This window comes from Peribacillus sp. NPDC096448, from assembly GCF_044762675.1.
Classification (GTDB): domain Bacteria; phylum Bacillota; class Bacilli; order Bacillales; family DSM-1321; genus Peribacillus; species Peribacillus frigoritolerans_B.
This window is the reverse complement of the sequence record NZ_JBIWEU010000021.1, coordinates 1-55,071: the sequence shown is the minus strand read 5'-3', so window position 1 is coordinate 55,071 and position 55,071 is coordinate 1. Positions and strand designations below refer to the sequence as shown.

Annotated in this window: 59 protein-coding genes, 7 pseudogenes and 1 other annotated feature; of the genes and pseudogenes, 54 read left to right on the top strand and 12 right to left on the bottom strand. The window is 37.6% G+C overall.

What is annotated here, in order from left to right:
- Positions 1-269 precede the first annotated feature (269 nt).
- From ACIQ0C_RS23760 to ACIQ0C_RS23750, 3 genes and pseudogenes are all read left to right on the top strand, one after another.
- Positions 270-368 (top strand): annotated as a pseudogene (locus tag ACIQ0C_RS23760) (transcriptional regulator); the annotation flags it as partial.
- A 175-nt stretch (positions 369-543) separates the two neighbouring features.
- Positions 544-828 (top strand): annotated as a pseudogene (locus ACIQ0C_RS23755) (VOC family protein).
- Between the two features lie 478 nt (positions 829-1,306).
- The gene (locus tag ACIQ0C_RS23750) at positions 1,307-2,569 is read left to right on the top strand and encodes a dicarboxylate/amino acid:cation symporter (RefSeq protein ID WP_403064572.1); all 1,263 of its coding nucleotides are present in this window, start codon (positions 1,307-1,309) and stop codon (positions 2,567-2,569) included.
- 806 nt (positions 2,570-3,375) lie between these two features.
- On the opposite strand, the gene ACIQ0C_RS23745 is transcribed toward ACIQ0C_RS23750, so the two are convergent.
- Positions 3,376-4,074: a DUF421 domain-containing protein gene (locus tag ACIQ0C_RS23745; RefSeq protein ID WP_403064569.1), complete on the bottom strand. Its 699-nt coding sequence runs from the start codon at positions 4,072-4,074 to the stop codon at positions 3,376-3,378.
- A gap of 325 nt (positions 4,075-4,399) precedes the next feature.
- Positions 4,400-5,395: a zinc-dependent alcohol dehydrogenase family protein gene (locus ACIQ0C_RS23740; protein ID WP_403064566.1), complete on the bottom strand. Its 996-nt coding sequence runs from the start codon at positions 5,393-5,395 to the stop codon at positions 4,400-4,402.
- Between the two features lie 407 nt (positions 5,396-5,802).
- Here ACIQ0C_RS23740 and ACIQ0C_RS23735 point away from each other — a divergent pair, with 407 nt between their 5' ends.
- The 13 genes from ACIQ0C_RS23735 (at position 5,803) to ACIQ0C_RS23675 (ending at position 14,771) form a co-directional block, all read left to right on the top strand.
- Positions 5,803-7,488, top strand: a complete 1,686-nt coding sequence (locus tag ACIQ0C_RS23735; protein WP_403064563.1) for a methyl-accepting chemotaxis protein — start codon at positions 5,803-5,805, stop codon at positions 7,486-7,488.
- 581 nt (positions 7,489-8,069) lie between these two features.
- Positions 8,070-8,321, top strand: coding sequence for a hypothetical protein (locus tag ACIQ0C_RS23730; protein ID WP_403064560.1), 252 nt, complete (start codon positions 8,070-8,072; stop codon positions 8,319-8,321).
- Positions 8,322-8,384: 63 nt separating this feature from the next.
- Positions 8,385-8,864: a GNAT family N-acetyltransferase gene (locus tag ACIQ0C_RS23725; protein ID WP_403064557.1), complete on the top strand. Its 480-nt coding sequence runs from the start codon at positions 8,385-8,387 to the stop codon at positions 8,862-8,864.
- A gap of 319 nt (positions 8,865-9,183) precedes the next feature.
- The gene (locus ACIQ0C_RS23720) at positions 9,184-9,612 is read left to right on the top strand and encodes a GNAT family N-acetyltransferase (RefSeq protein WP_403064554.1); all 429 of its coding nucleotides are present in this window, start codon (positions 9,184-9,186) and stop codon (positions 9,610-9,612) included.
- Between the two features lie 27 nt (positions 9,613-9,639).
- The gene (locus ACIQ0C_RS23715; protein WP_403064551.1) at positions 9,640-10,170 is read left to right on the top strand and encodes a PepSY domain-containing protein; all 531 of its coding nucleotides are present in this window, start codon (positions 9,640-9,642) and stop codon (positions 10,168-10,170) included.
- Between the two features lie 14 nt (positions 10,171-10,184).
- The gene (gene fosM, locus ACIQ0C_RS23710; RefSeq protein ID WP_403064548.1) at positions 10,185-10,607 is read left to right on the top strand and encodes a FosM family fosfomycin resistance protein; all 423 of its coding nucleotides are present in this window, start codon (positions 10,185-10,187) and stop codon (positions 10,605-10,607) included.
- 36 nt (positions 10,608-10,643) lie between these two features.
- Positions 10,644-11,336, top strand: coding sequence for an aspartate/glutamate racemase family protein (locus tag ACIQ0C_RS23705; RefSeq protein ID WP_403064545.1), 693 nt, complete (start codon positions 10,644-10,646; stop codon positions 11,334-11,336).
- Between the two features lie 175 nt (positions 11,337-11,511).
- A complete protein-coding gene (locus ACIQ0C_RS23700) occupies positions 11,512-11,709 on the top strand; it encodes a hypothetical protein (RefSeq protein ID WP_403064542.1) in 198 nt (65 codons plus the stop codon).
- 232 nt (positions 11,710-11,941) lie between these two features.
- Entirely contained in the window at positions 11,942-12,436 is a 495-nt protein-coding gene (locus ACIQ0C_RS23695) for a hypothetical protein (RefSeq protein WP_403064539.1), read from the top strand.
- Positions 12,433-12,639 carry a hypothetical protein gene (locus ACIQ0C_RS23690; protein ID WP_403064536.1) on the top strand — a complete coding sequence of 69 codons (207 nt, stop codon included), beginning with the start codon at positions 12,433-12,435 and terminating at the stop codon, positions 12,637-12,639. Before ACIQ0C_RS23695 ends, ACIQ0C_RS23690 begins: the two co-directional genes overlap by 4 nt.
- Positions 12,640-12,730: 91 nt before the next feature.
- Positions 12,731-13,258 (top strand): RNA polymerase sigma factor, encoded by a 528-nt coding sequence (locus tag ACIQ0C_RS23685; RefSeq protein WP_403064533.1) that lies wholly within the window; start codon positions 12,731-12,733, stop codon positions 13,256-13,258.
- Positions 13,242-14,333, top strand: a complete 1,092-nt coding sequence (locus ACIQ0C_RS23680) for a DUF4030 domain-containing protein (protein WP_403064530.1) — start codon at positions 13,242-13,244, stop codon at positions 14,331-14,333. Before ACIQ0C_RS23685 ends, ACIQ0C_RS23680 begins: the two co-directional genes overlap by 17 nt.
- A 132-nt stretch (positions 14,334-14,465) precedes the next feature.
- The gene (locus ACIQ0C_RS23675) at positions 14,466-14,771 is read left to right on the top strand and encodes a hypothetical protein (RefSeq protein WP_403064527.1); all 306 of its coding nucleotides are present in this window, start codon (positions 14,466-14,468) and stop codon (positions 14,769-14,771) included.
- A gap of 255 nt (positions 14,772-15,026) precedes the next feature.
- On the opposite strand, the gene ACIQ0C_RS23670 is transcribed toward ACIQ0C_RS23675, so the two are convergent.
- Positions 15,027-15,797, bottom strand: coding sequence for a sporulation protein (locus ACIQ0C_RS23670; RefSeq protein ID WP_289321367.1), 771 nt, complete (start codon positions 15,795-15,797; stop codon positions 15,027-15,029).
- Between the two features lie 520 nt (positions 15,798-16,317).
- Between ACIQ0C_RS23670 and ACIQ0C_RS23665 the strand changes: the two genes are divergently transcribed.
- From ACIQ0C_RS23665 to ACIQ0C_RS23640, 6 genes are all read left to right on the top strand, one after another.
- Positions 16,318-16,821, top strand: a complete 504-nt coding sequence (locus tag ACIQ0C_RS23665) for an RNA polymerase sigma factor (protein ID WP_403064523.1) — start codon at positions 16,318-16,320, stop codon at positions 16,819-16,821.
- On the top strand, positions 16,811-17,806 hold the full coding sequence (locus ACIQ0C_RS23660) for an anti sigma factor C-terminal domain-containing protein (protein ID WP_403064521.1): 996 nt from the start codon (positions 16,811-16,813) through the stop codon (positions 17,804-17,806). The genes ACIQ0C_RS23665 and ACIQ0C_RS23660 overlap by 11 nt, the downstream gene beginning before the upstream one ends.
- A gap of 449 nt (positions 17,807-18,255) precedes the next feature.
- Positions 18,256-19,836 carry a glycosyltransferase gene (locus ACIQ0C_RS23655; protein ID WP_403064518.1) on the top strand — a complete coding sequence of 527 codons (1,581 nt, stop codon included), beginning with the start codon at positions 18,256-18,258 and terminating at the stop codon, positions 19,834-19,836.
- Between the two features lie 144 nt (positions 19,837-19,980).
- Entirely contained in the window at positions 19,981-20,610 is a 630-nt protein-coding gene (locus tag ACIQ0C_RS23650; protein ID WP_403064515.1) for a class I SAM-dependent methyltransferase, read from the top strand.
- Between the two features lie 247 nt (positions 20,611-20,857).
- Positions 20,858-21,241 (top strand): cupredoxin domain-containing protein, encoded by a 384-nt coding sequence (locus ACIQ0C_RS23645; RefSeq protein WP_403064512.1) that lies wholly within the window; start codon positions 20,858-20,860, stop codon positions 21,239-21,241.
- A gap of 158 nt (positions 21,242-21,399) precedes the next feature.
- Positions 21,400-21,963: a hypothetical protein gene (locus ACIQ0C_RS23640; RefSeq protein ID WP_402843638.1), complete on the top strand. Its 564-nt coding sequence runs from the start codon at positions 21,400-21,402 to the stop codon at positions 21,961-21,963.
- A gap of 34 nt (positions 21,964-21,997) precedes the next feature.
- Here the strand turns inward: ACIQ0C_RS23640 and ACIQ0C_RS23635 are convergent, their stop codons facing one another.
- Positions 21,998-23,413: a PQQ-dependent sugar dehydrogenase gene (locus ACIQ0C_RS23635; protein ID WP_403064509.1), complete on the bottom strand. Its 1,416-nt coding sequence runs from the start codon at positions 23,411-23,413 to the stop codon at positions 21,998-22,000.
- Positions 23,414-23,768: 355 nt separating this feature from the next.
- Between ACIQ0C_RS23635 and ACIQ0C_RS23630 the strand changes: the two genes are divergently transcribed.
- From ACIQ0C_RS23630 to catA, 3 genes are all read left to right on the top strand, one after another.
- Complete coding sequence (locus tag ACIQ0C_RS23630) at positions 23,769-24,044, top strand: ArsR/SmtB family transcription factor (RefSeq protein ID WP_402843632.1); 276 nt, start codon at positions 23,769-23,771, stop codon at positions 24,042-24,044.
- A 108-nt stretch (positions 24,045-24,152) separates the two neighbouring features.
- On the top strand, positions 24,153-24,536 hold the full coding sequence (locus tag ACIQ0C_RS23625; protein WP_402843629.1) for a VOC family protein: 384 nt from the start codon (positions 24,153-24,155) through the stop codon (positions 24,534-24,536).
- Between the two features lie 504 nt (positions 24,537-25,040).
- Complete coding sequence (gene catA / locus ACIQ0C_RS23620; RefSeq protein ID WP_403064506.1) at positions 25,041-25,688, top strand: type A chloramphenicol O-acetyltransferase; 648 nt, start codon at positions 25,041-25,043, stop codon at positions 25,686-25,688.
- 580 nt (positions 25,689-26,268) lie between these two features.
- Here the strand turns inward: catA and ACIQ0C_RS23615 are convergent.
- The gene (locus tag ACIQ0C_RS23615; RefSeq protein ID WP_403064503.1) at positions 26,269-27,726 is read right to left on the bottom strand and encodes a S8 family serine peptidase; all 1,458 of its coding nucleotides are present in this window, start codon (positions 27,724-27,726) and stop codon (positions 26,269-26,271) included.
- A gap of 231 nt (positions 27,727-27,957) precedes the next feature.
- Here ACIQ0C_RS23615 and ACIQ0C_RS23610 point away from each other — a divergent pair, with 231 nt between their 5' ends.
- A complete protein-coding gene (locus ACIQ0C_RS23610; protein WP_403064500.1) occupies positions 27,958-28,191 on the top strand; it encodes a cyclase in 234 nt (77 codons plus the stop codon).
- A 132-nt stretch (positions 28,192-28,323) separates the two neighbouring features.
- On the opposite strand, the gene ACIQ0C_RS23605 is transcribed toward ACIQ0C_RS23610, so the two are convergent.
- Positions 28,324-29,082, bottom strand: coding sequence for a DUF6843 domain-containing protein (locus tag ACIQ0C_RS23605; protein ID WP_403064497.1), 759 nt, complete (start codon positions 29,080-29,082; stop codon positions 28,324-28,326).
- A 333-nt stretch (positions 29,083-29,415) separates the two neighbouring features.
- Between ACIQ0C_RS23605 and ACIQ0C_RS23600 the strand changes: the two genes are divergently transcribed.
- From ACIQ0C_RS23600 to ACIQ0C_RS23565, 8 genes and pseudogenes are all read left to right on the top strand, one after another.
- Positions 29,416-29,883 (top strand): hypothetical protein, encoded by a 468-nt coding sequence (locus ACIQ0C_RS23600; protein WP_403064494.1) that lies wholly within the window; start codon positions 29,416-29,418, stop codon positions 29,881-29,883.
- Between the two features lie 151 nt (positions 29,884-30,034).
- Positions 30,035-30,256 (top strand): annotated as a pseudogene (locus ACIQ0C_RS23595) (potassium transporter TrkG); the annotation flags it as partial.
- 169 nt (positions 30,257-30,425) lie between these two features.
- Entirely contained in the window at positions 30,426-31,166 is a 741-nt protein-coding gene (gene map / locus ACIQ0C_RS23590) for a type I methionyl aminopeptidase (RefSeq protein ID WP_403064491.1), read from the top strand.
- Between the two features lie 564 nt (positions 31,167-31,730).
- Entirely contained in the window at positions 31,731-32,375 is a 645-nt protein-coding gene (locus ACIQ0C_RS23585) for a Type 1 glutamine amidotransferase-like domain-containing protein (protein ID WP_403064488.1), read from the top strand.
- Between the two features lie 96 nt (positions 32,376-32,471).
- Positions 32,472-32,783 carry a hypothetical protein gene (locus tag ACIQ0C_RS23580; RefSeq protein ID WP_403064484.1) on the top strand — a complete coding sequence of 104 codons (312 nt, stop codon included), beginning with the start codon at positions 32,472-32,474 and terminating at the stop codon, positions 32,781-32,783.
- A gap of 52 nt (positions 32,784-32,835) precedes the next feature.
- Positions 32,836-33,301 (top strand): annotated as a pseudogene (locus tag ACIQ0C_RS23575) (SRPBCC family protein).
- 502 nt (positions 33,302-33,803) lie between these two features.
- A complete protein-coding gene (locus ACIQ0C_RS23570; RefSeq protein WP_403064481.1) occupies positions 33,804-34,703 on the top strand; it encodes a DMT family transporter in 900 nt (299 codons plus the stop codon).
- A 25-nt stretch (positions 34,704-34,728) separates the two neighbouring features.
- Positions 34,729-35,148 carry a VOC family protein gene (locus ACIQ0C_RS23565; protein ID WP_402843594.1) on the top strand — a complete coding sequence of 140 codons (420 nt, stop codon included), beginning with the start codon at positions 34,729-34,731 and terminating at the stop codon, positions 35,146-35,148.
- 52 nt (positions 35,149-35,200) lie between these two features.
- On the opposite strand, the pseudogene ACIQ0C_RS23560 reads toward ACIQ0C_RS23565, so the two are convergent.
- Positions 35,201-35,326: pseudogene (locus ACIQ0C_RS23560) on the bottom strand (SDR family oxidoreductase); the annotation flags it as partial.
- Between ACIQ0C_RS23560 and ACIQ0C_RS23555 the strand changes: the two are divergent.
- The 4 genes from ACIQ0C_RS23555 to ACIQ0C_RS23540 all read left to right on the top strand — a co-directional run bounded on the left by ACIQ0C_RS23555 (position 35,294) and on the right by ACIQ0C_RS23540 (position 37,093).
- Positions 35,294-35,626 carry a GNAT family N-acetyltransferase gene (locus ACIQ0C_RS23555; RefSeq protein WP_403064478.1) on the top strand — a complete coding sequence of 111 codons (333 nt, stop codon included), beginning with the start codon at positions 35,294-35,296 and terminating at the stop codon, positions 35,624-35,626. The pseudogene ACIQ0C_RS23560 and the gene ACIQ0C_RS23555 sit on opposite strands and share 33 nt — an antisense overlap.
- A 151-nt stretch (positions 35,627-35,777) precedes the next feature.
- A complete protein-coding gene (locus ACIQ0C_RS23550; protein WP_403064475.1) occupies positions 35,778-36,179 on the top strand; it encodes a hypothetical protein in 402 nt (133 codons plus the stop codon).
- A gap of 391 nt (positions 36,180-36,570) precedes the next feature.
- Complete coding sequence (locus ACIQ0C_RS23545) at positions 36,571-36,834, top strand: hypothetical protein (RefSeq protein ID WP_403064472.1); 264 nt, start codon at positions 36,571-36,573, stop codon at positions 36,832-36,834.
- Positions 36,835-36,898: 64 nt separating this feature from the next.
- Positions 36,899-37,093 (top strand): hypothetical protein, encoded by a 195-nt coding sequence (locus ACIQ0C_RS23540; protein WP_402843588.1) that lies wholly within the window; start codon positions 36,899-36,901, stop codon positions 37,091-37,093.
- Positions 37,094-37,327: 234 nt separating this feature from the next.
- Here ACIQ0C_RS23540 and ACIQ0C_RS23535 read toward each other — a convergent pair whose 3' ends face one another.
- Positions 37,328-37,462, bottom strand: a complete 135-nt coding sequence (locus tag ACIQ0C_RS23535) for a nucleotidyltransferase domain-containing protein (protein WP_402843586.1) — start codon at positions 37,460-37,462, stop codon at positions 37,328-37,330.
- A 153-nt stretch (positions 37,463-37,615) separates the two neighbouring features.
- Here ACIQ0C_RS23535 and ACIQ0C_RS23530 point away from each other — a divergent pair, with 153 nt between their 5' ends.
- Together ACIQ0C_RS23530 and ACIQ0C_RS23525 are read left to right on the top strand one after the other, a co-directional pair.
- Positions 37,616-38,620 carry a phosphotransferase enzyme family protein gene (locus tag ACIQ0C_RS23530; protein WP_403064469.1) on the top strand — a complete coding sequence of 335 codons (1,005 nt, stop codon included), beginning with the start codon at positions 37,616-37,618 and terminating at the stop codon, positions 38,618-38,620.
- Positions 38,621-38,631: 11 nt separating this feature from the next.
- Complete coding sequence (locus ACIQ0C_RS23525; RefSeq protein ID WP_403064466.1) at positions 38,632-39,147, top strand: GNAT family N-acetyltransferase; 516 nt, start codon at positions 38,632-38,634, stop codon at positions 39,145-39,147.
- 86 nt (positions 39,148-39,233) lie between these two features.
- Here ACIQ0C_RS23525 and ACIQ0C_RS23520 read toward each other — a convergent pair whose 3' ends face one another.
- Complete coding sequence (locus tag ACIQ0C_RS23520) at positions 39,234-40,031, bottom strand: peptidoglycan-binding protein (RefSeq protein ID WP_402843577.1); 798 nt, start codon at positions 40,029-40,031, stop codon at positions 39,234-39,236.
- 287 nt (positions 40,032-40,318) lie between these two features.
- Here ACIQ0C_RS23520 and ACIQ0C_RS23515 point away from each other — a divergent pair, with 287 nt between their 5' ends.
- The 8 genes and pseudogenes from ACIQ0C_RS23515 (at position 40,319) to ACIQ0C_RS23480 (ending at position 45,373) form a co-directional block, all read left to right on the top strand.
- Positions 40,319-40,969 carry an HAD family hydrolase gene (locus ACIQ0C_RS23515; protein WP_403064575.1) on the top strand — a complete coding sequence of 217 codons (651 nt, stop codon included), beginning with the start codon at positions 40,319-40,321 and terminating at the stop codon, positions 40,967-40,969.
- Positions 40,970-41,070: 101 nt separating this feature from the next.
- Positions 41,071-41,564, top strand: a pseudogene (locus ACIQ0C_RS23510) (GNAT family N-acetyltransferase).
- Between the two features lie 49 nt (positions 41,565-41,613).
- Entirely contained in the window at positions 41,614-41,850 is a 237-nt protein-coding gene (locus ACIQ0C_RS23505) for a hypothetical protein (RefSeq protein ID WP_403064464.1), read from the top strand.
- A 250-nt stretch (positions 41,851-42,100) separates the two neighbouring features.
- The gene (locus ACIQ0C_RS23500; RefSeq protein ID WP_403064461.1) at positions 42,101-43,033 is read left to right on the top strand and encodes an ABC transporter ATP-binding protein; all 933 of its coding nucleotides are present in this window, start codon (positions 42,101-42,103) and stop codon (positions 43,031-43,033) included.
- Complete coding sequence (locus ACIQ0C_RS23495; protein ID WP_403064458.1) at positions 43,030-43,986, top strand: ABC transporter permease; 957 nt, start codon at positions 43,030-43,032, stop codon at positions 43,984-43,986. The genes ACIQ0C_RS23500 and ACIQ0C_RS23495 overlap by 4 nt, the downstream gene beginning before the upstream one ends.
- A 151-nt stretch (positions 43,987-44,137) precedes the next feature.
- Entirely contained in the window at positions 44,138-44,293 is a 156-nt protein-coding gene (locus ACIQ0C_RS23490) for a hypothetical protein (RefSeq protein WP_403064455.1), read from the top strand.
- An 80-nt stretch (positions 44,294-44,373) separates the two neighbouring features.
- A complete protein-coding gene (locus ACIQ0C_RS23485; RefSeq protein ID WP_403064452.1) occupies positions 44,374-44,916 on the top strand; it encodes a hypothetical protein in 543 nt (180 codons plus the stop codon).
- A 253-nt stretch (positions 44,917-45,169) separates the two neighbouring features.
- Positions 45,170-45,373 (top strand): zinc ribbon domain-containing protein, encoded by a 204-nt coding sequence (locus ACIQ0C_RS23480; RefSeq protein WP_137020214.1) that lies wholly within the window; start codon positions 45,170-45,172, stop codon positions 45,371-45,373.
- A gap of 64 nt (positions 45,374-45,437) precedes the next feature.
- Here the strand turns inward: ACIQ0C_RS23480 and ACIQ0C_RS23475 are convergent, their stop codons facing one another.
- The gene (locus tag ACIQ0C_RS23475) at positions 45,438-46,304 is read right to left on the bottom strand and encodes a LysR family transcriptional regulator (protein ID WP_403064449.1); all 867 of its coding nucleotides are present in this window, start codon (positions 46,302-46,304) and stop codon (positions 45,438-45,440) included.
- 135 nt (positions 46,305-46,439) lie between these two features.
- Between ACIQ0C_RS23475 and ACIQ0C_RS23470 the strand changes: the two genes are divergently transcribed.
- Both ACIQ0C_RS23470 and ACIQ0C_RS23465 read left to right on the top strand, forming a co-directional pair.
- The gene (locus tag ACIQ0C_RS23470) at positions 46,440-47,573 is read left to right on the top strand and encodes an NADH-dependent flavin oxidoreductase (RefSeq protein WP_403064446.1); all 1,134 of its coding nucleotides are present in this window, start codon (positions 46,440-46,442) and stop codon (positions 47,571-47,573) included.
- A 43-nt stretch (positions 47,574-47,616) separates the two neighbouring features.
- Positions 47,617-48,513, top strand: a complete 897-nt coding sequence (locus ACIQ0C_RS23465; protein ID WP_403064443.1) for a DMT family transporter — start codon at positions 47,617-47,619, stop codon at positions 48,511-48,513.
- Positions 48,514-48,543: 30 nt separating this feature from the next.
- On the opposite strand, the gene ACIQ0C_RS23460 is transcribed toward ACIQ0C_RS23465, so the two are convergent.
- Positions 48,544-49,953 (bottom strand): LysM peptidoglycan-binding domain-containing protein, encoded by a 1,410-nt coding sequence (locus ACIQ0C_RS23460; protein WP_403064440.1) that lies wholly within the window; start codon positions 49,951-49,953, stop codon positions 48,544-48,546.
- A 278-nt stretch (positions 49,954-50,231) separates the two neighbouring features.
- Here ACIQ0C_RS23460 and ACIQ0C_RS23455 point away from each other — a divergent pair, with 278 nt between their 5' ends.
- From ACIQ0C_RS23455 to argS, 4 genes are all read left to right on the top strand, one after another.
- Positions 50,232-50,741, top strand: coding sequence for a DinB family protein (locus ACIQ0C_RS23455; RefSeq protein ID WP_403064437.1), 510 nt, complete (start codon positions 50,232-50,234; stop codon positions 50,739-50,741).
- A gap of 263 nt (positions 50,742-51,004) precedes the next feature.
- Positions 51,005-52,036 (top strand): Delta(5) desaturase DesA, encoded by a 1,032-nt coding sequence (desA, locus tag ACIQ0C_RS23450; RefSeq protein WP_403064435.1) that lies wholly within the window; start codon positions 51,005-51,007, stop codon positions 52,034-52,036.
- A gap of 92 nt (positions 52,037-52,128) precedes the next feature.
- Entirely contained in the window at positions 52,129-52,674 is a 546-nt protein-coding gene (locus ACIQ0C_RS23445) for a response regulator (RefSeq protein ID WP_403064432.1), read from the top strand.
- Positions 52,675-52,741: 67 nt separating this feature from the next.
- Positions 52,742-52,960 (top strand) — a binding site (T-box leader).
- A gap of 40 nt (positions 52,961-53,000) precedes the next feature.
- Positions 53,001-54,674, top strand: coding sequence for an arginine--tRNA ligase (gene argS, locus ACIQ0C_RS23440; protein WP_403064429.1), 1,674 nt, complete (start codon positions 53,001-53,003; stop codon positions 54,672-54,674).
- Between the two features lie 208 nt (positions 54,675-54,882).
- Here the strand turns inward: argS and ACIQ0C_RS23435 are convergent.
- Positions 54,883-55,071 (bottom strand): annotated as a pseudogene (locus ACIQ0C_RS23435) (NAD(P)/FAD-dependent oxidoreductase); the annotation flags it as partial.

Below are 55,071 nucleotides of genomic sequence, written 5' to 3'. Positions count from 1 at the left end.
CTAGTTTAGTATACACTTTTTTCGATAAATCCCTACCCTTGAGGAGTGATGCCAAGCTTACAATGATAATGGTTAATGATATGACTATGAAATCCGGTGAATTCTAGAGCAATCGTGAGATTGTGTTTAGTTTATTGAGGGAGGTTAGTTTAATAAGGAATGATAAAGTATGTATATAGATAAACATTTGGGGTGTGATTGAAACGAATAACAGGCTATTAGAAATATATGTTGGATGGGAAGGTAAACTAGATAATGACGACTGGTAAGATGCCGGGCTCGTAAAATCAAAACGAAAGGGAAAGTATCGAGTAGTTATATTCAACAACGAACCACTTAAAAATTTGCTAAAGGGATGGATAGAGTAATTTTATAAATCGAAACAAGACTTCTGACAAAATGTGTGGGTCCGTTTTGCTTGCAGCCAGATTGTTAGCACAGCACCATGCGTCACAAATATCAAAGGAGGCAAAACATTATGAAAATCATTGTTACCATATTTATTCAGAACAGCTGGGATTTGTAAAAAAACAAGACGTTCCAATGGGGAAATTCAGGTGGATCACGCTTGTTTCTCCCGAAGCTCATGACGGTACCGGGCTTTTACTCGAACCGAATGAGCATCCTGCCGCACAGGAGTATCAATAGAAGATATTTGCCGAGGGCATCCCGGCAACAATGTTTGGCGTTGCAGATATTCATAAAGAGTACGAACGATTATTGGAAAACGGTGTGAAGTTTACTATGGAGCCGACAAAAATGGGTGTAGTCACAATAGCTGTCTTCGACGATACATGTGGCAACCTTATTCAGATTTTGCAGCAGTAACTTTATGTAGAAATAGATGTAACCTAGTTCTAAAAGACTTTATTGGTTTGTTTTAAGTTGGGTGAAGTGCTTTAATCAACAATTAAACAGCTTTATGTTAACCCTGTCCTAATTTTAGGACGGGGTTATACATGTTTAAGATATTGTTCTCATTCTGCAATGGAAATGTACCATCGTGGGTCTCCTAAAATAACGGGTGCGTTAGCTGATTAAGAAACATAAAAGATGTAAACGGGATTAATAATTAATTCTTATAACTTTATAGTAATTCAGTATTTTACTGAATCGCAAAAAAACGATACAATTTTTGGTATAATTACAAATATTTTAAAATGGGGGGGTGTCTATATAAATGTAGAATCAATTTTTAAAGGCCATTTCTTCTTTCTCATTTCATAGTCAAATGAGAATGGAATGATCTAATTATTGACATATTGTGTGATGAGGCTATTAATTTTTCGTTCAAGGAGGGCAACATATGAAAAAGTTTTTTGCTTTTCAAGTATTAATAGCACTGTTTATTGGAGCACTTATCGGTCATTTTTTTCCTGTAATTGGCCAATCCTTAAGGCCAATTGGCGACGCTTTTATTCATCTTATTAAAATGATTGTTGTGCCTATTGTTTTCACCACTATCGTCATTGGGTCATCAGGCGACGGAAACATGAAAAAAATGGGTTCATTAGGACTTAAAACAATTATTTGGTTTGAATTTATTACCACTCTGATCCTAGGTTTAGGTCTTATACTTGTTAACATTTTAAAGCCCGGTGCCGGGCTTAATTTGTCCCACCTTGCTCAAAAGGATATCACACAATTAAATGAAAGCGTTACCAAGGTTGTCGATTTTAAAACGATGCTTGTTAATATCATTCCAAGCAACATTGTTGATGCGATGGCAAAAAGTGATTTATTAGCTGTTATATTCTTCGCTATTTTATTTGGTGCAGCTGCTGGAGCAATTGGCAAAAAGTCAGAACCCGCAATGAAGTTTATGGAATCAGTTGCAAATATCATGTTTAAACTGACACAAATGGTCATGGTAACGGCACCGATTGGTGTACTCGCTCTCATGGCAGCCTCTGTAGGTCAGTATGGCATTGCCCTTTTAATCCCTATGACAAAGTTGATTGGGGTTGTGTATCTTGGGCTTGCTATAGTAATTTTTGTTTTATTCCCAATAATTGGTTGGTTATTGAAGATTTCTTACTTTAAAGTGTTTCGAATGGTATGGGATTTGTTCCTTATCGCTTTTTCTACAACAAGTACGGAAACAATTCTGCCTCAGTTAATGGAACGAATGGAAGCATACGGTTGTTCGAAACGCGTAGTTTCATTCGTTATTCCTTCTGGGCTATCACTGAATTGTGATGGTTCGACATTGTACCTTTCAGTTTGCTCTATTTTTTTGGCACAAGCATATGGCATCCCGATGGACTTTGGCCAACAGTTGATTGTAATGGGGGTTCTTGTTGCAACCTCAAAAGGAATTGCCGCTGTTCCATCCGGTTCACTAGTTGTCCTTTTAGCTACCGCCTCAGCTGTAGGACTTCCTGCAGAAGGCGTCGCAATTATTGCAGGAATTGACCGTGTGCTGGATATGGCACGTACTGCTTGTAATACTCCTGGACATGTTCTCGCTTGTATTGTGGTTTCGAAGTGGGAAAAAGAGTTCCGTCAGGGAGAATGGAAAGCTCAAACAGAACAGTCAAGCATTCGGCAGGTGCCACCAACATTCTGATGATACGTTAAGCAGCATCATTACATCAGAAGAATGGGGAAAAGCAATGATACAAGTAGCAAGGACCTGATATTCTCGCCCGGTTGAAAGTCATGAGGATGGGGTGTGAATAGTCATCTTGAAGACTTTTAGACATTGATCAGGGAAAACGTTAGTGAAAGTTGAGAAAGAAAGTATTCCTTCACTAACAGCTGCGTTAGCTTAAAATCGGAACTGCCTTTTAAGGCAGTTCTTTCTTTATGGAATTAAATGGGCAGGAAGTTCAGGTACAGGGAACAGTTCGGATGGACTTGAGGAGAGCCACTTCATGGTCTGTAAGAAGTCCTTCGAGAGAATTTGAGGGGAAATGGTCATCATTAGTAAAGTTCAATGGCAATCTTAAAAAGCATTCAAAACAGAAAAAGTAGTCTCCGATTTGCCTGAAATTTTAATAAATCCTCTTTTCGATTAGAAAATGAAAGAGGATTTTTTTATCCTGTAGAAGTCTACTATGGCAATCTGTTGAGCAGATGTAATGAGTGCGAACGCATAAGGTCTTTATTAGTAAAAATTGATGAAGAATATGGGACTCCTTTAGCAGATGCTTACTGGGATAAAAACTTAGCATCGGGAGTTACAATAGCTAGTTATTTTTTGCTTTATTTAAAGAATATTAGTGGTTTCAAATTATCTTAAAGTTGCCAATTCCTATTACTATGTCCTATTGGTGTTTTACGGCTTTTAAAGACGGTACAGCGAGAATCTTTAGGGATTTTCACTGTACCGTCTATAATTAAGCAGAGCAAAAATAAAATCTCTTAAGTTTTTTATGGTATATTAGAATTTTTTTGGGGATATGGCTGTATATAGAATCCATCCGTTTCTGACCATTCTCCATATAGGATATCCTCAATTGTTTTATAATTTCTTTTCTGAAGCCCTTCCAGAAGCCATTCTTTTGATTTTTTCACGGATCGAAGCTCTTCCTCTTTTATTTTGCCTTCCTCAATTACTAGGATAGAAGGGGCTTCATCCCCAGGATTAAGGCCAAGCATTTCTGGTGTGACGCTTCCTGTCTTGGTATGAAGCTTTACACTGATGTCCCCGCCAGGCTCAAGATATAAATCACGCACTTCCCGGAGAGTAAACACACCCTGTTTCCGTAGCATGGTTCGAACCTGTTCAATATCCAGATGATTTTTTTTCATTTGTTTTATGTCCAATTCGCCATTACGAATAATCAAAGAAGAATGTCCTTTGAGCAATTTTTTCATGCGATCACTTTTTTGAGCGCAAACCTCTATGATATAAACGGAAATTCCCCAAAGGCAAATTGCAAATAGAATCTGCCAAATCGACACTTTTTCATCGTAGATGCCTTCTTCTAGAATGCCGCCTAATACTAAAGCGTAAATAAAATCAAAAGGGGTAACTTGAGACATTTCTTTTTTTCCAAGAAGTCTTGTCAAGGCCAGGAGTCCAACCAGCCCAATCACCAGCTTTATTGCTATTTCCAGATAAATCATTTTATCACCTCACCTTTTATTCCTTTTCTCCCTTTTAACAATCATTTAAACCAAATTGTACCTGGTATTTATTTTCTGCAATTATTTTTGAAGTCAACATTTGTGGCGGGATTATCAACCAGTGAAAGTAAAGTTTTTATGGAGCTAAATGAATTTTTCTTGAAGTGAAAAATATGCTTTGAATGAAGAACAAGCGGAGGTAATTGCCCTATTGGAGTTTTACGGCAATTAAAAATAAAAGCAGACGGTACAGCGGGAATCTATAGAGATTTTCACTGTACCGTCTATTTTTAAATGAACATAAGGTTGTTAAATTGCATATTAATTACCAATTATTTTTCAAAACAATTTTTCCTATCGCCTTGCCTGACTCCATATACTCATGAGCTTTTGAGACTTCATCAAACGTGAACATGTTTGGATCCACAAGCGGGCGCAGCTTACCTTCCTCCACAACCCTGGCAATCTTCTTCAAAATTTCTCCATATTGCTTATGCATGTCCTTATTTAATATCTTCAACAACATAAATGTAACATGTAAAGAAAGTCCCTTTGAATGCACTGGGGAGAGGTCATGAGTCGAACGGGCAGCAATGGCTGCTACCGTTCCATGTACCGCAGCCGCTTCAAAAGAGCGATCAAGGTTTTCCCCACCTACCGTGTCAAACACAACGTCAAATCCTTTTCCGTCTGTATATTTTTGTACATAGTCGTGTACGCTTTCTTCTCGATAATTGATCGTTACATCTGCACCAAGGCGCGTGCCAATCACCAGCTTCTCTTGCGAAGAGGCAGTTGCATGGACTGTCGCGCCTCTCCATTTGGCTAGCTGAATGGCAATATGGCCTACACCGCCGGTTGCTGCATGGATCAGTATATTTTGTCCAGGGACTAGATTTGCCCGATTAAATAATGCTTCCCATGCAGTAATGGCAACTAGTGGTAAAGCAGCGGCTTCTTCCATCGTCAAATTTTTCGGCTTGTGAGCAAGTAAATCAACATCTGCAAGCATGAACTCTGCAAGTGCACCGCCAGTCCCTTTAAAACCGCCCGCACATCCAAACACTTCATCGCCAACTTTAAACTCAGTCACTCCTTCACCCACTGCAGATACCAAGCCTGCAACATCACCATGTAAAACGGCTGGAAACTCGGGGGCAACGGCTGGAACTGCACCAGCACGGACCTTCGTATCAATAGGATTTACACTTGTAGCCCTGACTTGAATAAATGCATGTCCAGGTTTTAATTCGGGTTTTGAAACCTCTTCAAGCTGAAATACGGATGGATCGCCAAAAGATTGAATAATTTGTGCTTTCACTTTAGTCACTCCTATTTATTTTTATGGGGAATGTCTCATTACCTATGCATGTTAAGGATCGTAGGGAATAGCGCGAAAAGTAAGAATATTTAGTCTTAATCAATGATACTTTATCTACTATAAAATTAAAAGTTACGCACATTTTTTAAAAGGGAATTTAAGAGAAGTTCTTAAATCATTAAACTATTAATATGATTGTTATTACTAATATATCAGTGATGGTAGCGCGAAGGTTGAGCATATAATTAAGTGCAGTTTTATATCTCTATTGATTGAAGAGTGAGCTCCCGTATAGGCGGCTTTATTTTATTGATCCAGAAGGTTTTTATCTTCATAAATAAGCTGAAAGTCCGATATAAATGGTGAGTGAAATGTTAAAAATCTATAGATTTTAGGAGATTACAGAATTGAAAATTAAAACGAGGATGATAACTACAGTATCCATTCTTATTGGAACAATTCTAATACTGGGGAGTTTTGCTGTTTATGTAATAGATGCATCATCTGAAAGGAATTCTACACTTCAGGATAAGTTGGAAATTCAAAAGATTGTTATTGGAATTCAATATCGCCTGGCAGGCTTATCAAATGATGAAAGGGCATTTATCATAACCGGGAATAAACAAATGGCCGAAGGGATGGAAGAAAAAGCAAATGATGTACATAAGAAAATCGAAAAAATCAAGGAGCTTAATAAGGAAAAGAAATACAGTGAGAGTATAAATAAGCTAGAAGAAAACTTTGATGATTCTTGGGAAATGAACCAGCAGGTAATTAGGATTTATAAAGAAGATCCTGAAGGTGCTAAAAACCTGCACTTTGGAGAAGAAAGAACTCTTAGGAAAGAAGTGCTTGATCCTTCAGTGGATGAATTGGTGGAAGCTCTTCATGCTGATGTTTCCAATATCCAATCGTTAAATGACCGCTATTCCCAGTTGAGCAGGGAAGCCTTTCTCTTCCTGGCTATTGCTTCATCGATAGTTGGGATTGCGTTAAGTGTTTTACTATTAAGGTCAATTCTACTGCCACTAGGTAAGTTAAACCGCCAATTAGAGGAAATAGCCACAGGTGATGCTGATTTGACTAAGCATATGGAGGTTACAGGCAATAATGAATTTGGTCAACTGGCTAAATCGTTTAATACCTTCGTGGACTCGCTTAGACAAATGATTTCTCAAATTGGCATATCATCTGAACAAGTGGCAGCTGCTTCTGAAGAACTGTCGGCCAGTACCGAACAGTCCATAGTGACATCGGATCACATCTCGGAAACGATGCAAGCGATAACTCAAAACAATAGTGAACAAAGCCGATTGACAGTTAACAGCCTAAAGGCGGTTACTGATTCACTAAACAGCATCATTTCGGTAGCTTCGAATACATCAAAGGTAGCAGAGGTTTCATCAAATATGACAGGGCAAGCTGAAAGCGGTGAAAGCTCAGTAAAAGAAATGCTCGAGCAGATGAAATCCATCAATCTGTCTGTAGACATGGCGGATAAAGGAGTCACCTCATTAGTATTTAGCGCGACACAAATTAAAGAAATTTCCACTCTAATTACTGATATTTCAGGTCAGACGAATTTACTTGCATTAAACGCTGCAATTGAGGCTGCTAGAGCCGGGGAGCATGGCAAAGGATTCGCAGTTGTTGCGGAAGAGGTCAGGAAATTGGCCGATCAAACCAGTCAATCTGCAAATAATATCCATAAGCTTGTTTCGACCATCCAAAATGAATCAAACGAGACCGTCAATAATATTCAAATTGTAAGAGATAATGTGGACTCTGGAATCAAGCTTTCAGAAGAAACGGTTACAAACTTTGAAGAAATTTTACTATTCATTGAGCAGGTGACATCCCAGATTCAAGAAGTGGCAGCAGCTACCCAGTTTATAAAGAATGGTTTCGAAGAACTGCAGCAAACCATAGAAATAATTGCTGAAGGGTCACAGGAAACACTAGCTGGCACTGAAACGGCAGCAGCTGCAAGTAAGCAGCAACTGGCTTCCATTGAGGAAGTTTCGAATGCAACCATTTCCTTGACCAAATTGGCGGAGGAATTGCAGGAGATGATTTCTCGTTTCAAGGCTTAACTAAAAAAAATGCCCCAAAGCGATTAGGTTTTGGGGCATTTTTTAGGTTCCACAGTCCATCTCTAAACTTTGATCTGAATTTGGTTAAATGCTGGGATGTCCCCGGTAAAAATCGCTAAACCCAAAGTTGAACAAAGACTAGAAGGGGATAAGGTGAAAAAATCCTTTATAGCTGATTAAGTGACTCGTTTATAATAGAGATGCCAATGAAACATAAATCATAAGGTGGTTAAAAAATTGAAGTGGGAAAATGTTGCCTACAGAATTACAATATTCATTGTAATACTCTTTCTTAGTCCGTATCTTGATAGAATGGGTAACTCATATTGGCTTAATTTATTGTATATTGTAGTTCTAGTTTTGGTCATTGATTTTACTTTATCTAAAATCAAATTCCTTCAGAAATCTGTAACAAAAAAAGTAGGCTGGCCGATTTTGATCACAGTATGTATATTCGTAGGTGTTTTACATAATTTAATCAACTAACAGGGGCTTTACTTCATTACCAGGAGCTGATGAGCAGCTCCTTTTCTTATGCAATGATATGGTAAAATGAGTAAAAAAGGAGGGGCAATATAAAAGTGATTCTTCAAGCAATGATAGGTTCAATTTCGATTCATGCAATCTATGTAGTCGTTATGATGTTAGTCGGTTATATAAAAACAAAAAACTATAAATCGGATATTGAGAATGCATGGGGAATGGTAGAAAACCTTCAAAATGAGGTAGAGTTTGTGAGTGATACGCCCAATCATTTTTATGTATTATCATTTTTAGGAGTTTCAGTAATATGTGGAATTGTAATTTTATCGTATGAAAAGTTAATGAACTAACGGGGTATGTTATTTTAGCATGAATAACGTGAAAATGACCTTAGTGATTAAAGGGGGAGAAGGATGGAAATTCGTTCAGTGAAAGGGTCAGATTACTATGTCATATCGCCGCTGATCAATGAGTGGTGGGGCGGAAGGCAAATGTCTGATATGTTACCGAAATTATTCTTTGATCATTTTACAAATACAAGTTTCATAGCCGAAAAGGAAGGGAAAATAGTCGGTTTCTTAATAGGGATCCTATCTCAATCTCAATCTGAAGAGGCATATATTCACTTTGTCGGAGTGCATCCTGAATACAGAAAAAATGATATCGGAAAACATTTATATAATCGATTTTTTAAGGTCGTTAATCAATATGGACGCAATGTTGTCCGTTGTGTAACGTCTCCGGTCAACAAATCTTCAATTGCCTATCATACTAAGATGGGATTTGAAATGGAAGCGGGAGATAAATTCATTGATGGTGTTTCAGTCCACTCTGACTATGACGGACATAATCAAGATCGAGTTTTATTCATGAAACAGTTATCAATGAACTAAGGTCGACCAGAAAATTCGGTCGACCTTTTTTATAGAATCCGCTAAGGCAGGACTAGCTAAAGCGTTTATTATTCATTGCTAATGATGCCTAGAATAGCACTTACAATACCTGTTCTTTGTAATATTTCTTTTTAGGACCTTAATTATCTAATCTGCTCATTGTATGCCCCTTCATGATTGATTGGTAGTTTCGGTGATTTTCTTCTTCTTAGGCAGCTCTTCTTTTATGGTCCTATAGGAGCAGGTTAGTTCAACGAGGATAAGATATAATTTGGATTAATATACAAAATTTTAATGAAAATAGAAAGGAAGCATGAATATGACAGAAATGATACCACTGACATCGGGGAATTTGGAGCTATGTATCGAACTTTACATGAACGTTTTTAATCGTGAACCATGGAATGAAAGATGGACATATGAAACGGCTAAAGAGAGACTTTCCGACTTATTGCATACGCCTAAATTTCTTGGCTTTTTATTTCATGTTGATCACCATCCTGTTGGTTTTGTTGCTGGAAATAGTAAGGTGTCTTATCAAGGTTTAACGTATTATTTGGCAGAGCTTTGTGTGAATAATGAAATGCAAGGCAAAGGGCATGGCTCAAAAATGCTTCGATCTTTAGAAGCTGAACTGCAGAAGAGAGAGATTAAAAGTCCTAATGACGGGCTCGCAGAAGCATTTTATCTGAAAAATGATTATGTTGTAAATGAAGATAGGGTGGTCATGAAGAAAAATTTATTTTGAAAAATAGTCAAGGGATGTGATGGAACATTGTCGAAATCTGTAAAGCTGTATCAATTAAGCCGAAAAGTACATAAATGGACAGGATTGATTTTATCCATTTTTTTTATGTTCATCGCAGTCACGGGTCTCGTGCTTGTTTATATGATACCACTCGGAGTGGCTGATGAGTTACGGACGGGGAAAGAGGCGAGCCCGGATCAAGCGATACCAATGGAGAAGGTCGTATCCATTGCTGTGTCTCAGGATCTTCCAGGTGCGGACTCGGTTGAAGATATATTTAGAATCGAATATAGACCAAGTGCAAATGTGTACCAGGTTCGCTTTAATAACGGTCAAGGTGTTCAAATGGATGTAAGTACGGGAAAAGTGTTATCCACAAATCCAGATTACTCGACTTTCCTCATTACTCTGCATGATGGAACCTTCTTTGGCGATTGGTATAGATACACTATCCTCACAATGACTGGTTTATCCTTAATCCTGCTGTCATTTTCCGGATATTACATGTTCGGGTATCCTCTCTATAAGCGTCTAATGGCGAATAAAAGGCAATCTTAATATGAGGTGGTAGAGTGTTTATAAAAGGTTTGAATCACTTTTTATTTTCAGTTTCCGATTTAGAGAGTTCCATAGAATTTTATCAAAAAGTTTTTGATGCAAAATTATTAGTAAAGGGAAGAACCACAGCCTATTTTGATTTGAATGGAATGTGGGTTGCCCTGAATGTAGAAAAAGATATTCCCCGTAATGAAATAAGCCAATCATACACACATATAGCATTTTCCATAGAAGAAGCCGACTTTATGAACATGTATGAGAAACTAATCGGATTGAATGTAAAGATCCTGTCAGGACGTCCAAGAGATGAAAAAGATAAGAAGTCCATTTATTTCACTGATCCAGATGGCCATAAGTTTGAGTTTCATACAGGTACTTTACAAAATAGAATAGATTACTACAAACAAGAAAAAACACATATGGAGTTTTTCGACTGATAAGTAAGCTATTTTCAAATGAAAAGGGGAATGTTCATGAAAACTATTGGGCTTATTGGCGGCATGAGCTGGGAGTCATCGTTAGAATATTATCGGATCATCAACGAAGAAGTAAAAGCCAAATTGGGAGGATTGCATTCAGCCAAGTGCATTTTATATAGCGTGGATTTTGAAGAAATCGAACGCTACCAAGCTGAAGGGGATTGGGAAAGTTCCGGCAAATTATTAGGCGATGCAGCTCTGTCTTTGGAAAAGGCAGGTGCCGAAATGATTGTAATTTGTACAAATACGATGCATAAAGTGATTGGATATATTGAAGAAAAAGTCAGTTTACCGATTTTACACATTGCTGATTCAACGGCAAAACAAATTCAAAAGTCCAAAATCAGTACGGTTGGTTTACTGGGCACTAAATATACGATGGAGCAAGACTTTTATAGAACACGAATTGAATCTAATGGTATCAAGGTCCTGCTACCAAATGATGAGGATAGAAAAGTCATCAATAAAGTAATTTATGAAGAATTATGTTTAGGGGAAATTCAACAATCATCAAGGGATCATTACAAAAAGGTAATCAAGGGGTTAGTGGATGATGGAGCGGAAGGAATAATATTAGGCTGCACAGAAATTGGATTACTAGTAAAACCAGAGGATTCAGAAGTGCCATTATTTGATACAGCTGTAATACATGCCATTGAATCCGTTAATATGGCAATGGAAAAATGAATGAATGACATTGTGCTTCAATAAGGAAGGTTGCTGCGGCAGCCTTTTTTTTGTGCTTAATAAATAGTTATTATCTCTCCATTCCATTCACCTTTGCTTGGTTACATTACTTTCAGGTCATTTAATACAGTAGAACACTTTTGAATTTATATTGCAGTAAAGGAGAAGGTTGGATTTGATTAAGATTGATACAGTTTTTTCATATGTTCTTCTCGGTGTGATTGTTTTTTACGCCTTGGAGTTGGTAGCTGTCGGGTCAGGTTTCGGGATACTTGTTGGCGGCAGTTTTGGTTTACTTTTATATATAGCCAATCATATTAGTAAAAATCAAAAAACAATGGGCAATACGGAAGAACCTGATGACAAGCAATAAATATTAATATACTAGGATCTAGGGTGCTTACATTATAACAGGGTTGCTGTGGCTGCCCTTTTTCTTACGGAACTAACGAGAGGCAGGATAGTTGAATAAGGAAGCAAGTGATTTAATGTTGTTTTATACATAAATGTCTCTTTAACACAGAAAAAGTTTTACTCTCGTTTATGATATAATTTTGATTGAAGAATATCTAATTATACTATGACTAATAGATTGGTTGTTGAAGATGAAAAGGAAGAAAAAGAAGAAAAACGAATCAAATACAATTAATATGACATTTGGAAAGAATTCTTATGTTAAGGACAATGAAACAGATTTTATATTTGCGTGGTTACATCCTATTATTTCGTGTAGGTTATGTATCAAGTATTTTATAAAATGGATGACGTCTGTGGATTCTTCTTTAGCACCTAATGTTCATCGTTACTACATTTTATTCTTTACATTGATATTGAGGTCATTTTTGTGGATTTATATGGGAATGGGGATTGGGGTAATCTCAAATGATGAGTCAGATGGTATGAGGTTAGTGACAGAGATTCCAATGACTATCGGAATGTCATTTTTATCTATATTTGTACTGTTGTTGGTTATACGGATTGTCATTTCTTTCTTTGAACTGATCAGACTATTTAAAAAAGATAACTTATTTTTATATGGTTTGGGAGTTACAGTTGTATATGGATTTATTGGCATGGTCATGTTGGGAAGTGCAATGTGATAGTTTTATACCATGTCATTCTTCAGGTTACGGGTGCGTTAGCTGAAGATCGGAGCTGTCTTTACGGGCAGCTTTTTCTTATGGAACCATCGGGGCAGGATAGTTCCTTGATCATCATGAGCTTGGAGCATGATTTTCACCTTATTTCTAAGGCAACTGATAAACACCAGTTCTATAAAAGAACAAAAAGGTCTCTAATCTAAACTTTTAGAGATTTTTTTAATGCAAAAACACAACTTTTATTTAGATATTACGTCTAAGTATTGAACATTCAAGAAAAGGAGGGGTGGAGACTTGTCGGAGTATAGAAAATTAGAAATTGCAGATTGGTATGACCAACATAGTAAATCCATTTTAAGCTTTATTTTATTGATGGTTAAGGATTATCAACAAGCAGAGGATTTGACCCACGATACCTTTGTAAAAGCGTACTTATATCATAATTCATTTAAACAGCATTCCAGTGAAAGAACATGGCTATTCAGTATCGCTCACAACTTAACGGTCGATTTTTTAAGAAAACGGAAACCCAGCAGGTTCTTTAAAGAAGTATTTCTTTTGCAAAAGGACAATACCTCATTGCCTGAAGAAATGATTCGAATAAAAGAGGAATCATCTGAACTATATAAAGCGTTAGGGGAAATGAAAGATACATATCGAAAGGTGATCGTTTTAAGAAAAATCAAAGGTTTTTCCATTGAGGATACAGCAAAGATATTGAGTTGGTCTGAGAGTAAAGTTAAATCAACTCTTTTTAGAGCTATTCCAGCATTAAAAAACCAACTAATAAAGGAGGGGTATTTGGATGAAAAAACAATATGAAGATACTGATTTAGATAGCTCCTTAAAGAAGTTAAATGCCGATCTATTGTGGAAAACAAAACAAAAACAAGAACTGAAAAACCGAATCATTACTGATATTGAAAAGTTGGAATCCCAAAAGAGAAATAAGAATCCCCTCCTATCAACTCGTATCAAAAAAGTAAGTTTGATCAGGAAATTAACATACTCTGGAATCGCGTTGATCATAGTATTGGGTTTATTTATTGGCTCTACATTTGTCTCTCCAGCAATGGCAGAGATGGTCTCAAAGATTCCATTCTTAAACTCATTTATAAATGAAAAATCGGTTGGTACTATTATTAATGAAGAATTAACAGAGAAGGGTTACAAATTTAGTGGTCCGAGTATTACGTATCACAATAAGACAATAACTATAACTGTTGATGGTTCAAATCAATATTATAAAAGTGTTAAAGGTGAAATTGAAGGTATTGTGAAGGAAATTTTACTATCAAACAATTTTGATGCTTATAAAGTTAAAATAGAAAAATACGTGGATGTACCTTATAGTGAAGAAGAAAAGAAACACATTGAAGATCTAGAAAAACAGATTAAGAAGGACAGAGAACTATCAATGGCTCTTGATAAAGTGTATAAAAAGTATAATATCTTACAATTAACTAAAGAGCCCTTAAAGAATACAGTAGTAATAGATATAGCAGAAACTGAGACAAGATCAGATGAAATGAAAAAAGAAGTTAATAATATACTGCAGAAAACAAAAAAGGAAAAATACCTTGTTAAAATTAATAATATAGACATGGAAAAAGCAGATCAAGACAAGAGATGGAGTATAATTCTAGATTCTATTACTGAAGAATTAATCGGTAAAAAGGATTACAAAATTACTTTGACTGGATATTCTATTAACCCTGAACCAAGAATAGATATATGGGTTTCTATAAAAAGTTCGGATTCTGGTTCAAGGGAACATGGCGAACAGATAGAGAAGGTTCTTAAAGAATATTTGAACTCTAAAGAAATGCAAAAAATGGTTAAAAATGATTCCTACAAAATTAATGTATACGGTAAAGACAAAAAGAAAGTAAATTAAACTAGAATAAATTTATACTGGGGTTGCTACGGCAGCCTTTTTATTATTGAACAAAAGGGGCAGTTTAGTTGCATAAGGATAATGGTTTTTTGTGGTAAAATTAATAGGAAAAGGATAATAAGGGGGATGATTATGGAAGGGTTGGAAATATACGATTTTTTAAGATTAGTTTTTATTATTTTTATAATTAGTTTAATTGTTATTTTATTAATTCAAAAGAAACGAAGCAACCTCGTTAATGGATTCACAGTTAGTATTACTTCAATAATTTCAATAATTGTTTCTGGTATTAATCTTATTATTATAGGATACATAGCTGATGAATTAAATTTAGGAGGAGATGTTATTTCCTCATATTTGTTTCTTATAATTTTAGGGTTAAGCATATTTAATTTGTTTATTTACTTTAAAAATAAAAACAGTATTATTAGTGATTAATAAATAAATTTTGTTCTTAAAGGAGTTGTTAGGGCAACTCCTTTAACGGGTGCGTAAGCTGAAGATTGGAGCTGTCTTAAGGCAGTTTTTCTTCTTTAACTAACAGGTGTTATTGTTTAATGAAAAATCTACTAATCTAGTATAATAGTTTTTCTTTTGTCTATACTGTCTATTAATATGGTATAGATTGGAGAGAAACAGGTAAGATCTTAACTGATGTATGGGGTTTATATAAGGCAGATAAGCAAATCCAATTTATCGAGAATAACGGGATAGTATATCCATTAGTTCTTGCTTGGCTGTTTCTACACTTTCTTTTTGGAAATGTTTGTATTGCACTCGGATCTTGGATTCATCCATTCCTGCTGCACTTTCCAAAAACCCAGAAAGTCCTCTTGCTTTTCTATCCACTTCGATGAATAAATCTACGGATTGAGCGTCCGCGACGAATCCGATTTCAACCTCATCAAGGCTTCTTTGGAATGGACCGCCCTTTGGCTTGTATTCGAATTCCTGAAAGACACCCGTTTTGCTACGTTTGAAGGGTACATTTTTCACTTTGTTCAAGTAAAACCCTAGTGATTCGATTGCTTTTAGGAAGCTACTGACTGTTTCATTTTCAAATACGTTTATATAATCGTTATCTTTAGGGTCCAATGCGAACGTCACATCCATTTCCGTCTTCATCCACACAGACACGTCCCCTATCGTGATTGGCGTTTCGTACGGAAGTTGCAAGGAAAACGGAATCACCTTTTCTTCGCCTTTTTCAATGACGAATGCATCCGAAACCTTTATTTTGTAAAGGGTAACATCATCTAAATACTTACGGTCATCCTGTTCCCTCAAAACCTGTGTCATCACATGGATGTACAGCCCATTGATTTCCTGTTGGGTGTTTCCGCCAAGGATAAACACGTTCCCTTTTACCGTTTCTCCTTGTTTGTATGAATCTTTTTCTAATTTTGTATCCACTTTCGCCGCACCGATTCCGATGCTTGCTTTCATTTTATCAAAAAATGACATGTACATAATTCCCCCTTTGTAAGTCTATAAATAGCATAGCATAATAGGTTCATGAGCGCCTCTAGAAGTGGTTCAAAGTTTAAAGGGTCATGAAAAAAGTGAAACCACAAAAATTTATGTATATCTAACACACGTATAGGCGTTTGTATTAGAGTTCCCCCGCATGACTTAAGTGGCTATCTTAAAGCTTGGAAAGAATGGAGAGTGTATCTTCCTTCTATGTAAATAGGGATTCTTAATGAACTAAAAGGTGCATTGAGAAGTATGGAAACTAATCACCCCTCCTTATAAAAGAAACATTCAATCGAATAGTTAAGAGCATGTTTCTTTTAGTCAGGACATGCTCTTTCTATTTGCTCATTTACCAAGGTGTTTTGTTTTTATCAATCGTTATTTCAGAGATACAGAACAATAGTTGTTTCTTACTAAAATTCGAAACTATTTACTAAAAAACTATTTTGTGTGATTAAAATTGTAAACTTTTCTTAAAGGTATACGTCTAGTAGGCAGGAGGACGATGATGGATGACATAAATAAGAATAGCGAGCTTAATTCAGAGCTTAATATCGTATATAGATACTTGCGGAAATTGGGTATTTCACAAGCCGATGCAGAGGATGTTGTTCAGGAAACGGCTTATAAGTATCTGCTTTATTACGATACGATTCAGACTTCCAAGATAAGGAGTTGGCTGATACGTGTATCATTAAATTTTCATTATGATCAGTGCCGGAAGCAACGGCGGTACGACCTCAATTTAAATGAAGGACTTTTAGAGACGGATAAAAGGGAGCTTCCAGAGGTCGTTTTTCTTGAAAAAGAAAGGAATAAAGAGGTTGGATATGCACTATCAAAGGTAAAGCCGCACTTTCAAGAACTTTTGTTATTAAAGTATCAATCAGGCTTATCGTATGAAGAGATATCCAAGTTATTAGAGAAACCTATCAGTTCTATTAAGACGAATTTATTCAGAGCCAGGAAACAATTGGCGAAGATGTATAAGGAGGCAAACCATGAGCGATAATCACGAATCAAAAAAAGAGGAAGAAATCGACTTTATCAGCACACCTTCCTTGCAAAAGGCCCTCAAAAATACGAAAAGGAAGCAGACGATCAAGTATGTTTTTATTGCTGTACTTACAACTACCATCCTGTTGACCATACTTTTCACAGGCAGTCGATATATCCTAAATAAACGGCTAGAGAATCAGAGTAGTAGTATATATGAGATGATTCATGGGGCAAATATATCATTTGGGGATAGCAGCCGTAATTACAATTTATTTAGTGTAACAAAAGAAACGACATATCGTAAAAGCATTGGTGACCGTTCAATAGTATGGGATAAAAAGACCGAGAAAATTCCATTGTTCGGTAGGATAGACACCATTGAACGAGGAAGTGGGATGGTAGAAGTCAATATTTTTAACGAAAAAGAGAAACGAACGGTCCGTTATAATGACTTCAATAATGAAAGGAAAATCGATTTTTATTATCCAGGTTTGTCCTATGACTTTTTACCGGATGAACTTGATACTGCCGTTGGTTTGGACAAAAATATATTAATCGAGGTCGCCTTTTCCTTTGATAAGCCAATGACTTTAGCAGAGTTGGGTAAGCAGCTTGGCTATGAAAATGTCAATTGGCTATGGGTCGATACAACAACTGTCGCCCAAATGGACAGAATGACAAAGGAGCTGGATTCTGATAGGTTAAAAACTAAGGGCGGTGGCGGTGCCTTTGGATTCGAAGTCATTCAAGAAGTTCCTTTTTTTGATGAAAGCGGGCATGGATTCATACAGACTTTGGAACAACTGAGTAAAACAGACAGCCATAAAAGCTCTATTAAAGAAGCTCTGAAGGGAATCAAGGAAAACACCCAATCTTCAAAAGGGGAAATCCGTTTTAACGGGGCCGTTGTGACTGGTACGGCAGAGGAGCTTAGACGTTTCCAAAAACTAGATTTCATTCGTGCCTCCGTCATTGGTGCTACGATAGATAAATATTGAAAGCCGTGTAAAGAATAACAAAGGGTTGCTGCGACAACCTTTATGGAACTAAGGGTGCCAAATTTCTTAAAGAACCATAATAGGATTTTTATTCTTTTAAAGGTTTTAATAAAGTTGAATTGAATAATTAATAAGGGTAAATCAAATAAAGTTGAGGTGTAATTTTGCAGATACATGGTGAGTACGAAGAGATAAAAAGATAACAGATCAAAGGGCAGGGAAAGCTCCTTTCGCCATATTGTTTGCAGCATAATAAAATGGTCTTCTCCACATGGAGAGGGCTTATTTTTGTTATATCATACTTTTGTTTTATATCTCCTTGTCGTTATTATAGTCATTATTTCTTATTTATTTAATTTTGAAGAAACCTATTTAGTAGGAAAGGATGGGAAAGTTGCTATATAATGTAAGGGGTAATAAAATTATTTATAATTGACGGGAGAAAGATAATGAATGCAACAATGTTTTTTTTATTAAGTTCTTTGGATGTTCAACGTGGTGGATTAACGAAGGCATCGTTAGCTCAGGCCAATACATTTGCAGATATGGGCTATGATACTCATATACTCACATTTAATTTTGATACGAGGTACGAAAGAATACGAGAAAAATTAATAGAGCTTGGACAACTAAACGAAAAAGTTAAAGTTTTAAATCTCTATGAAGAGCTTTGTGGAAGTGAAGAAGATTTAACGATTACACAAGTTACACCCGAGACAGGATATTTAGATCCGCATGTTGGACATAATGCTTTTAGGGTTTATGAAAATGGACTTTACACTAAATATAAAAAATTTCACGAAGATGGGTCTTTAGATTTCATTGATTATTTTAATGAACAAAGATATCGAATCAAAAAAGAAGTGTATGATGAGTATGGCTTGATAAGAAAAGTTTCTTTTATGGATTTTGCTTCCAATAAACCACGACAAATGAATTTTTACAATAGCAGCTCTCAAGCTTATTTATCAAAATGGGTAAATCCCGAAAACGGCAAGGCCATTCGAGTAAATTGGTTTGAAGAAAATGGAGATATTAAGGCTATTTATAGCAATGATGATCAACTAAAATTAGATTGGATCGAACGAGTAATAAAAGACGTAGACAACCCAGTATTAGTTGCAGATGCTCGAAAAACTGACTTATTAATGATAAATGTAAAGAATAAGAAGGCGGCGAAAATCTGGCGGTTACACAGTAGTCACCTTACGGCACCATGGGAAGCTGATTCTGACATCGCTTCAACTGTCCAAACAGGAATTAATCAATTAGATAATATTGATGCTGCTTTAGTTCTTACAGAACAACAAAAGACAGATATTGAAAATAGATTTGGGAAAAGAACGAATTTGCATGTTATTCCTCATGCGTCGAGGACAAATTTAAAAACTGGATGGTTTGGCCGCTCTGGTTTAATTAAAGATGAAAGGCTAGCGGTAGTTATTAGTAGGTACTCAGCCATTAAAAATATAGATCATATTATTAAGGCATTTGAACTCGTTGTAAAGAAAGTCCCGGATGCGAAGTTAGAGTTTTGGGGAGATGGTTCGGAAAAAGAGAAGTTACAAAAAATTATTAATAATGCTAAACTTACAGATCACATAAAATTGAATGGATACACCCAGGAACCATCTAAAATGTATCAAAGTGCTCTTTTCAGTATCTTAGCTTCAAAAACGGAAGGGTTTTCTCTTTCTGTATTGGAGAGCATGTCTAATGCTACAGCTGTAGTGAGTTATGATATTAGATATGGCCCTAATGAATTAATTGACAATGGAGAAAATGGAGTTTTAATTCAAAAAAATAATATAGATATGCTAGCAGAAGCGATGATTTCAATGTTCAATCATCCGAATACAACCATAAAGATGGGTAAGGCTGCTCTAAAAAAGGTAGAAAGAAAATTCAACCAAGAAGTTTATGCAAATTCTTGGGAACATGTTGTTAGAGTAGCAATTGAAAATCGTCAATTGAAAAATAAAGACATACCATTAGCCAATAAGGAATATACCAATTCGCAGCCAAATTAAAGAAGCGGATGAATAGGTTCAAATGGCTTGAACTATTTAAAATGATAAAGAAGCGATAAAGGTAAAGAACTTTGTAACCTATGCTTATTTAAAAGCAGCAGATTTTAAAGAATGGGATCCAATATTTTTAAAGGAGATTGAGGTATGACGGAAATCTGGGAATCAAGTTTTATAGAAAATCAAATGATGTGGGGATTTGAACCTTCAGACTCCGCAATCTTGACAAAGGACTTTTTCCTTGAAAAGGAAGTTAAGGATATATTGATTCCTGGTATTGGATATGGAAGAAATGCAAAGGTTTTTACTGACAACGGAATAAATGTAACAGGTATCGAGATTTCAAAAACAGCGATTGAATTGGCAAGGCAAAATGGGCTTAATCTTAATATTTTTCATGGTTCAGTAACCGATATGCCTTTTGATAATAAACTTTATGATAGTATATTTTGTTATGCCCTTATTCACTTATTGAATAATCATGAGAGAGATAAGTTTATTAAAGCTTGCTATAATCAGTTAAAGCCAAACGGATATATGATTTTTACTACTATTTCAAAAGAAGCCCCAATGTTTGGTAAGGGCAAACAACTGGGTAAAGACTATTTCGAAATAATGGAAGGGGTAAAAATGTTTTTTTATGATTCTGACTCGGTTAAACAAGAATTTGGAAATTATGGACTGATAGAATTTTCGGAAGTTGTTGAGCCGCATAAGAATATGGAAAGTAAACCTCCATTTAAATTTATAATGGTAAAGTGTCAAAAAGGACTATAATGACAATTGCAAAATAGTTATTGATAAGGTAAGACCTTCAAGTGCTTACGCATTCTTAAAAGGGGAATTAAGCGAGTCATAGCACTCACCTTAAAAAGTAACGGGCAGTTTAGTTGCATCAGAATGGATTCCAGAAGATCGCCATTAGTGGCGATCTTTTTCTTTTGAAAGCACGCTGCGACCAAATTAATAGTAATAATATTTTATGAATTAGAAAAAACTAGTGTTAGGGAAGGAGGGATTGCGAATGTCTGTGAAAAAGTGGGTAACAGGATTGGTCGTTGTGCTTGCAACGGTTGTAGTTGTGACAACTCTAGGCTCACTCGGCGTATCTGCCGAATCCCGTGTTGTAACTCAGCCTACGGTGAAATCGATTGAGGTCGAATTGAACGATGATTTCTTTAATCCGGAAGTCATCACTATTCCGAAAGGGACAGCCACAACGTTGATATTGAAAAACAAAGGTAAGAGAGAGCACACCTTCACGGTGGAAAAGCTCGGAATTGACGCAGAGGTCCAGCCAGGTAAAGAAAAAACCATTACCGTGCAACCGAAACAGCCCGGTACATATGAACTGATATGTCGGTACCATTTCCAGGAAGGAATGGTTGGGAAAGTAATAGTCGAATAAAAGGCAGGGCCAATAAGGCCTTGTTTTTTTTTAGCAAAGGGAAAATTATTTTTCAATACAGGATACTGATGTTTGGATAATTAATAATTGTTCCGCCTCTAATGATTGGTAAATATAATGTATAGTAACGTATAAACCATTTAGAATGAGGTGGAAAGGTGTTTTTTTTAAAACCTATTTCTGATGAGGTTCGTTTATCCCAAATAATATTCAATAAACATAAAAAAACGATGAAGCTCATTTTAGTGTCTATTTTTGGTTGCATTGCTGCTATTCTACAGGCTGCTGCTGGCTTTTTACCAGGTATAGGATATTTGATAAGCCCGCTAGCCACAGCACCTATTCTGTTGTGTTCCATGTTTTCCATTCCATATGGAGTGATGACCTACTTTTTGACAATTATGTTGTTATTCATCCTACAGCCATCTGAACTAATTGTATTTCCTTTTACAACAGGATTGTTAGGACTTGGCATAGGGGCATCTTTTTCCTTTTTTAGGAAGAGATTAATTATTATCGCTACTGGTGCAATTCTTTTAATGTCAGGAGTTATGAGTCTACTATTTATTTTTCACTTTCCGGTTTTAGGTCCAGCCGTGTCTGTTTCCTTTTCATTTCTTATAACTGGCTTTTTATTTGCTTTCATTTATAGCTGGTTATGGGTTGATATTGCTTTAATCATTTTTAAAAGGGTAAAAATGATTTTAATTTCGATTCATTAAATCCAAATTTTCAGGATTGAGTAGAATTTTATAGTTATGATTCAACAATTTCAAAAACGGTACCTTGGTTAAAATCAGTCACTTTCATAGAGCCATAAACCCCTAAATATAGTCTGGTTTGATCCAGATTCGTTCCCAAATTAACATAATAAGCTGATTGAGACCCAAAATCATATTCGGTTTGTATCACACTAAAATCATTTTGTCCGCCATTTGGTCTTACGGTTGTATAAGCTAAAGCCCCTCTAACCTGAGGTTGAGATTCTTTCCGGGCAAGATCGGTAAACACAACGCTTCCTGTTAACGCAGGGATTCTTTTCCCCATATAGGCTTGCACTCCTGTGATTGCAGTTCCTCCAAACTTATCGGGTCTGGTATCTTCATGAAAATAACTGGTTAAAGGCTGAAGACGACTCCCTGAAAGTGCTGCTGCTTCATTGTAATAAGCAGTTGTTTTCTCATTCAAAGTCGGATTTTCAGTGCACTTTCTTATAATCGAAGCAGGAAAAGCACCTTCCCAACCTCGCCATCCAAAGTTAATGAATCCTTCTTTGTCAGGTTCAGAATTCATGAAAGAAGCTTGAATAAGCTGAGTAACCGGTATTGGTTTATATTGAACGAATGAAAAAATCGACTCGACCAAACGCTGGCCGACATTTCCCGCATATTTAATATACTGATTATAAAATCTTTGAAATGAAATGCCTGGTATATTGCGAACCCCTTTGGCCATTACCATGAGCGTTTCCTGAATGGGTGTTGGAAGTTCATTAAAACGTGTGACAATGGGTGGATTATTGATGTATGGATTCTTACCTACATCAATTTCAATTATTTTACCAGCGATTTCTAGATCGTCCTGGCTTAAGTTAAATGGATCATAGCCTGATCCGCCATCTCCTGTTGTTAAAACAAGCTTTCCTGTTTCAGGTGAAAAGTTTAAACTATTGAACCCATTATGATTTGCAAATGGTCTTCTTAAGTTAAGCAATGTCCGTCGTTTTTGGGGCTGACCATTCGATTGTAAAATCCATTCTTCAATTGTATCAATATGATCATATTGAGTTTCTCTATTCATCCACCTTAGGTTTAAAGTTTTGGGATCACACGGGTTAGGCTTAAAGGATTCAGAAAGAGCGCCTGGTCCTTGTGTTCCAGCTACTGAATAATGAATATAAAACAGACCGTTATAATAAAATTCAGGATGAAACGCTAGCCCCAGCAATCCCCGTTCATCATATCCGCCACCAGAAACACCTAGTTTTAGGATTCGCGGGCGAATATCTAAAAAAGTCCTTATATCTCCGTTTCCTATGTAAAAGATCTCTCCTACCTGGGTTGCAATAAATAATCTTTCAATTGAGTCACCTGGAAGTATAGTTGTTTTCAAAACAGTAGGTAAATTAATCTTACTTACAATGGGCCGTAAACCAACCTTAACTTTTATCAACTGACTTTGCCCCCCTTTCTTATTGTTTTCTTTAATAAGAATATGATTGGAACTGTCCATTAGTACCAAATTAGGACGGGGGAAACTGATAAGGCAATGCACCACTTTCCGCACGAGAATAATTAACGGGGAGGTTTAAGATGAAAAACTATAAAACCAATACATAAATCACCTGTATATTATTGAAAATAAAATAGTGGCTGTTATTCTTATGATGGAGCCTGATGATGGAAATAATAAATCAATATATGTATTTGTGGCTTCCGTCCGTTCTGGAATGGGTGCGATTGACAAGCAACCATACAGTTGCTTATACTTGTTGACATGCAACTATTGAGTTGCTTATAATTGATGTATGTTGGATAAAGACGCTATATTCAAAGCACTCGGCGATTCGACTCGGCGGCTGATATTAGACGAGCTATCTGAACGCAACGAACTGACGTTGTATGAACTTACGGTACGTCTCATTACGAAGCACGACCTTGCCATTTCGCGACAGGCGATCGCTAAACATCTATCTGCATTGGAAGATGCAGGACTCGTAAAATCAAAACGAAAGGGAAAATATCGAGTACTAATGTTCAACAACGAACCACTTAAAAACTTGCTGAAAGGATGGATAGAGTAATTTTATAAAATCGGAAGAGGACTTCTGACGAATGTGTGGGTTTTTCGGCTTGGAGCCAGATTGTTTGCAGACCACCAACGTGGTAAATACCAAAGGAGGCAAAGGATTATGAAAATCATTGTTACCAGTTTATTCGTACAAGACCAAGACAAGGCACTGGAATTTTATTCAGAAAAGCTAGGGTTTGTAAAAAAGCATGATGTTCCCATGGGGAAATTCAGGTGGATTACGCTTGTTTCTCCCGATGACCATGACGGTACCGAGCTTTTACTCGAACCGAATGAACATCCTGCCGCAAAGGAGTATCAAAAGAAGATAGTAGCCGAAGGCATCCCAGCAACAATGTTTGGCGTTGCAGATATTCATGAAGAGTACAAACGATTATTGGAAAACGGCGTGAAGTTTACGATGGAGCCGACCAAAATGGGCGAAAGCACAATAGCTGTCTTCGACGATACATGCGGCAACCTTATTCAGATAGTGCAGCAGTAACTTTATTGTTATGTTTTTAGTTGCGGTGAAGTGTTTTTACAATTAAATACTTTAAGTCAACCCTGTCCCAATTTTAGGACAGGGTTATATATTTTTTGATTTTCCTTGGTCAAGTCTTGAATGAATTAGGTCATCCCTTTAACCTCCAGACATTATAGCAGGCAGAAACTAATATGCTGTCAATGGAGGTGGTTTAATGGGCGGGATTTCAATTAGTTTATGCATGATTGCTTGTCCATCCCCCCTATGATAAGTAGTCTGGCTGTATCCCGTTACGCGTAGTGCTTGTGTTATTTGAGAAGAATAAGAAATAGTGATGCTTTATGCCTTATAGAACTATCGGGGCAGGATAGTTGAAGAAAGTAATCTCTGTAAGTTGATTTTAGTCTGGGGATATTTGATAATAATTGGTGTATAAATTCGTTTACAAAAGGATGACTGTCATGAAAAAAGCAGAGGAAATAGCCTCCTAAATCAAATAAAACATATTAGGAGGCATTGCATATGAAATTCAATATAATTGATCGTGAAAATTGGTTTCGAAAAGAGTACTTTGAACACTATTTACAACAACAAACAACATTCAGTATAACGAATGAAATTAATATTACTGTTCTTATGAAAAACTTAAAGAAGAAGAATTATAAGTTATATCCTGCGTTTATTTTTATGGTTACAAAAATAGTTAATTCCCGTCGAGAATTCAGAACCAGTTTTAACCAAGAAGGGGATTTAGGTTATTGGTCAGAAATTTTGCCTTCTTATACAATTTTCGATAAGAAGACATGCACATTTTCTAGCATCTGGTCACCAAATATAAGTAGGTTTTCTGAATTCCATTCCCAGTATGAAGAAGATGTAGAAGAATACAATGGTACGGGTAGTTTATTCCCAAAGACTCCTATACCAGATAATAATATTCCGATATCCATGATCCCTTGGAGTTCTTTTACAGCATTTAATTTAAATATTAATAATGGTGGAGATTTTCTCTTACCCATCATAACTGGGGGGGAATATTCACAAATAAAAGATGAATGGTTCTTGCCTGTTTCGTTACAAATTCATCATGCAGTTTGTGATGGTTATCATGCAAGTGTTTTTATGAATGACTTACAAAGGTTTGCTGATGATAGTGCAGACTGGCTCTAGATGTTCATTGGGAAAATATCTAAAAGGGAACTGTGAAAACAGTTCCTTTTTTATAGAATTAAAACCAAAGTTTGTGTAAAGGGTGCGTTAGTTCAATAAGAAGATGTTTTTGGATATGGTATTATATGGATATAAGAATGGCTTACATAATTTAAAGGGAGATGATTTAATGTCACTTAATATTTTGATACCAATTATTATAATGGGTCTCATAATTCTTTGCGGCTTTGGAATTTTCAAGATTGCCAAAATCATAAAAAGGTGAGGCTGACCGGCCGCTTTTACTTATGGAACTAAAAGGGCAGGATAGTTCGATAAAATAAATTTGAAAATGTTTTTTTCTTGGACTAGAAATTGTAATTAAGCGATAAAATAAAAAAATCCCTACAATTAAGTAGGGAATGAATTTTAACTGGTGAGTTGTGTTAATTAGAATATGGCTTCACGCATTTTATGTGTTTCTTTTTTTTATATTTCGGGCATATAGCCTTTTAGTTATGGATATATTTTTCCCGATTACTGTTCGTGTTACAGATTCTGATCAAGAATCTTTCCTTGTACTTTTATTCAGAATCATAAGCTACTTCTTTATATTTTCCAATGCTCTATAAGCATTTGCTTCTCCTGAACCAAATAAAGCATCTTGTCCTTTCTTTCCATAGTCAAGGGTTGTTTGCTTAATGCGTGCTGTCACTTGGGCAGGTTTATACTCCGGATGAGCTGCCTTAATAACTCCTGCAATTCCAGCAACTTGAGGAGTGGCCATGGAAGTACCAGCACCAAACTCATATGAAGCACCTAAATAGGTAGGCCAAGTACTTAGGATCAAGTTACTTGGATCAGCCGCCGCAGGATCATTGGTTTCTGCATATTCAGGCCCGAAATCTCCTCCGGGAGCCGCTACGTCAATAGCACTGTTTCCATAATTAGAGTAGAAAGCAAGCTGCTGAGTTGACCATTTTGTGGAGGCAGACACATTAATGACTCCTGGCATTTGTGCTGGTACTACAGTTGCAGGCCCTTTCACGCTCATTCCATATGGTTCATACAATTTATTTAAAAATTCGTTAACTTCCTTCTTGTCATCTAAATTTAAACTTTCATTCCCGCTGCCGGCTACAACAGTTACCCCATTCTTTACTGCATATTGAATGGCTCTCTTCCAAAGTAACGTTTCAGCGATTGATTTATAACTTTCTCCCTCAATTGTCATTTTGGTATTATTATAGAAACGTAGAGACATATTAATAACATCTACCTTGTCATTTGTTGCTTCAATGATTGCATCTATAATCCAAGTTGGTAATCCAAGGGCTTGCTCTGAGTAAAAAGCGCGATAGGATCTGATTCCTAAATCTGGCCCTACACCCTTTACTTTACCATTTGCTCCAATGATCCCGGCAACGTGAGTACCGTGCCCATTGCGATCTTTTATATCAGTAGGATCACCTGTTTCAGATTCATCCATTCCAGCAGGAACAAGATTACGTCCACCTATTATATTATTCTTTAAGTCAGGATGAGACTCATCAATTCCGGTATCAATCACTCCCACCACTGCTTTATGAGTAATACTGCCATCTTTATTTTTATATCCGCCTGTTTCTAAATCATATGATTTCCCATTGTTGGTCACCCTTTGAATATCCCATTGGGAGCCCCAATAACTCTCTGAATTTTGCTGGCTGATGATACTAGACTTATAGTTATAAGGGCTGACTGCCGTTTTGTCTAAGGTTAGGGGAATTTCTCTGTTAGCAGCTTCTATTGAAGCATTGCCTTTTAGGTTTGTAAGAAAAGAAGGCTCGTCAGATTGAGCTTCTATTCCTCCAACTTCTGGAAGAACTTTGGTTACTTTACCACCGGCTTTCCGAATTACCTCTTGATAATTCTCCGGTAATCCAATTTTAAAAGCTATTGCGTAAGTGTCATTCATCTCCTGAATTTGGCTCTTAGCTTGGGCAGGAACACCACCAACGGACAGTATCCCTGCTCCTACTGCAATCGAAAGTACCGTATGTAGAATTTTCTTTTTCATATGTCTCCTCCTATATAATGGAAAATTTCATCATATACTATCTTAATATACAACAACTGAAATTCCAAGTATTCCTAATAAATCTCATATTATTGAAATTAGCAGCTCTTTTACTTTATGAAACTATCGGGGCGGCTTAGTTTAAGAAGGGAATTGTTTTTTTGTCTAGAAATATGTCTATTGGGAACTGTTGAAAGGTGCAGTATCAATCAATATATGAGGAGGGTTCAAATGGATAAAAGAGTTCAATTTGACTTTGAAATAAAGTTTACTAATGGCGGTGGGCTTCAAGGGCAGGAATTCCGCCTTGATATTGATGGGGATGACATCACTGACCAAGAGTTAGCCAAGTGTATTGTAGAGGATATGAGGTTACTAATGGTTGGAGAAGTTAAAATATTTAATAAAAAGATCATCAATGAAAAACATAAACGAAACCCTGTTGATGAGAACTCCGGAAAGTAACTGACTTCTTCAGCTAACAAGTACGTTAGCTGAAGATCGGAGCTGCCTATAAGGCAGCTTTTTTCTTTTGCAATTAAAGGGGCAGGGTAGTTCATAAAGCATTGTTTGTTCCAATTGTGGAGTCTACAATGTTTAAAATAATTGTGGTTCCATATTATAATATTTCTTTAAAATATCATTAATCATCTGTACGTATCCATCTTCATTCTGAGCTTCCATCGAAAATACCTCACTGCAGTTATTCTTTCTTAGCTTAAATCCTGTATAAGTAATATCAATATTATCCTCCAGGGTAGTTCCATCAATATTATCCTCCAGAGTAGTTCCGCCTGTTCCAAATGTACTTACACACTTATGATCTATAGGTGTTCGATGTCCTTTATCATTAACATAGAAGTATTTGTCTGTTACTGTACCGTAATCCAAGTCCTTGGTCCGGGTCGCATAATAGCCTTTTTCATTGATTTTATGCACCTCATAGCCATCTTCTTTCTCAACTTCAGGAGCTCCTTTAACATTGTAAAATACAAAAACATCTCCTTCATATCCTTCAGGTATTAGATATATATCATTTGTCTGACTTTCTTCACTTAGCGCTGACGAAATGATTATTCCTAATCCAATTGCAACCCCTAAACTAACAATCACCTTAACCCATTTTGGTAAACGCCTATTCTTGCGTAACGATGAATAGACTACAAAAGAACCTACACTGAGTATAATCAACACAGGAGTAAAATAAATCACACCGTAAATAAAACTTTCAACTATTGTAGGATAATATACATCTGGTTCTCTATCTAAATATGGAGTATAGGCCATTATTGATCCAATAATAGAGATAATGAAGGATAAAATCACTGCTGCTGCTATCACTTTTAATAAATTCACAACTAAATCATCTTCTCCTAAGAACATGTAATAAAAACAACTTTATTTTATCAAACTAAAATGTGGAAGAATACCCCTTACTGAAAGAGGAATCCATTTAGAATCCTCCTATTGATTTATTCTATTTTTCATAAGCACAGTTTGTACTAACTCAATAATACGATTTATAAAACTTACAGGTGCTTTACTTCACTGACTGCCATGAGCTGATCCTAACAGCTCACTAATGCACGGGCAAGATCGTTCATTAAGAGTAATTACTTTTTGGGAATAATTGTTATAATTAAGTTTCATATTCGTTAGGAAGGTTGTTGTTCAAGGTGGAGTATATTTATGAAATCTAAAAAGACAGTATTAATTATAGCTTTGGGGATTATTTGTATAGCTATCTTTATAAATCTATTAAAGAAAGATTTATGGGATGTAAACGAAGTGTTGTTAAAAGAAGAAGTGTTATCAATTGGACATTCCGCTGAAACAATAAATTTATTAGAAGTAACACCGTTTGACTGGGATGTGGTATATTCCTTTCCACCATATACCCCGAAAGATCATATATATGAAACGGTAGGTTATAAGTGGGATACTATTAGCGAAACTGTAAATGAAGGAATGAATCAAATTGTATTTTTAAAAGATGGAAAAGTGGTCTGCTATTTATATGGTTATCCTGAGAATAATGGATATGGCATATCTTTTGAATTAGAGAATAATAAAGATGTTGGTTATATGCTTAATAGTAAGGATGATTTAAATTTTCAAGTAGAGCGAAGAAACGGTATTGTTTATTTGAGAAGCTAAGCAAGGATAGGTTTTCTTCAAAAAGTGAGGTTGCTGCGGCAACCTTTTTTCTTACGGAACAAACGAACGATGTATAAAAACATACATATACATAAAACGAAAGACATCCCCCCTTGAGGCCCTTAAGGGGTTTTTAGAATGCATTGAATCTGCCTTTTCCCTAATGGAAATTTTATTTGAAGTTTCCTCTGCTTTTGGCACTGTAGGCCTTTCGCTTGGCATTACACCGGAATTGAGTACTGCCGGGAAGGCCGTAATCATGTCTTTAATGTTTATAGGGAAAATCGGGATGTTTACCTTCTTATTCAGTATGGGGGGCAAACCATTAAAACATGCGTATCACTATCCAAAAGAGCGCATCATTATAGGATAAAAAATTTACTACTGCAAAGGTTGTGGTCTATTTCTTGGTCGAAGAAAAATTCAAGCTGAGGCGCATTGTACCCAATAATGTACATTGCTTTTATTTTCCGCTAAAATAAAAGGTATAATGAATGCTTATATAGTTTATTGATGATAAAAAATAATGAGGTAGGAAAAAAATGATTGCAAAAACAGAAGATGATTTTAATGGTTTGAAGGAAATTGGCAAAATTATTGCCACCATTAGAGATGAATTGGTACAAAGAACAATTCCTGGCATAACGACCAAAGAACTTGATGATATAGCCGGGGAACTTTTAGAAAAAGCGGGTGCAGTTTCAGCTCCAAAAGGGGAATATGATTTTCCTGGCTTTACTTGCATTAGCCTTAATGAAGAAGTGGCACATGGCATTCCGGGTCATCGGGTTATTCGTGAAGGGGATCTAGTAAATATAGATGTATCTGCTTCGAAGAACGGTTATTTCGCAGATACGGGAATCTCATTTGTAGTAGGAGAAGGAGAAGAAGTATTAGCGAAATTATGCGACGTTGCCAAAAAGGCATTTGAAGCAGGTCTTAAGAAAGCAAAACCCGGTTCCAAAAAAAGTAGAATCGGAAAAGCAGTGTTCGAAACAGCGAGACAGCATGGATTCACGGTTATCAAAAACCTTACTGGACATGGTGTTGGACGTAGAATACACGAAGCACCTGACCATATTTGTAATTATTATGATCCATGGGATAATGATATATTAAAGGAAGGGATGGTTATCGCATTCGAACCATTTATCTCAACCTTTGAAGAAGAAGTATTCCAAAAAGAAGACGGTTGGACCTATGCTACAGAAAAAAGCTATGTAGCTCAATTGGAACATACGATCATCCTAACTAAAAACGGTCCGATTATTGTCACGCTTTAATTCGCGGAAAAGGACTTGTAATATAAGTAGTTGGAAACTTAAATGAAGTGAATTATAAACATCTAAAAAAAGAATGATTCGATTGGTGTATTTCACATCAACCCACTTAAATAAGGGAGTTGCTTTTGCAGCTCTTTTTCTTATGGAGCTATAGGGGCTTAGACAAAGTCTCTTTGGACTGTTTCCCTAACAGATAATTTTTTCACCTTGTAATCGTTATTCCATATAATGAAAGTAGATAGGACAACTCTCTCCTGTCCTATTTATTCCAATCCGGTTATTTTGAAGTAACTATTCTTTAGAGAATAGTTACTTTTTTTAGTTACAAAGAATCTTCACCAAATAAGTCAAATGACAAAGGTTTACCTGGCAATTCCTTTTTTCGTAATGAAACAGGAACTATTAAAAAAACTGGATTTTGAAGTTATGCACTAAAGTAATGGTTGTTTTAGTAGTTGCAAGGACATCCCCTTTCTTATGGCATGAAGATCGGTGCCCTAAAAAGGTATTGTCCTTTTTACATAGAATATTTTAAGAATGGTTTGTAATTAAAGGGGGACATATATGGAAATTTGTTTAATTGGTGGTGGAAATCACACGAATAATGAATTAGGTGAAGTGTTCCTGGAACTTTCAAAAATGATTAAATCTGAAGCTAAGATTTTAATAATTCCTTTTGCAACCGACAATTCCAGGTATGAAAGTTGGATGGCAAGTATCAAACAAGCCTTTTCAATCATGGGGAATGTAAGTATTGAATTATTAAATGAAGACCTTTCAGGCAAAGAAATGAAAAAGACTATAATAGAACATGATATTCTTTATTTTATTGGTGGAAAGCCAGAAAGGTTAATCCATGTAATTGAAGAAAAAGGACTTACCCCAATCATCAAAAACTTTCAAGGTTTAATCATTGGATATAGTGCGGGCTCATTAGCTTTCTGCAATGATTGCATAATAACAAAAGATAAAGACTATCCAGAAACGGTAGTGATCAAGGGCTTAGGATTAGTCGGGTTTAGCGTTGAGGTCCATTACGAGGATAATGTAGATGGAGAATTAATTCCCCTATCAAATGAAAGAAAGATATATGCAATACCAAATGGAAGTGCAATTTTCTCCAAGAACGGGGAACTATTTAAAGGTATAAATGATATCTATTCCTTTAAAAATATGAAAAAGGAAATAGTGAATTCCAAAGTCTTATAGAGCTGGCAGGCGCTTTATCCCAATAAGCTGCGGCAGCTTTTTTCTTATGCAGGTGCAAGGTCGTCGGTCGCTAAGGATAGAGAAAAGGAGATTGCAATGAAAATAAATTTAATGATCTTCATAACATCAGTAAAAGAACAAGAAAAGAATAGATTAATGATGAAAACATTTGAATCTCATATTCGTCCTGTTAACGGGGATATAATCGATGATCCTGGGTTCGATCCAGGATTTCATAATGGATATGAAGTTGCAAAGGTTACCATAAAATATGCTTCGAATGAATGTTTAGTATCACTGCACCCGCTTGCGATCGAAATTGAGGAAATCAGGATGGAAACCTATATAGGGAAACTGGAAGCACACGGTTGGCGTGCTGTCTCAAAAGAAGAATTGAAAAGCATGTAAAAATGACGTAAGGAGTATGTAAATGGAAAAATACTCAACAACCACTTTATAGATGATTAGAAATTTTGATGTAATGGCTGAAAGGGTATTTGATGCATGGTTGAACCCTGAGATGATGAGAAAATGGTTTTTTACATTGGAGGGACAAATAAAGTGGCACAAAATGATCCTCAAGTGGGAGGGGATTGGGAAATTATTGATCATCGCGATGGAAAAGATTATCGGGCGATAGGGGAGTACCTTGAAATGGACCTCCCAATAAATTAGTGTTCACTTTTAAAATGCCGCAATTCAGTGAAGCAGTAGATACAATTACAGTTGAGCTGAAAGAACTTCAAAAGGGCTGTGAAATGACATTTTCACAAAGAATCATCGTTCCTCATGAAGAAAATTGGACGGAATCCGATATCGAAAAAGCTCTTGGAGAGTATCACGATGGATCTGAATATGGCTGGAATTTAATGTTTATGGGACTGAAGGAAATGGTTGAAACTGGACAAGTTAGCTATAAAGGCTAATGGTCGTTATCCGTAGTTTGTAGACAAAAGGGAGTGCGGATGGTCTCATCCCGAACCCTGATTATAAAAACGTTGATTGGAACGCAGGGCACTCGCTTATGGATGAAACTCTAAATGGATGGAAGAAATTTGCGACACTCCTGCCGGATAACTGGCTAGCCGAGACCCCCCAGACGCTTTGCTTTGATGCGGCTTGGCAGACAGTCGGCAGCGGATTTCTGAAATCAGTCGCAACGTTTTTCCAAAACTGTAGAAACTCAATTACCGAGTTTTTCTAAGTCTGGGGCTAATAGTCGAATGATAAGCTCTCCAAATTAACTGGAGGGCTTTTCGGAATGTATTTATATATATTGACAATTCCCTTTGGATTGGTAATATTTACTGTATTATTACATATGTGATTATTAATATAAGGCGGTTAAATTATGGATGGGAAAATCATTTACGACGAGTTTAATAAACTGATAGAAAGTGGGCAATATCGCAAATTGGTCATTTTATTATGACTAACTTTATGTACATATTTTGTTTATTAGTATGGGGACTTAATTTTATTGCCGTTAAGATTCAAGGTACACCTGTGAGTTTAGAATTATCTTTAACATATCGTTTAGGTTTGACGGCGATCCTATTCTTCATTTTATTGTGCATTCTTAGACCTAAAGGAAAACCAAAGAAAAAGGATATTCCATTTATTATTGTGTTTGGAATTTGTAATTTTGCTTTAAGCTATTTATGCCTTTATTACGCCACTATCTTAAGTTCAGCGGCAATGGTTACTTTAATATTTTCATTGAAAGTCATTTTAACGCCCATTGCCCTTCGTATTTTTTTGAAGGAACCATTACATTCACGTATCTTAATTGGTGGGATGATTGGAGTGCTGGCTGTTTGTATTGTTATTTATCCGAGTTTAAATAGTATTCATGGATTCAATGATATAAAGGGTATCATGATGGCTGTCCTTGGTACGATCCTTACTGCATTGGGCGATGCAAGCTCCGCCAGAAATGCCAGGAAGAAAGTGAACCCAATCTATGCGAATGTGCTTGGATTTGCAGCAGGAGGAATTCTTTTAGCGGCAATTGTGTTCATTCAAGGACAAGCAGTCACTTTACCGACATCCATTACATATTTATCTGCTTTGTTCTATTTAACTATATTCGCTTCCTTTGGAGCTTGGCTATTCTACCTCAAGCTTGTAGAGAAAATAGGTGGGGCGAAAAGTGGATACATGGTTGCCCTTTTTCCTGCAATTGGAGGTATAGCTTCAGTGATGATTGGTGAATCAGATCCAACCATTTTCTTGGGAGCTGGTTGTCTTTTCAGTTGTTTAGGTGCGGCTATTGCATTAGGTTTTGGCATCAATATTGGTAAAAGTAATTTGAAAGAAGAAATATAATTCGATTTAAGAGAGGGATGGGACAATGGAAAGTAAATGGCCAAATGAAATGAAAGTAGCGCAAATCCGGGTTGCACGTCCTACTGATCAACTAAAAAAGGTAGTAAACTTCTATTGTGAAGGATTAGGTTTGAAAAAAATCGGTTCTTTCGAAGGGCACGATGGATATGACGGCATCATGATCGGGCTTCCTGATTCCAGCTATCATTTAGAGTTTACTCAACATAAAGATGGCAGTCCTTGTCCTGCCCCATCAAAAGATAATCTGCTTGTCTTTTATATTCCTGAACGTAAAACCATTGAGGAAATCACGAATAGGTTGAAAGGTATGGGCTATGAACCAGCTTCTCCGGAAAATCCCTATTGGGAAAAATCCGGTGTTACGATTGAAGATCCGGATGGTTGGAGAATTGTATTGATGAATTCGCCCGGCATAGGAAATTAAATTTCAAAATGAAAACGACCGAAAAGCACGATGCTTTTCGGTCGTTTCGGTTTTATGAGGACATCGTGATCCCGCCGTTGATGTGAATGCACTGTCCTGTTATATAAGCACCTTCATCAGATGCTAGCAGCACATAGGCGCCTGCATGATCGGCCGGCTGCCCAGGGCGGCCGAGCGGGGGTACTGCCTGTATGCTTTATATAAGGATAACCAGGTTGTATCCTTGGCCGGATTAAGCTGGAGAGTTAACTTTTATAATAAACGTCATGTATTCATTTATGACCTTGTAACAGATTCTGCACACCGATCATTTGGATATGGAGAGAAGTTATTAAGCCATATACATAACTGGGCAAAAGAAAACGGAGCTGCATATGTTGCATTGGAATCAGGAATCCAGCGAAACGAAGCCCACCGTTTCTATGAAGAGAAATTAGATTATGATAAATGGTGCTACTCATTTAGAAAAACGCTGTGAGTGGAAATAGCGATGTAAAAGAGCTGAGCATTCAGCTTTTTTTTGTGCCCATGATGGAGTGAATGTAAGACACATTGACCACTATGTGTATCGGATTAAAAACATTTTTAGTAAGAATAGATCAATTTAAAATAAATTCACGAGTAAAAGCGTGAAACTCACGAGTGAATTGCTGAAATTCACGAGTGAATCGGCTAAATTCACGAGTAAAAGCGTGAAATTCACGAGTAAAAGCGTGAAATTCACGAGTAAAAGCGTGAAATTCACGAGTAAATTGCTAAAACTCACGAGTAAAAGCGTGAAATTTACGAGTAAACGCCGATTCACGAATAAATCGCTAAAACTCACGAGTAAAAGCGTGAAATTCACGAGTAAATCGCTGAAGCTCACGAGTAAACGCCGATTCCCGAGTAAAAGCGTGAAACTCACGAGTAAATTGCTAAAACTCACGAGTAAATCGGCTAAATTCACGAGTAAACGCCGATTCACGAGTAAAAGCGTGAAATTTACGAGTAAACGCCGATTCCCGAGTATATGCCCCATTGAAAAATGACGATGGTTCCAAGGGGCACAATGTATAACTTTCCACGTTGAAGTTAGCTAGATAGTTATTTAAGCTTCAGGGTGCTGGGGCGGCCTTTTTTCATAATGACGTCAGGTTGAAGTGTTGGTAGTTTTTGTTTTTATAACGGGGGGCGTGTTTCTATATTTTGGTTTGTTTCGATACAATTGGCTGTATAAAGGTGTAAAGGAGATTGAAGTAACAATGATTTTCCTTTCATAAGCAGTTATTGGTTTTGGCGGATAATCTGTTTATTCATCATTTTTACGACTGTAAATTCATTCTTTCACTGAAAAACCCAAATTTTTGTAATGATTTATTTAGCCTTGGACATACTTAATTAAGATATCAAAAAGTAACATTTAATTAAGGAGGAAACCCAATGGCTAACGAAAATATACAAATGAAAATGGAACATGTTTGGCAGGATACATGTGGATCATGGGAAAATTGTACGGAAACTACAATTCAGTCATTTTTGGCAAAATCTCAAGAAAGCAATATCGACCCGCAATATTGCATGAGCTGGGTGGAACAACATAAAGCCCAAATACCTGAATGGGATGCCGTTTCAAAAGTATCGCTTGACTGGGTTAATCAACATACCTCAACGGGTTCACCCATTTCAATCAAGGATGATTATTAAAAAGTTAAACTTTTTCTGCTTATGAATGGTTCGGGACTCTACTATGTATAAGAGGTGAAGATAGTTGTCAAATAATGAGGAACAAAACGGTAAATCAAATCGTCGGGATCCAGATTACAGTGTTAATGAGTGGGATGAAATGAATGGTGAAGATAAATTTGTACAATCAGCCATCCAAGAGGAATTCAATAATCCAGTAATCGAAGAAACGATCTTGAAGTTCAATAGAATAGCGAATGAAGAGGAAAAGGAAACTTGATTTTTGGACACGCCCTATAGGGCGTTTTTTTTTTGATGTATGAGAAAGTAGGTGCTTTCGTTGGATACCTCATTTACCCGGATGCCGCTTTATAAGCCTTGTTCAAAATCATATCATTCTCCATAAATGGACTTTTTTAGATGTGTGTCATCTTTTGAATAAATCACAATACCGGTGTGTAAATTTGTGCCTGAAAAACGGTTGATGCTGTCCTTGGATTAATCAGGTCCACATCTATTTTAAGGATATCTGCCAGTTCCTGGGCGAGTAAAATAACTCATATGTAATATGTGATGAATCTTGACTGTAGAACGCCACATTTATGTCACTATCCCTATGTGTAGTGTTCTTTGCGTAAGAACCAAACACGATGATAAAGGAAGGAGCTTCAGGAGGGAGCAAAGTCCAAAGATTTATAAAAAAACAATGATATACAAATAAAGGGAAAAGGCATCTTGGTATCGTATAAAGATAGTATAATCGTTTTTAAAGTTAGCAATATCATTAATGGGAGTGAGAATCATGGAAGCGGCGGTAGAACGAATTTTTTCTAATGAATTGGTGAAATTGGCTGGGGATTTTTTTCAAGTGAATGCTGGGAATCCGGTTAAACTTGGAGATGCAGAGAACTACGTTTTTGAGGTTTACAGGGATGGAACGCCATATATCTTAAGAATGACACATCAATCACATCGTACAAAAGATCAAGTTCTTGCTGAGTTAAAGTGGATTGAGCATTTACAGAATAATGGAAGTGAAATTCCTAAAGTTCTCTCTTCGAAAGAAAAGAACTTAGTCGAAAGTGTAAAGGGCTCGGATGGTACGGAATTTTATTGTTGTCTGTTTGAAAAAGCTCCTGGTGTCAGGGTGAAAGTCACAGATGAAAATTTCGACGAACCTTTATTTTTTGAATGGGGAAGAACCATTGGTCAAATGCATAAACAAACAAAAAGTTATAAGCCTGAAACAAAATATAAACGGCTGGATTGGCATGAAGAGGAATTATTGAATGTCCAGCTCTATCAATCCGATGTACCGAAGCAAGTGATCCGCCAGCAAGAAGTAATCAAGAAGAAATTGAATGCCCTTCCAGTTCATCAAGATAATTTTGGCTTGATTCATTCTGATATACATAACGGCAATTTCCATTATCATGAGGGGAGGATTCATGTTTTTGACTTTGATGACTGTTCTTATCACTGGTTTGCCAGCGATTTGGCGATACCTCTGTACTATCTGATGTGGAGTTTGGAACGTGAAGGGATAAAAGGGCTCGATGAATATGCTGCCAAGTTCATGAGGGAATTCATAAAAGGGTATGAGACGGAAAATATCCTGGCACCTGTGGAATACGAAACGATTCCTCTATTTTTAAAGCTAAGGGATTTAACGTTATATAACTTTTTTCATAAAAAGTTTGATTTGAAGAGTGCGGATCGTTCATTATACAACAGCGTTCAAAAAATCGAACAAAGAATCATGGAAGGCCGAACTATTGTTCACTTCGATCCGAACATGGTTCATTAAGGGGGATTGGAATGTCAAATGCATATATGATCCGAACTGGTGTATTGGAAGATGCGGAAGCGGTTTTGGATGTACAGAATTCCGTTATTTCCGAAGGCGAGTATTTTATTGCCGTATCGGGGGAGTTCAATAAAACACCTGAACAGCAACGAGATTGGATACGAAGGTTATTGGAAAATGAACGGGAAACCATCATCGTGGCCGAAATGAATGATGAAGTGGTTGGATGGATAGCATTTCAATCGGAAAATAGGAAGAGAATGTCCCACAAGGGATCATTTGGGGTGATGATTAGAAAAAATTTCAGAGGGATGGGAATTGGAAAAGAGCTTATTGAAGCGTTATTGGATTGGGCAGAAGCCAATCCGTTGATTGAAAAGGTGAGTTTAGGAGTTTTTTCAACAAATCATCAGGCAATATCATTGTATAAAAGGCTGGGATTTGTTGAAGAAGGCCGTAAAATCAAAGAATTCAAGCTGAGCGAAAGTGAATACGTTGATGATATTATCATGTACAAATTGGTTTGATCAGGCCGAAAGAGCATGAATGGATTCAATACATGCTCTTCCGGTTTTGTTATGTATCTAAACTAAAACGATGTTTATGTCATGCATCATTTAATTACTCTTACCTTCACTTGCTTTCTTCCCCACGTCAAAGCATCCGATTCTTTTGCGATGAATACATCGATTCTGTTTCCTTTGATCGCACCGCCCGTGTCTGCAGCGATGGCTTGTCCGTAGCCTTCGACTTCAACGATGGAGCCTAGCGGAATCACGTTCGGATCGACTGCTATCAGTTTGGCATCATCATATTTTTCTAAATCGACACCCATTCTAGTCGTGCCTGAACATCCCTCACAGCTCGCAGTATAAGCTGTACTTGTAACCGTCAGTTCTTTAACGGCAGAGCTCGCGGAACTGGCTCTTTCTTCTAATTTACTGAAGGTCCGTGCACCGGCTATACCGTCAGCGGATAATCCCTTTTGCTTTTGAAAGTTCATGACTGCTTGTTTTGTACCCGTTCCATAAATGCCATCGACCGTTGATGTGTAAACATCCCAGGCTTTCAATAGCCTTTGCAGTTCAGCTACAGGTCTTCCCATATCCCCGCTTTTTAGTACCTGTATTTTCTGATTCGTTTGTGTTCCTGATATTCCATCGACTTTCAGCCCTGATTTTTCCTGAAACTTCTTTACGGATTCCTTTGTTATCGGTCCATAGTAACCTGTTGCTTCATGATAGGGAAAAACCCCTTTTGTCAGTAATAATTCTTGTAATTGTTCTACATCACTATTACTCATCCCAAATGAAAGTGTGCGATCCAAAGCAGCGGCTTCGCCTTTAGTTGGCATACAAACTCCTAGAATGAATACAGAAGCCGTTAGGATCGTTAATAATATTTTCTTCATGTTTATCCTCCTCGTTGTTTCCTGCATTAAACCATTCGTTAAACTATCACCCTTTTAGGCGCAGTTAAGGAAAAACACCGCAAAGGCACTAAGTAATTGTTAAAACATGTAACAGAAAGAAAAGAAATGAGGCAGAGATCGGGTTACCATATCCTTATTAATTAACGAATTATGGAAAAAACCATTTTCATATGGAAACGGAATGGAACCGTTTGGTTGAACAGGGGCATTCATTCATGTACGTTTAAGTTACTAGAAATTCTTTTCATGATTAAAGGAGGAAATCGATTAAGGCAGTTATTTTCGACTTTGATGGTTTAATTTTAGACACGGAAACGGTTTGGTATGAGGCTTATAAAGAAACGATGGCTTTTTATGAATTTGATTTGCCTCTCGAACATTTTGTTACATGTATCGGAACCGATAATACTGAACTAAATCAGTACTTCAAAGATCAGCTGGGGGAAAGGTGTAATATTGAAGAAATTGAATCCAGAGCAAAAAGCCTCCATGAAGTAAAGATGAAAACATCACAAGCACGTGAAGGTGTGAAGGATTATTTAGAAGAAGCAAAAAGAAATGGATATAAAATAGCCCTCGCTTCAAGCTCGACAAAAGAGTGGGTCACTCATCATTTGGGGCAACTCGGACTGTTAAACTATTTTGAAGTTATCATTACAGGGGATGATGTCGATAAAGTCAAACCAGCGCCTGATTTGTATGTAAAGGCAATTGAAGTCCTGGGCATTCAGCCTACAAAAGCCGTAGCATTTGAAGATTCGTTAAATGGGCTTCAAGCGGCCCTGACTGCTGGATTAAAGTGTGTAATCGTTCCTAATCCCGTGACGGACGCTTTAGCTTTTGAAAACCATCATTTACGTCTCCGATCCATGGCGGATAAGAGCTTGTCTGATGTTATCAAGCATATTGAGCAATAACAGTTCAACGGTAATTATAGTAAGATATAAGAAAGAAACCGCGCCGAAGAAGGCAGAGTCTTCGGTTTTTCTGGTTATGTTTTGGTGGGGAGGATGAGTTTATGGGATTGCAAACAAATGACGAAGGAGTCCGGCTGCGGGAGGTCAAGGAGAGTGATCTTCCTATCTTTTCGAGCAGCAATTGGATCCTGCCGCAAACTATATGGCTGCTTTCACATCCAAGGATCCATCAGACAAGGCGGCTTTTTTGACACACTGGAAGAACATCTTATCGAACCGGGATATTCAAAAAATGACGATAATCCACAACGGATGTGTTGCGGGCAGCATTCTCATGTTTGAACAGTTTGGTAACCCGGAAGTGAGTTATTGGATCGGGAAGCAATATTGGGGGAAAGGGATTGCTACAGGTGCACTGCTCCATTTTTTGCCGAAAATAAAAGTCCGCCCTGTTTATGCCCGTGCAGCCAAGGATAACCTTGCATCCATCCGGGTGCTGGAAAAATGCGGATTTGAAAGATTCGATGAGGACAAAGGGTATTCCCATGCAAGAGGCAAAGAGGTGGAAGAATTCATTTTGAAACTTGAAAATTAAGATAATAATAACAATATCGTTTAGCCTATGAGGAAACGGGTGACAGACAATGGGATATAAGATTTTTTCCATCATTTTTATTTTATGCGGTCTTTTTGTAATGTGGTTCTCCATTTTTGGCAAAAAGAAAGGGATCAAAGAGATCGGCACACCAACGAATTTCATCGATGTAATTTTAATGATGATATATAAGCTCTTACCTTCCAATATTAGAAAAATCCTTCTATTTGCAATGGGTCTGGCCATTTCTATCGGATTTACCTATATATTGTTTAAATTGTGGTAAATTTTCCTAATCCTGAAACTTTATTCTTACGGAATCGTATAAAATGGTAACGATATATAGGAGTTGTTGCTATTTCGAAGAAAAAAAGTGAAGGCAGTGTTTTTGGATAATGGGGGCGGGAAGTTGACGCCGACGGAGGCATTGGTTCAATATACCCAATTAGAAGAATATCAGTATAGTAATAATATGCATAATATGGTAATGTTGAATTTGTGTGATTTTGGAAATTCATAAAAAAGGAAGGTATTATATGTCTGAATCGGTTCTTAAGGTTCAATCCTTAACTAAAAAAATTGGAAAAGCAACCATCGTAGACAATGTTAGCTTTGAAATAAAAAGCAATGAAATATTTGGTTTACTTGGTCCGAATGGTGCTGGTAAGACCACGATCATCCGTATGATCACGGGTCTCATCAATCGTACGGGCGGTATGGTCATGATCAATGGCAGTGACCTCGATCATGATTTCGAAGGTGCGATGAATGAATTGGGGGCCATTGTTGAAAATCCGGAGTTCTATAAGTATATGACAGGCAGAAAGAATATCCTGCATTATGCCCGGATGTCATCCAATGACATATCCAATGAGAGAATAGAAGAGGTCATTAAGCTTGTCAAACTGGATCATGCCATCGATAAGAAAGTTAAAACATATTCATTGGGAATGCGTCAGCGCCTTGGCGTTGCACAGGCCATTTTACATAAACCGTCGTTATTGATTTTTGATGAACCGACGAATGGCTTGGATCCACAAGGGATTCGCGAGTTTCGTGATTATTTGAAAGTACTGGCAAGTGAAGGCGTCGGAATATTGATTTCATCACATTTACTATCGGAAATGCAATTGATGTGTGATAGTTTTGCCGTTATCGAAAAGGGAAAACTGATTCATACGAAAGAACATATTGTTGATGAAAAAACCGAAACGATCAATGAAGTTTCATTCACCGTCAGTGATGGGAAGCTAGCTAAAAAAATCCTTCAAGAACAGTTTGCGGATATTGCGATCCTGAAAAATGGTGCAAAGACAATCTCCGTATCGGCCACCCGAGAACAAACGGCCAATATAAACAGGAGTTTTAATGTAAATGATCTGGATGTCTTTGAAATTGGCATTACCAGAAAATCGTTGGAAGATAAATTCTTCGAAATCACTGAGCAGGAAATGAGGGAGTCTGTATGATGTCCTTAGTAAAAAATGAATGGATGAAAATCTTTTCAAAAGTATCAACTTATATATTCATCGCTTTTCTATTATTGGCAGCATTAGGGGCTGCGGTCATCGATTATAAACTAAGTCCTGACGAAACGAATAAAGATTGGAAGCAAGAGTTAAACGCCGATATCCAAGAACAGGAAAAGGCTTTGGAAGCTAAGGAAATCAGTGAAGATGAAAAAGCCGCCATCATGGACGACATTAATTACAACAAGCAACTATTGGCCGATAATATAAACCCTGACCTAAACACGAATTGGACCTATATGGCTGAATGGACGACATCATTAACATCATTTGTCACTTTATTCGTCGTTATTGTCTGCAGCTCGCTCGTTTCTTCGGAATTTTCCGATGGGACCATTAAACAACTGTTGATCAGGCCTTATAAACGTTGGAAGATCCTGCTTTCCAAATATATTACTTCCTTGTTATTTGCAGCGTTACTACTTGCGAGCCTACTTATATTCAGTTATCTAATCGGAATCATATTCTTTGGCAATGGTTCGTATTCAGACAAAATCATGGATCCTGCATCTTTCGAATTCAGTCCGGTGGTAGTCGGCGAATATTTCGTGGACATGATCGTTTACTGGATACCAGGATTTCTAGTCATCACGACCATCGCTTTCATGTTAAGCACATTATTTAAAAACCAAGCACTTGCAGTGGGTATATCCATTTTCATCCTATTTGCCTCTTCGACATTAAATATGGTCATTCAATCATTCATCGGAAAATACGAGTGGTTAAAGTTCGTCTTATTCCCGCATCTTGATTTAAGGGGCTATATTTCCGGAACCATAGAAATGTTCGATGGAGCTACACTTGGATTCTCGATGGGTGTACTGGGAATCTATTATCTTATCTTTTTAGTGCTAACTTTCTTCTTCTTCCAGAAAAAAGATATCACTAATTAAATAGAGCGAAAAACCGAAATCAGTGGCTGATTTCGGTTTTTCTTATGTACGGGAAAGTTACTGCTTTGAATCTGGCCTAAAGTGAAACCTTTATCCAAATTTATCCGTATAAGATAATATGAGGATATTCAGTTGGATATAGGGGTGTAAAATGACTAAAAATAAGGTTCTATTAATTGGACTTACAGGATTTTCTTTATTTCTAATGGGCATGATCATATCACAATGGACAGTTGCTGGCGTAGTGATCGGAATAGGCGGAGGATTCGCAATGGGGATCAGTTCCTACCTGTTTGCTAGTCAGTAGCTCCAATTACATATGTACAATACACTATTTAATTGCGGCCTGCGCGGAAATAATCTGATAGAGATGGAGCAGATTTAAAGATGGGGAAAATGCATTATAAACGAAAGTTAGTCATTGTTTTTACAATTATTGGAGCAGCGTTAGGGCTCTATGTGTACTCGGCATTCTCTGAAAATTTGACAAAATCAACAGATTTGTCTGATGAATCTATCGGGGGATTTAAAGTGTTGGATAACATATCGAGTCCAGAATTCATTAGGGAATATGGTGAACCCATCGATCAAGATAATAATAATGCTTATGATTATTATTATTGGAAAGGCGGGTTAAAAACGGCCTCTATCAATACAGACGAGGATAAAGGGAAAATCATGCGGTTAATCATTTCAAGTACGGACGACGCCCAATTTGAAAACTCCCTTCAAACAAGCAAAGGTATTAAATTAGGAAGTAAGAAAGCGGACGTCCTTTCGAAGTACGGAGATCATTATTATAAAAGTTATGAACAGGGAGCCGATATTATCGGATACATTGACCATAAACGAAATATTACCTTGGAATTCTGGTGTGTACCAGGTGGAAGGGTCGCAGAAATACGATTGGATGATGCAGGTGTCATTTAATGTTTTTTCACAAGCGTCCCCGATTAAGGGTTTTTGCTGTTTAAGTCAATAAGAAAGCGATGCGATAAAGAATATGTTCACATGCTTTGCCTACTTTAAAGTTTAAGGGGAAATATCAAGAGGTAAATTTCCATTTTTTCATAATTCTTGAAACCATTTATTGCTTTATCCGTATAATTAATTGTGTACGGTGCTTGGGAGCACCGGTATTTAACGGCATTTATCATTTTTATAAATTGGGAGATGAAGGATCATGAGCGAAAAGGGTTGTATGAAATGCGGTAGCAATGATGCTGCCAAGAAGGATGTAGCCATGACAGGAACAGGCTTGTCAAAAATGTTCGATGTCCAGAATAATCAATTTACGGTTGTGTATTGCAAGCAGTGCGGTTATTCGGAGTTTTATAATAAGCAATCATCTGCAGGCAGTAATCTGCTGGATCTATTCTTGGGATGACCATCGGCACAACAAGAATCCCCTTTTACAGGAAAAGGGGATTCTTGTTTTTTCATACTGCCCATTACCCGATGAAGTGATCTTGAACGACTTTTGTAAATTCCTTGGCGACGGGTGAAAGGTGTTTAGATGATTTCATGACCAATCCTATCTCCCGGGAAAGTTCCGGGTTCAAGGGCAGGCTTTTGATGTGTTCGTTTTTTTCCGGTAAAGCCAGGTCGGGCATAATCGTGATGCCTAATTTTCCTGCTACCATTGAGAGCACGGTTTGATTGTCTTTTATGTCGTATGAAATATTTGGTTTTATCTTGGCTTCCAGGAATCTATCTTCTATGAGTGTTTCACAGCCAGATCGCAGCATGATGAATGGTTGATCAACGAAGTCTTCTAGCTTCAATACGGTTTTCCCTGAAAGTGGATGGCCTTCATATACCACAGCTGATAAAGGATCATTTAGCAGAGAGATGAATTCCACGTTCTTCACTGGTTTTGCTGCAAAGCCGATGTCCACTGTTCCTTCTTCGATCCATTTTAAGATTTCCTCATATCCACCTTCATGAATCAGCAAATCGATATTAGGGTATTTTTCTTTAAAGATAGAGAATAGCTTTGGTATGAATCTGGCAGTGAAGCTTGGAAAACTGCCAATCGTTATTTTACCGATTTCCATTCCATTCACAGCTGCAATCTTTTGTTCGATATGTGCAAGGTTGGCAGCGATGGCCCGCATATGTGGAATTACTTGTTCTCCCGCAGTCGTGAGTGTTATACCTTTTCGGTCACGCTTCAATAAAGTCACACCAAGTTCCGTTTCAAGTGCTGTAATGTTATGGCTCACGCCTGATTGAGTCAGTCCGATCCGGTCTCCCGCTTTCGTAAAACTTCCGTGTTCAACAACATGTAAAAAGACTTCCAGTTGAAAAAAATTCAAATGCCCCACACCCTTCTTCTAATTGATTATACATGAGAAACTCTAATCGAAGAAATGAAAAACATTCATTTTACTTATGATGCGGTCGAGAATACAATAAAATTACAAATTTAAATACGAATGGGTGATGGGAAAATGATGAAACGAAAATATGGGCAAATTCTTTCACCGTACACGCTTTCTAATGGAACGGTTCTTAAAAACAGGATTGTAGTTGCCCCGATGACCACTTATTCAGGTCAAGAGGATGGCTTGGTTTCTGACGAGGAATTAGCTTACTATAAAAGAAGGGCAGATGGACCTGCCATGTTCATTACTGCCGCTGCCGCCATTTCCCCTGTTGCGACAAGCTTTCCCAGGCAAATGAAAGTATATGATGAACAAAGCATCGCTGGACTTACAGAGCTTTCAAAAACAATCAAATCAAAAGGTGCAAAAGCCATTCTCCAGCTTCATCATGGCGGAAGCGAGAGTCTTCCAAGCTGTACAGGCGGAGAAAAAATGGTTAGTCCGAGCGGGGTCATTGCAAGCGTTTATACAGAAATGGGCGGGGAGTACATTCCAAGGTCAATGAGCCACACTGAGATTCTATCCACTATTCAAGACTTTGGAAGAGCCACCCGCCATGCCATTCGTTCAGGATTCGACGGCGTGGAAATCCATGGAGCGAATGGATATCTCATTCAGCAGTTTTTCTCACCCCACTCTAACAGACGGAGAGATCATTGGGGAGGGAGTTTGGAGAATAGAATGCATTTTCCACTTGCCGTCATTTCGGAGGTGAAGCGGATCAGTGATCTATACGCAGACAAGGAATTCATTATTGGGTATCGCTTCTCCCCCGAAGAACCGGAAGAAGGCGGATTGAAAATGGAGGATACAGCTGCATTGGTAGATAAATTGGCAACCCAAGGGCTTTCCTATTTACATCTTTCTGTTAAAAATGTCTGGTCCATGCCTAGAAGCGGATTGAACAGGGGATTGACAAGGACCGAAATTCTCCGTGATATCATCGCTGGCAGGACCAGTTTCATATCACTAGGATCGATTCATACTCCAGAGGAAGCAAATGCTGTGCTTGAGAAAAATATACCGCTTTTCGCATTGGGAAGGGAATTACTGATGGAACCGGACTGGGCAGCCAAAATAAAGGAAGGCAGGGAAGATGAGATCATGACAACCTTGCCGCGCGATAGCAGGTGTAAATTAAGTATTCCGGATCGAATGTGGGCGAATATCATTACTCGTGACGGCATGCCCGAGAAATGATAGTATGAATGTAAAAAATGGAAATTTTATGAGGGGAAATTAAATGAATAAAATAGCACTTCTTCAACTGTCTCTAGCCATGACAATCTTTGGTTCTGTCGGTTTCTTTTCGGAACTATCAGGACTTCCTGCATTGGAATTGGTTTTTGTTCGCTGCATTTGTGCTGCCGTATTCTTATGTGCAGCCTGGATGATTACAGGACATTTCAAGAACGAACTATGGAATGGTAGAGAGGTAATGCTCATCATTTTCTGCGCGGTGGCGAACTTGTTAAACTGGATATTCCTCTTTAAATCTTTTGAGATGATATCGGTGACAATCGCCATTTCGCTTTATCATTTAGCGCCGATCATTGTACTCATTATAGGGAGCTTCATCTTTAGGGAGAAAATGAATGTATTCTCCATCTTGGCCATTTCCCTTTGCTTCATTGGCACATTACTCATTATGGGAACAGATGGATTTCGATCATCATCCCCTGAATGGGAAGGCATCATGTATGGAATCATTGCTGCATTTTTTTATGCGGCAACCATGCTTTTAGGAAAGAGCATTGCAAAGACCAGTGTATATGCGACTACATTTCTGCAAATGTTCATTGGATTTTTAGTACTGATTCCTTTTGTCGATTTTTCCGTATATACAACCTTAAAATCTTCCGAATGGTTTTATACGGTGCTTACCGGCATCATCCATACAGGCGTCGTGTATTTGCTGTTTTTTAATAGTATTCGCCATTTGCCTACAAATGTAGTATCTTTCATGATTTTTGTCGATCCGGCAGTTGCCATCCTTTTGGATATTCTGCTTTCAGGATTTAAACCGGACGGCATTCAAATTCTGGGCATTTCCTTGATATTTATTGGGGTGGTCTATTCACTTAAGACGACTGGACCGACCGAAAATGATGTCATACAGAAAAGGCCGCACACAATGTGAGGCCTTTTTCCTTTATGATTTTTTCATTAACTATTGATTAAAATGATAGACATCCCAAATGTCAGGGGTTTCCGATCCAATGTACCAAGCAGCTGCACCGCCTAGATGATTTTGTTTTACCAGGTCAACACGGAGCTTCATCGATTTTTTATCCTCTATCCAAATTTGATGCTTTTTCCCTTTGGAAGTATACATCACGTAATTTTGTTGAGTCTGTTTATCCCATACCTTTTTAAGATTTTGAGATGAAATGATTTTGTTGACCTCAGCCATGGTACGGTCATGACTTTTCACTTTTTTGGTCGACAAATCGGTTACCCATTCCCTCGTATAAAATGGTACAGCCAATATGATCTTATGGGCAGGTACTTCTTTCATTAAAAGCTTGGTTCCTTCTTTGATCCAAGGTAACGAGGAAACGGACCCGGCTACCGGGCTCCCTCCCCAATGCTCGTCATAACCCATTATGATTATATAGTCCGCTATTTTGCCAAGTGCTTTCCTATCTAGACTTTTTGACCAAAAAGGATCGTCATTTTCTCGGGTGACATCCACAGACACTTTAATTCCATGCGGTTTTAGTGCCTTTTTTAGTTCGCCTATGAAAAGTACAAAGTCCTTCTTATTTTTTGGATCGATGTTTTCGAAATCTACATTTATTCCATCACTTTTCGTTTTAACAAGTGAATCCCGTAAAGCTGAAACTAATTTCTGGCGTTTTTTTGTATTGCCTAGTACAGAACCAGTTAAAACGGGGTCAAATTTATTCCCGATAAGCTGCCAAACTTGTTTTCCTTGTTTATGGGCAGATTGGACGTATTTTGTATCTACAGAAACGGAAACGTAATTACCGGTATCCGTTAGCGTGTAAGAACGGGGAGATACTACATTTAAATTGGGTTGTTTAATTTGCTGGGTATAGCTTTCTTTCGATCCATTATGCTTCCAGCCCATGACGATACGGTTTTGCGCCTTTTTTTGAAGCTGGGATTTCTTTATCCATCCCTTTTTTCCGCCAAGCAATTGAACCTGGTAGTAATAATCCGGAACCTTCAATTTTTGGCCAACTTTAAGGGTAACCGTATGTAAGTTATTTAATTTCGTCAAATCACTTGTTGTTACCTTGTATTTAGTAGAAATCTTCCATAATGTATCTCCTGATACAACCTTATGGAACTTATATTTCTGGGGAATCTTCAGGTTTTGGCCAACAGTTATTTCGGAAGAAGTTAATTTATTCACTTTTTGCAGCTCGCTTACTGAAACATCATATTGATTTGCCACTTTCCATAATGTGTTTCCAGACTTCACTTTATGAATGATAGGACCCGCAGAATCTCCGACGGAAGAAGAAATGATGGGAAACTCCTCGCCCTTCTTCAAGGTCTTTAATAGAGTAGAACCTAATTTGGGAGAACCAAAAACTTTCGTATTGTCCACTTTAACAGAACCTATAGAACCTATAGATTGGGTTTTACTTGATGAATAACCACTGGTTGGAAAGAGACACATACAAAGAAGGCTTAACATAATAAAACATCCAAAGAATTTTTTCACAATGATTTTAATTCCCCTTTGTAAAATTTAACTTTACTAGTTTACTATGGAGAATAGCCATAAAATAGAGGTACATTGTGGAAAGGCATTTCTAACCTTCGTGTGGGACGAATTATTCCGTATGAAGGGCAATTGATTCGTAAGTAAAGGGGAGAGTTCGAATGTCACATTTTGCATTACAGTTTTATGATTTTAACATATGGGCAAATAATCAGATTTTCAACCGTTTAAAAGAGCTTCCAAAGGATGTTTACCATCAAGAAGTTCAAAGTGTGTTTTCATCGATATCGAGTGTGATGGCCCATGTGTATCTTTCCGATCTGGGGTGGGTGGAGGTTTTTTCCGGTAAAAGCCTGAAACATGCATTGGAGCTGGCTGAACAACTGAAGGAACAAACAGAGTCAAAGGAATTGGAGGAAATGGAGGCCATGTTTTTTGAGTTGTCCGAGCGGTACAAATCGCTGCTTGGCGAAAAAGAAAATTTAAATAAGCCTCTTATGATTGAGAATCCAGCTGGCGGCCTAATGAAAACAAGTGCAGCCGAATTGGTGCCGCATGTCGTGAATCATGGAACATATCACCGCGGCAATATCACGGCCATGTTGCGCCAAATGGGTTATGCCTCTACTTCGACGGATTATGGTCTTTATTTATTTTTAAAAGGAGAGTAACGGGATTGCATTTGCTTACTGATAGGACTGTAAGCATTGACAGTCCTGTCCTTAAAGTAAGGCCACCTGTTATTTTGAAGATAACGAAATAAATGTGAACAGGTTAACCGGTTCTTACTGGTTGGCCTTTTTTACGTTTGTCAGTGGAAATGACTTGTACATGACATTTGTCATCTTCTAGTCATGACACCTGGTACTAATAAAATCAAGTTGGTTTCTTTATACTATGAATAACGACAAATAAAAGGAAGTGCAATTGAAATATGACCATGCAAAATACGAAATCCTTGAGAAAACAAATTGCTCCTTTTGAACAATCAACGACAAAGCAAAGTATATGGCAGATCATCAATACCTTGGGGCCGTTCATCATTTTATGGTACCTAGCATATATAAGTCTTTCCGTTTCTTATTGGTTAGCTTTAATCCCTGCCGTGTTTGCTGCTGGATTCTTGACGAGAATATTCATCATTTTTCATGATTGTACGCATCATTCATTTTTCAAAGACCGCCGTGCGAATCGAATAGTCGGTACGATCATGGGTGTTTTGACTTTATTCCCGTTTGATCAATGGGGACATGAGCATTCTGTGCATCACGCAACAAGCGGTAATCTGGATAAGCGGGGTACAGGGGATATTTGGACCCTTACTGTTGATGAGTATTTGGCTGCACCGCTTAAACTTCGTTTTGCCTATCGTTTTTATCGCAATCCATTGGTCATGTTTGGTCTGGGACCAATTTATGTTTTCCTTCTTAAAAACAGATTTAACCGTAAAGGTGCTAGAAAGAAGGAAAAAATGAATACGTATTTGACCAATGTAATAATCGTCGCTTTAGCGGCATTGCTTTGCCTGGCAGTAGGCTGGCAGTCTTTCCTTCTGGTACAAGGTTCCATTTTCATGATTTCTGGTTCAGTCGGCATTTGGCTGTTTTACGTCCAGCACACATTTGAGGACTCTTATTTTGAAGAAAATGAGGAGTGGGAATATGTGTTGGCAGCAGTGGAAGGAAGTTCTTTTTATAAGCTTCCGAAATTGATGCAGTTCCTTACAGGTAATATCGGTTACCATCATGTTCACCATTTAAGTCCAAGGGTGCCTAACTATAAATTGGAAATGGCGCACAATAATACGCAGCCTTTAGAGAACGTTCCAACGATTACTCTTGCGACAAGCTTGCGCTCACTCCGTTTCCGTTTATGGGATGAGGAATCCAAGAATTTTGTCAGTTTCAAGGACATAAAATATTTAACGAAAAAAAGTGTTCCCGCTCAAGTGAAATCTGAACTGTAACGTTCATGTATCATTCCAGACTCCCTTAATAATCCTCGGATTTGGGGAGTCTTTGCTTCATATAAGGAACTCGATAAAGGAGAGAACTTAAAATGATTCGAATTGTCATTGCAGAGAATCAGCAAATGCTGTTAGAGGCAATAAGTTCTCTACTCAATCTTGAAGAAGATCTAGAAATTGTCGGGCAAGCCAGTAATGGAGAAGAAGCGATGGCTCTTGTACACCAATTACAGCCTGATGTATGTATCATGGATATGGAGATGCCTGTAATGAGCGGACTTGAGGCAGCAGAAGCATTAAGGTCATTTGAGTGTAAAGTGGTCATTTTAACGACATTTCGAAGGAATGGTTATTTTCAACTCGCATTAAAGGCTAATGTAAGTGGTTATTTATTGAAGGATAGCCCGGGTGAAGAGTTAGCCTGTTCGATTCGCGGCATAATGGATGGCAAGCGAATATACTCCCCAGAACTTATTGATGGGTCTTCCAGCCATAATGGCCGGGAAATGGGAGTGTTAGGGCTGTTGGCCGATGGTCAATCCAAAATGGAACCGTCCAATCAGAAAGGCGACACAATAGGGACAGTAAGGAAATATTTTTCCAACATCAAGGATAAAATGAAGTTACCGGCTGGTTAGGATTTGTTTCTTAAATCCTGTTGACACGTTTTTTTAAATTGTGTACGATGGATTAAATTATAATATTGAAAATTCTGTGATGAAGAGAGTAGTTCATTTGGAAATGGAAAGCGAGTTAGGGATGGTGGGAGCCTAATGCAGGACGGATGAATGAAGCGCACTTTGGAGAAATTTCTTGAAACGTTTAGTAGGGAATATCGGGGAGTCACCTCGTTAACAATGGAAAGTGGCCGCAATTTGTGGCAACTAGAGTGGTACCACGGGAATTCATGCTCTCGTCTCTTATTTAGAGGCGGGGGCTTTTTTGTTTAGGAGGGAAAATGTCGATGAATAAACCAATTGCAGAATTGATTTCAACTGCTTTGAACAATGAAATGCCAGCAAGTGAAATAGAAAAATTAATGGAAAAGCCAAAATTGATGGAGTTAGGCGATGTCGCCTTTCCGTGCTTTACTCTTGCGAAAAAATTCAAAAAATCGCCTCAGGTGATTGCCTCGGAAATAGCCCAACAATTAAACAGTACGTTGATTCAAGAAGTGAACGTAGTGGGAGGTTATCTGAATATCTTCGTCAATCAACAGATGGTGACGGAAAACGTGCTGCAAACGATATTAAGGGAAAAGGATCAGTATGGTTCGATGCAGACTGGACAGGGAAATGTCGTGATTGATTATTCCTCCCCGAATATTGCCAAACCTTTTTCCATGGGGCACTTACGTTCAACGGTCATAGGGAATGCACTGGCCAACATTGCCGAAAAAAATGGCTACAATGCCGTGCGTATCAATCATTTAGGAGATTGGGGCACGCAATTCGGTAAGTTGATTGTCGCGTATAAGCTGTGGGGCGACAAAGAGGCAATCGAAGCTTCGCCGATTCAGGAATTATTGAAAATCTATGTGAAGTTCCATGAAAGAGCTGAAACGGATGAATCGTTGAATGAACAAGCACGCGCAAGCTTCAAGTCGCTTGAAGACGGCGACGAGGAAGCATTGGCATTGTGGAAATGGTTCAGGGATGCGTCTTTAAAAGAATTCGAGATGATTTATGATTTATTGGGCATCCGTTTTGATTCCTATGCCGGCGAAGCGTTTTACAATGACAAAATGGATGCTGTTGTCGGGGAACTAAAAGAAAAAGGCCTGCTTGCCTTATCCGAAGGTGCCTATGTCGTGCAATTGGAAGATATGCCGCCTTGTTTGATTACGAAAACGGATGGTGCGACACTTTATGCCACACGTGATTTAGCTGCAGCACTGTATCGTAAAAAACAGTATGAGGCAAAGAAAACATTTTATGTGGTCGGAAACGAACAATCGCTGCACTTTAAACAACTCTTTAAGGTCATTGAGAAAATGGGGTATGAGTGGTCAAAAGACTTACAGCACGTGGCATTTGGCATGATGCTAAAAGACGGTAAGAAAATGTCGACACGTAAAGGGAAAGTCGTGCTGCTTGCGGATGTATTGGCAGAGGCGATCGAAACTGCGAAGCGCAATATTGAAGAAAAAAATCAAGCGCTTGAAGAGAAAGAATTGGTTGCAAGACAGGTTGGTGTCGGAGCGGTAATCTTTAATGATTTAAAAAATAACCGCATGAACGATATTGATTTTTCATTAGAGCAAATGATGAATTTTGAGGGAGAAACGGGCCCATATGTACAATACACATTTGCGCGAATTTCCTCATTGCTTGAAAAAGGTGATTTTAAAGAGCAGGCCATCCATTTTGACGCTTTAGGGGAATATGCGTGGCCAGTCATCCAGCTGCTTGAGCAATACCCGATCATTGTCCAAAAATCATTTGAACAAGCCGATCCATCCCAAATCGCGAAATTCAGCTTGCATGTATCGCGTGCATTCAATAAGTATTATGCACATTCGAAAATCTTAGTTGAAGATGAATGGAAACAAATGAAGCTCTCATTCGCTTTTTCCGTAGCGATTGTATTGAAGGATGCGCTAAGTTTATTGGGAATTTCAGCACCGAATAAAATGTAAGGTGAAAAAAACACCAGGATAATCATCGTAGGTGAAGGCCAAAGCATTTGCGATGCGATTGATCCACCTTGGCTTAACGTCTATGCAATTAGAGTGAATTATGGCGGGACCCCTTCAGCGGGTACCCGCCTTTTCTGAATTGAAAAATGCCCTTACTCCCAACCGGGAATAAGGGCATGCACCGTGAACATGTCACGGCGATAATGAATTAATAAGCTAGGCTGAATAGGGCTTTGATGTGTGATAGGTAGCGAACATTACTTGCTTCTTTCATCAATGTAGCCGGCAGGCCTTTAAGTGAAGTGTTATTGGCCCCGACGGTTGCCACCGCATCCTTACGGCCAAGGCTCGCAAGTGTACCTGAGTTTACAGGTGAAAATACTTCAAGTTTCTTGCC

What these genes read in the sequence shown, in the direction of transcription:
- ACIQ0C_RS23445 (WP_403064432.1), top strand. Translation starts at nt 52,129, where the DNA reads ATGATTCGAATTGTCATTGCAGAGAATCAGCAAATGCTGTTAGAGGCA.
- ACIQ0C_RS23545 (WP_403064472.1), top strand. Translation starts at nt 36,571, where the DNA reads ATGGCTAACGAAAATATACAAATGAAAATGGAACATGTTTGGCAGGAT.
- ACIQ0C_RS23660 (WP_403064521.1), top strand. Translation starts at nt 16,811, where the DNA reads ATGAGCGATAATCACGAATCAAAAAAAGAGGAAGAAATCGACTTTATC.
- ACIQ0C_RS23750 (WP_403064572.1), top strand. Translation starts at nt 1,307, where the DNA reads ATGAAAAAGTTTTTTGCTTTTCAAGTATTAATAGCACTGTTTATTGGA.
- ACIQ0C_RS23680 (WP_403064530.1), top strand. Translation starts at nt 13,242, where the DNA reads ATGAAAAAACAATATGAAGATACTGATTTAGATAGCTCCTTAAAGAAG.
- map (WP_403064491.1), top strand. Translation starts at nt 30,426, where the DNA reads ATGATTGCAAAAACAGAAGATGATTTTAATGGTTTGAAGGAAATTGGC.
- ACIQ0C_RS23665 (WP_403064523.1), top strand. Translation starts at nt 16,318, where the DNA reads ATGGATGACATAAATAAGAATAGCGAGCTTAATTCAGAGCTTAATATC.
- ACIQ0C_RS23615 (WP_403064503.1), bottom strand. Translation starts at nt 27,726, where the DNA reads ATGAAAAAGAAAATTCTACATACGGTACTTTCGATTGCAGTAGGAGCA.
- catA (WP_403064506.1), top strand. Translation starts at nt 25,041, where the DNA reads ATGAAATTCAATATAATTGATCGTGAAAATTGGTTTCGAAAAGAGTAC.
- ACIQ0C_RS23455 (WP_403064437.1), top strand. Translation starts at nt 50,232, where the DNA reads ATGTCACATTTTGCATTACAGTTTTATGATTTTAACATATGGGCAAAT.
- ACIQ0C_RS23645 (WP_403064512.1), top strand. Translation starts at nt 20,858, where the DNA reads ATGTCTGTGAAAAAGTGGGTAACAGGATTGGTCGTTGTGCTTGCAACG.
- ACIQ0C_RS23600 (WP_403064494.1), top strand. Translation starts at nt 29,416, where the DNA reads ATGAAATCTAAAAAGACAGTATTAATTATAGCTTTGGGGATTATTTGT.
- ACIQ0C_RS23655 (WP_403064518.1), top strand. Translation starts at nt 18,256, where the DNA reads ATGAATGCAACAATGTTTTTTTTATTAAGTTCTTTGGATGTTCAACGT.
- ACIQ0C_RS23670 (WP_289321367.1), bottom strand. Translation starts at nt 15,797, where the DNA reads ATGTCATTTTTTGATAAAATGAAAGCAAGCATCGGAATCGGTGCGGCG.
- ACIQ0C_RS23675 (WP_403064527.1), top strand. Translation starts at nt 14,466, where the DNA reads ATGGAAGGGTTGGAAATATACGATTTTTTAAGATTAGTTTTTATTATT.
- ACIQ0C_RS23530 (WP_403064469.1), top strand. Translation starts at nt 37,616, where the DNA reads ATGGAAGCGGCGGTAGAACGAATTTTTTCTAATGAATTGGTGAAATTG.
- ACIQ0C_RS23610 (WP_403064500.1), top strand. Translation starts at nt 27,958, where the DNA reads ATGGATAAAAGAGTTCAATTTGACTTTGAAATAAAGTTTACTAATGGC.
- ACIQ0C_RS23580 (WP_403064484.1), top strand. Translation starts at nt 32,472, where the DNA reads ATGAAAATAAATTTAATGATCTTCATAACATCAGTAAAAGAACAAGAA.
- ACIQ0C_RS23500 (WP_403064461.1), top strand. Translation starts at nt 42,101, where the DNA reads ATGTCTGAATCGGTTCTTAAGGTTCAATCCTTAACTAAAAAAATTGGA.
- ACIQ0C_RS23470 (WP_403064446.1), top strand. Translation starts at nt 46,440, where the DNA reads ATGATGAAACGAAAATATGGGCAAATTCTTTCACCGTACACGCTTTCT.
- ACIQ0C_RS23480 (WP_137020214.1), top strand. Translation starts at nt 45,170, where the DNA reads ATGAGCGAAAAGGGTTGTATGAAATGCGGTAGCAATGATGCTGCCAAG.
- ACIQ0C_RS23650 (WP_403064515.1), top strand. Translation starts at nt 19,981, where the DNA reads ATGACGGAAATCTGGGAATCAAGTTTTATAGAAAATCAAATGATGTGG.
- ACIQ0C_RS23585 (WP_403064488.1), top strand. Translation starts at nt 31,731, where the DNA reads ATGGAAATTTGTTTAATTGGTGGTGGAAATCACACGAATAATGAATTA.
- ACIQ0C_RS23720 (WP_403064554.1), top strand. Translation starts at nt 9,184, where the DNA reads ATGACAGAAATGATACCACTGACATCGGGGAATTTGGAGCTATGTATC.
- ACIQ0C_RS23490 (WP_403064455.1), top strand. Translation starts at nt 44,138, where the DNA reads ATGACTAAAAATAAGGTTCTATTAATTGGACTTACAGGATTTTCTTTA.
- ACIQ0C_RS23625 (WP_402843629.1), top strand. Translation starts at nt 24,153, where the DNA reads ATGAAAATCATTGTTACCAGTTTATTCGTACAAGACCAAGACAAGGCA.
- ACIQ0C_RS23465 (WP_403064443.1), top strand. Translation starts at nt 47,617, where the DNA reads ATGAATAAAATAGCACTTCTTCAACTGTCTCTAGCCATGACAATCTTT.
- ACIQ0C_RS23520 (WP_402843577.1), bottom strand. Translation starts at nt 40,031, where the DNA reads ATGAAGAAAATATTATTAACGATCCTAACGGCTTCTGTATTCATTCTA.
- ACIQ0C_RS23525 (WP_403064466.1), top strand. Translation starts at nt 38,632, where the DNA reads ATGTCAAATGCATATATGATCCGAACTGGTGTATTGGAAGATGCGGAA.
- ACIQ0C_RS23725 (WP_403064557.1), top strand. Translation starts at nt 8,385, where the DNA reads ATGGAAATTCGTTCAGTGAAAGGGTCAGATTACTATGTCATATCGCCG.
- ACIQ0C_RS23565 (WP_402843594.1), top strand. Translation starts at nt 34,729, where the DNA reads ATGGAAAGTAAATGGCCAAATGAAATGAAAGTAGCGCAAATCCGGGTT.
- ACIQ0C_RS23505 (WP_403064464.1), top strand. Translation starts at nt 41,614, where the DNA reads ATGGGATATAAGATTTTTTCCATCATTTTTATTTTATGCGGTCTTTTT.
- desA (WP_403064435.1), top strand. Translation starts at nt 51,005, where the DNA reads ATGACCATGCAAAATACGAAATCCTTGAGAAAACAAATTGCTCCTTTT.
- ACIQ0C_RS23745 (WP_403064569.1), bottom strand. Translation starts at nt 4,074, where the DNA reads ATGATTTATCTGGAAATAGCAATAAAGCTGGTGATTGGGCTGGTTGGA.
- argS (WP_403064429.1), top strand. Translation starts at nt 53,001, where the DNA reads ATGAATAAACCAATTGCAGAATTGATTTCAACTGCTTTGAACAATGAA.
- ACIQ0C_RS23485 (WP_403064452.1), top strand. Translation starts at nt 44,374, where the DNA reads ATGGGGAAAATGCATTATAAACGAAAGTTAGTCATTGTTTTTACAATT.
- ACIQ0C_RS23570 (WP_403064481.1), top strand. Translation starts at nt 33,804, where the DNA reads ATGACTAACTTTATGTACATATTTTGTTTATTAGTATGGGGACTTAAT.
- ACIQ0C_RS23495 (WP_403064458.1), top strand. Translation starts at nt 43,030, where the DNA reads ATGATGTCCTTAGTAAAAAATGAATGGATGAAAATCTTTTCAAAAGTA.
- ACIQ0C_RS23705 (WP_403064545.1), top strand. Translation starts at nt 10,644, where the DNA reads ATGAAAACTATTGGGCTTATTGGCGGCATGAGCTGGGAGTCATCGTTA.
- ACIQ0C_RS23695 (WP_403064539.1), top strand. Translation starts at nt 11,942, where the DNA reads ATGAAAAGGAAGAAAAAGAAGAAAAACGAATCAAATACAATTAATATG.
- ACIQ0C_RS23630 (WP_402843632.1), top strand. Translation starts at nt 23,769, where the DNA reads ATGTTGGATAAAGACGCTATATTCAAAGCACTCGGCGATTCGACTCGG.
- ACIQ0C_RS23555 (WP_403064478.1), top strand. Translation starts at nt 35,294, where the DNA reads ATGATCGGCCGGCTGCCCAGGGCGGCCGAGCGGGGGTACTGCCTGTAT.